Source organism: Bradyrhizobium sp. ORS 86 (assembly GCF_045571475.1).
In the GTDB taxonomy this organism is placed as follows: domain Bacteria; phylum Pseudomonadota; class Alphaproteobacteria; order Rhizobiales; family Xanthobacteraceae; genus Bradyrhizobium.
Genome location: NZ_CP120699.1, coordinates 3,362,507 through 3,417,986 on the forward strand (window position 1 = coordinate 3,362,507; position 55,480 = coordinate 3,417,986).

Below are 55,480 nucleotides of genomic sequence, written 5' to 3' on the forward strand. Positions count from 1 at the left end.
GGTTTCCGGTTACGAAACGGCCGTGCTAAAGCGTCCTCCGGGCGAAGTGGGAACCGGTTCGCATCACGACAACGCGTCGGCGCCACCCTTCAGACGGTGGTCCAGTAGCTAATACGGGCGGAAGCAGATGAAAGATATCCTCGATACCCTCGAAGAACGGCGCGCCGGCGCCAAGCTTGGCGGCGGCGAGAAGCGCATCGAGGCGCAGCACGCCCGCGGCAAGCTGACCGCGCGCGAGCGGATCGAGCTTTTGCTGGACAAGGGGTCGTTCGAGGAATTCGACATGTTCGTCGAGCACCGCTCGATCGAGTTCGGCATGGAGAAGACCAAGATCCCCGGCGACGGCGTCGTCACCGGCTGGGGCACGGTCAACGGCCGCAAGACCTTCGTCTTCGCCAAGGACTTCACGGTGTTCGGCGGCTCGCTGTCGGAAACCCACGCGCTGAAGATCACCAAGCTTCAGGACATGGCGATGAAGGCGAGGGCGCCGATCATCGGCCTCTATGACGCCGGCGGCGCGCGCATCCAGGAGGGCGTCGCGGCGCTCGCGGGCTATTCCTACGTGTTTCGCCGCAACGTCATCGCCTCGGGCGTGATCCCGCAGATCTCCGTCATCATGGGGCCCTGCGCCGGCGGCGACGTCTATTCGCCCGCGATGACCGACTTCATCTTCATGGTGAAGAACACGAGCTACATGTTCGTCACCGGCCCGGACGTGGTGAAGACCGTCACCAACGAGGTGGTGACCGCGGAGGAACTCGGCGGCGCCTCGGTGCACGCCACGCGCTCCTCGATCGCCGACGGCGCGTTCGAGAACGACGTCGATGCTCTCTTGCAGATGCGCCGGCTGATCGACTTCCTGCCATCCAACAACACCGACGGCGTGCCGGAATGGCCGAGCTTTGACGATGTCGGCCGCCTCGACATGTCCTTGGACACGCTGATCCCCGACAACCCGAACAAGCCCTACGACATGAAGGAGCTGATCCTGAAGGTCGTCGACGAGGGCGACTTCTTCGAGATCTCGGAAACCTTCGCCAAGAATATCGTCACCGGCTTCGGCCGTATCGCCGGGCGCACCGTCGGCTTCGTCGCCAACCAGCCGATGGTGCTGGCCGGCGTGCTCGACAGCGATGCGTCGCGCAAGGCCGCGCGATTCGTGCGGTTCTGCGATGCCTTCAACATCCCGATCGTCACCTTTGTCGACGTGCCCGGCTTCCTGCCGGGCACCGCGCAGGAATATGGCGGCCTGATCAAGCACGGCGCCAAGCTGTTGTTCGCCTATTCGCAGTGCACGGTGCCGCTCGTCACCATCATCACCCGCAAGGCCTACGGCGGCGCCTTCGACGTCATGGCGTCGAAGGAGATCGGCGCCGACATGAACTACGCCTGGCCGACCGCCCAGATTGCGGTGATGGGCGCCAAGGGCGCAGTGGAGATCATCTTCCGCTCCGACATCGGCGATCCCGACAAGATCGCCGCGCGCACCAAGGAATACGAAGACCGCTTCCTGTCCCCCTTCATCGCCGCCGAGCGCGGCTACATCGACGACGTCATCATGCCGCATTCGACAAGGCGGCGGATCGCCCGCGCGCTGGCGATGCTGAAGGACAAGAAGGTGGAAATCCCGGCGAAGAAGCACGACAATTTGCCGTTGTGAGGAGAGGGGCGGGCAAGATGCAGGACGAAACTCCCGGCCCATTGGCTCCTACCTTAAACTCTTCTATCGGCGAAGCATCCGAGGCAACTCTGAGCGATGCGCAGGTAGCGGCAATCGAAGCGTCGTACAAATCAGCTTTAGCGCGCAACCAAGCGTTACTCGACGAAGTTGTTTTTATACTAAGGGAGCGTATTGCGGCTGCGGGGGTGAAAATCCATTCGATAGAACATCGAGTCAAAGAGCTACCTTCAATCATCAAGAAATGTCATCGAAAAGGCTCGACTAGTCTCGACGAAGTGATCGATGTAGTCGGAGCACGCGTCGTTTCCTTATTTCGCTCAGATATGTCGCGGATAGGAAAGATTGTTACTGAAAGCTTCGACGTGGTTCACGTTGACGACAAGGTGTCTCAGGATCAAGGCCCGTTGGGCTATATGTCTGTGCACTATGTCTGCAAGATTCCTTCGCGGTACAAGGGACCAAGATACGAAAACACTGCCGGCATCCAATTTGAGATTCAGGTGCGAACGTTGTGCATGCATGCTTGGGCAGCGGTTTCTCACTATCTAGATTACAAGGGTGACTGGGACGTTCCGGTCGAGTTGAAACGGTCGCTAAGTGCTCTTAGCGGGTTGTTCTATGTAGCCGACACAGAGTTTGAGCAATTCTATGCAGCCCGGCTCGACTCCAAGAAAGGGGCCGAGCAGTCAATATCAGCATCTATCGATACCGAGATTAATTTGGATACAGTAACTGCTTTTCTCAGGCGAAAGTTTCCCGACAGACAGCAAACGGAAGGTCTGTCGTTGTTCGTTCGAGAGCTCAAGCGGGCAGGATTTAAGTCGTTGGTTGAAGTTGAGCGAGACATTGATCGTGGCCATGCGGCCTTCTTGAAATATGAGGAGCGTCACCCTCCGACGCGACAGCCGTATTTCGCGGACCTTGGTGCCGCAAGGTTATCTCTAGGTTTGGCCTCCAACAAATATTATACGCAACTTAAGAAGCACCGAAAAGGTCAGCCCGATGATCTGCTCCAGTTCAGAGATATTGTAAAATAGTGCGCATAAGGGATGGATTGTGTTGGTGCGCCTGCTATCTCTCTTGTGCGGGTCGTGGGCTATTCCGGGCGCGACCCTACGGCACCGGACTTGGTTCTGATGACCGAAGACGATCCCACCGACGAGATTTCAGAGCTCGAAGAGCGGATCGAGGACCTTGCCGAGATCGCCGAGCGATGCCGGCGGATCATTCTGGGCTCCAAGGTGGCGATCGCGGCCGGGTTCGTGCTGTTGATTGTCGCGATACTCGGCCTGCTCGGTGACAGCCCGGCAGCCGCACTCGGAGCGATTGCGCTGGTGCTCGGCGGCATCGTGTCGCTTGGATCGAACGTCAGCACATTGCGGCAGACCGAGGCCGCGATCAGTGTCGCCGAAGCACGCCGTGCGCGCCTGATCGGCAGCATCGACCTGCGCGTGGTCCACGATGCGCCGCTGAAGCTGATGTGATGCGCCGACTTACGCGGAGGCGTGGAGCGCAGCGATATCCGGGACGCTCCATCAGCGCAGCATGGCTCATCCGCATAGCGCTCCGCTGATGCGGGTTGTGCGGCTGATTCCCCCTGCGACGGCCGCGCCTTCGCCTAGGCTGCCTTGTGCTGTTGCTTCATGAAGTTCGCCGCTCGCTTCTTGAGTTCGGCCGGAGGCACGTCCTCGATATGCGTGCCGATGTGCCAGTGGTTGCCGGCCGGGTCCTTCACGCCGCCGCTGCGGTCCCCATAGAATTGGTCCGCGGGCTCCATCAACGATGTGGCGCCGGCCTTAAGCGCCATCTGATAGACCGCATCGACGTTGGGTACGTAGAGATACAGCATGGTTGACGTAGCTTGTGCACGCTCCGAGGAGTCGGCGATCATCACGATGGAGTTTCCTATTTTGAACTCCGCATGCATGATCTTGCCATCGGGGCGCATCATCGGCTCGAATACCGGTTGGGCTCCGAACGCCTCTTTCATGAAGCTGATGATTTTCTCCGCGCCATCGACGACGAGGTAGGGCGTGACGGTATGGAAACCCTCTGGAACCGGCTTAACCTGTGTTGCCATGGTTGTCTCCTCTGGTTGCTTGATCCACGCAAGTCGACCCAGCCCGCCTTGTTTTGGTTGGATTGTCTATCCGTTCTTTGAACAAAGTATGACCGCGATTGTGCCGCGCTGGACGGATTGACCAGGGACGGTCGATGGGGGAGGCGCGTGGTGGCCTGCGACAAATCAACCCGACGGGCAAGATTTAGCTTCCGTCGTCTGGCAACTCAGCATTACGACTCCGCGCGTCTCGGCTGGTGGCCGTGCATCCTTCGAGACGCGCGCAAGAGCGCGCTCCTCAGGATGACGGTATCGACAGCAGCCGCGCGGCCCTAGCTCGGCGCCAGTGGCACGTAGCCGTATTCGCCAACGCCTTGTCGACGCGCCCAATCCTCACTTCATCCCCATGCAGTTCGCGTAGAACGTCGTCGTCGCCGGCCAGTCTGAGAACATCGCGCGGACGCCGACCTGTTTCGTCAAAACATCGAGCACGGTCAGGGTGTCGCCATCGCGGTCGATCGCTGCCTTCACGGACTTGTGGTAGAAGCCGCCGCCCTTGTTCAGCGGCCCGTCACGCTCCAGCGACCAGCCGATCAGATCGAGGCCCGCGGCCTTCGCGGCCCTGGCGTAGGCGGAGGGGACGATCTCGCGCTTGTCGTTCAGGGTCAGCATCGCGTGGATCGGCGGCCCCAGGATTGCGACGCCCGAGGCCTTCAGTTCCGCCATCGAGGGCTTCCAGGTCTCGGGCTTGTTGGGGTCGAGACCGGTGCGTTCGTCGAGATAGATCGCCTGCTTCGCAAAACCCGGCTCGGTCTTCACCCAGTATATGATATCCCTGAGATTGAAGCTCTGCGGAAACACGTCGCTCGCGGGGATGCCAGCGGCCTTGTAGGCGGCGAGCATCTGCGTCGCGTATTTTTCCTGGGTGTAGTCGCCGTCGAACGGCATCGGCACTTCCGGCGCCTTCAATTCGGGGACGAACTTCGCGCCCAGGCTTTTGATCAGTGCGATGCTCTCGTCGTGCGTCATCACGGTGCCGGTGGCGGCATAGAGGTCGGTGCGCCAGCGCGGCGTGCCGTTCTGATAGTCTTCCGCCGTCGTCGCATTCGGATTGAAGCCGTCCATCTTCGCGGTCAGCCGCTTGAATTCGGCGAGCGTGATGTCCGACGTGCAGCACTTCGCGGAGGCCTTCTTGCCGGTTGCGGGATCGGCCGGGCTGAACGGCTGCGAGCACTTCGCGGCAAGGTCCGGTACGGTCAGGATGTTGGTCGTGCTCTGCAGGTCGCACTGCGAATGGCGGCAGACCAGTTGGCGATCCTTCGTGAAGGTGACGTCGCACTCGATCACGCCGGCGCCCATGCGCGCCGCGGCAAGATAGGATTCCCGGCTGTGCTCGGGAAACTGGAGCGCCGCGCCGCGGTGGCCGATCGAGAAGTCGGTCTTGTGGAACGGGCCGGTGCATTGGCTCAGCGCGCGCTTCAGCGGCCCATCCTTCATCTTGTCGACCAGATAGAACGGCCGCGGCCCGATCTGCGCCTCGCGCGGCAGCACGATCCCATCGGCCGCGGCGGGCAGGGCGGGGCCGATCGCCAGCAACATGGCGAACAGGGCGGCGCGATGGCGGGCAGGCATGGGTGGTCTCCGCGAACGGGCGTTGTCAGGACGCGGATATATCATGGAGCATGCGGCGGCTGCATGAACCAGCGCCATAAGCGTCGCCACGCGTGCGCAACGAAACAAACTGTGGAGGAGCCCAATGCCTGCTGCCTATTTCGTCGTCCGCGCCACCGTCACTGACCCCGCCAAGCGGCCTGCCTTCGACGCGTGGTATTCGCGCGAGCATCTGCCTGACGCGATGAAGTCCTTCGGGGCGCAGCGCGCGTGGCGATGCTGGAGCCTGAGCGATCCGTCGCTGCACCAGGCGACGTATCAGTTCGCCGACCAGGCGGCGCTGGAGCGCGCGGTAAGCAGCGATCACATGAAGCGGCTGGTCGCCGATTTCAACCGCGACTGGCCGGAGGTGACGCGCACGCGCGATCTATTGCTGCTCGCGGAAGAGGCGATGCCGACATAATGTTTTGTGTGACGTGATGCCGCTGCCCTTGCATCACAGACGTCGCAAAAGAAAAACCCCGCGCGAGGCGGGGTCTGGTTGATCGTATCGTGCCGCGATCAGATCGGGCGGCAGCGGCCGTAACGCCAGACGAAGCCGTAGGGGCAAACGCGCGGACGCGGCGCCACCACAACCGGCGGCCTTACGACGACGGGGCCCGGAGCGACCACGACGGGGCCGCGATTCCTGATGCAACCGCCGTAAGGACCGCGATGCCAGCCGGGGCCGCAACCGCCAGCGGCCTCAGCCGCGCTCATTCCGGCGAACGCGGTCGTGACCAAAATTGCTGCTGCAAAAAGATATTTCATGTCGTCTCCTTCGATATGGGCCGGAGCCAGCGGCCCGCAACAAACATTCAGTCCCGATTCGCCGGGTCGGATCATTGCAGAACCCGTGCCCTCTGTCGCCAACCGTAACGCGCGGGGCTGAATGCGACATGAACATTGCAGCTCGCCTGCTGCGTCAGTGCGCCGCAAGGAAGCTCAGCAACAATTCGTCATACTTCGCGGGCGCTTCGAGGAAGACCAGGTGCCCGGTATTCGGAATCACCTCGGCGCGTGCGTTCTGCATCTTCGCCGCCAGCGCCTTGGCGAGATCGGCGTTCTGTCCCATCTTCGGACGCAGCGCTTCCGGCGCGTTCGGCCGGCCCGGCGCGTTGTGGTCGTCGGCGCCCATGATGAACAGCGTCGGCTGCGTGAGCAGCGGTATCTCGTGCACGACGGGCTCGCGATAGATCATCTGGGCGGAGGCGACGAACGCGTGCAGCCAGCGCGGATATTCGGCGCTGCCCTTGATGTTGAAGCGCGCATCGATGAACGGCGTCACCTGGTCCGGCGGCAGCTTCAGCGCATAATTGGTCTCGAGTTGCTTGCGATAGCCCTCCGCGGTCAGCTTGTCTTCGTGCTCGAGGATCTTCTCGGTCGGCGTCGGCGGCACGTAGAGGCGGTAGTCCTCAAGCCCGATCGGCGCGGTCAACACCAGATGATCGACGCGATCGGGATAGGCGCGGGCGATGCGTACCGCGACCATGCCACCCATCGAATGCGCGACGACGTCGGCCTTGGGGATCTGCAGATGATCGAGCAGCGTCATCGTGTTGCGCGCGAGATTGTCGAAATGCAGGTCGCCCCTCGGCCTCGAGGATTTGCCGAAGCCGACCTGGTCCGGCACCACGACGCGATAGCCGGCATCCGTCAGCGTCTTGATGACGGGTGCCCAGTAGCTGGAGGGAAAGTTGCGGCCGTGCAGCAGCACCACGGTACGTCCGTTCGGCTGCGCGGGCGCGACGTCCATAAAGGCCATCCGCAGTTGCTCACCGTCGTTGACCAGCGGCAGCATGTGAACGGGATATGGATAGGGGAAGCCTTCGAGCCCGATGCCATAGGGTTCGCGCCCGGCAGCGGAGGCGGGCGCGAAAGGCAAGGCGAGCAGGGCGGCGAACAGCGCCGCGGCAAAGGGACGATGATTCATGGAAGGCTCCGGAAGCGATGTCACGCGTTCGTGCGGGCCAGCCTGGCACGCGAGCGAACGCGCGCCGTTATTCGCCCGCCCCGAACAGCGCTGCAAATCGCTTTTCGCCGTTTCGCGAAAAGTTGACCACGCGGCTGCCCGGCGTCGCGTCGCGCGCAGCCCACTTCAGTTCCGTGAAACGGTCCATGATGGCGGCGCCCAATGTGCCCGCGAGATGGTGCCGTCGCTCGCTCCAGTCGAGGCAGGCCTTGCACACCGGACGGCGCGGATGCGTCAGCGCGTCGGCGTCGATCTGCAACTCCTCGGCCATGAAGCGCTTGCCGTCGCCGGTGAGCTCGATCGCCTGCTTGGTCTGGCGGATCAGCTTCTGCCGCTTCATGCTGTCGAGCATCTGCACGCCGAGGTCGCCTGCGAGATGGTCGTAGCAGACCCGCGCGCGGCGCAGCGCCGGATCTTTCGGCCCGGTGCGCACGCGCATGTGGCCGGCACGGGCTGCGATCCCTTGCAGGCCTTCGAGCACGTCAGCGACATCGGGATCGGTGAGGCGGTAATAGCGGTGGCGGCCCTGCTTCTCCGGCTCGACCAGCCCGCCGGCCTCGAGCTTCGCCAGATGCGAGCTCGCCGTCTGCGGCGTGATGCCGGCCTCCTGCGCCAGCTCACTGGCGGTCAGCGCGCGGCCGGTCATCAGCGCGGTGAGCATGTTGCAGCGCGCGGGATCGCCGACGAGGGCAGCGATCCTGGAGATGTCGGGTCCTGCTTTCATAGTTCGATGTTAGCCGAAGCATCGACGTCGAGCAAGCCGCTAGTGTTTTGCAATGTCGCCGTTGCGAGGACCCATCCGGAGCGCGACCCGTTGGCTCAGCAATGACGGAAACCATTGGAGGTTCCCCTATGACCATCACCGTCTTCATCCGCTACCAGCTCGATCCGTTCAAGCGGGCAATGTTCGAGGAGTATTCGCGGAACTGGCTCTCCATCATCCCGCGCTGCGGCGGCGACCTGATCGGCTACTGGATGCCGCACGAGGGGACCAACAACGTCGCATTCGCGCTGATCTCTTTCGAAAACCTCGCCGCCTATGAGGCCTACCGGGCGCGGCTGCGCACCGACAAGGAGGGCGTGGCGAACTTCAATTTTGCGGAAGAAAACAGGTTCATCCTGGCGGAGGAGCGGACCTTTCTGCGCAAGGTCGCGCTATAGTGCGTCCATCACAATAAGTGCGGAGCCATCCATGATCGCCGTGATCTTCGAAGTCTGGCCGAAGCCGGAGCACCGGCAGCAATATTTCGATCTGGCGGCTGAATTGAAGCCGGTCCTGCAAGAGATCGACGGCTTCATCTCGGTGGAACGGTTCGAGAGCATCACCGAGAAGGGCAAGTTCGTGTCGCTGTCGTTCTTCCGCGACGAGGCGGCGGTCGAAGCCTGGCGCAACACGGTCGAGCATCGCCGCACCCAGGCCAAGGGCCGCGCGCAGATCTTCGAGAATTACCGCCTGCGCGTCGCCAGTGTGATCAGGGACTACGGCATGAATGACCGCGATCAGGCACCGAAGGATAGCCGCGCGATTCACGAGGCGCGTTAGCTGATGCGCCATCGGCCAAGGCACCTTTCGTTCGCGCGAGGACCGTGCAGCTCTGGCGCGCACAAGCGCGTGTGCCTATCTCTGCGCGGCCAACCAGTTTAGGGAGAAGACAATGCTGCTGACAACTGCTGACAAGCGCGCCGCCTTCAAGAAGTTGCACGAAAGCGGCTGCTTCATGATTCCGAACCCGTTCGATGTCGGCAGCGGCCGCGCGTTACAACATCTCGGCTTCAAGGCGCTGGCATCGACCAGCGCAGGCTTTGCCTGGACGATCGGTCGGGCCGACAACCGCGTCACGGTCGACGACGTCTGCACCCATCTGACGGCGCTGTGTGCGGCCGTCGATATTCCCGTCAACGCGGATTATGAGGGTGGCTTCGCGGTCGAGCCCGACAAGGTCGCGGTCAATGTCGCGCGCGGTGTGAAGACCGGCGTCGCCGGGTTATCGATCGAGGACTCCACGGGAGACGCAGCCAAGCCCCTGTTCGACTTCGCGCTCGCCGTGGAGCGCATCAAAGCGGCGCGCAAGGCGATCGACGCCGACAACAGCGGCGTCCTGCTCACCGGGCGCTGCGAGGCGTTCCTGTGGGGTCAACAGGACATCAAGCTGGTGATCGAGCGGCTGCAGGCCTACTCGAACGCTGGGGCCGATGTTCTCTATGCGCCGGGCATCAAGACCAAGGATGACATCGCGGCGGTCGTGAAGGCGGTGGCGCCGAAGCCGGTCAATCTTCTGATTGGCGCACCGGGTCTGTCGTTGCAGGAGGCCGGCGACCTCGGCGTACGCCGGATCAGCGTCGGCGGCTCGCTGGCACGGATGGCCTGGGCCGGCGTGATGAAGGCCGCCAAGGAGATGGCCGAGAAGGGCACCTTCACCGAGTTCGCCAACGGCTATCCCGGCGGCGAGCTGAACAAGATGTTCAAGTAATCAGGCCCAAACAAAAAAGCAGCGGGCCGATCGGGTCCGCTGCTTCGTCATTCTCAATGCGCTCAATAGCTGTTCTTGTTGCCCTCCGAGCCGTCGTTCTGCTGGCCGGTCGGCTGCTTGGCAGAGGGGTTTGTAGGCTGCGCCGGCGCCGCTCCTGTGGTCATGCCGGGCTGGCTGTTCGGCTTCGGCGTCACGTCACGCATGCCCGGAGGCGCCGTGGCCGGATTGCCCGAGTTCTGTTGTGCGGTCTGTGTGGGCGGCGTCGTGCCTGCCTGGTTCACCGATGTGTTGTTCAGTCCATAGAACAGCGCGCCCAGCACTACGGCGACCGCGACGGCGAACATGGCGACTTTGGTGCCGCTGACCGGACCCTCTCCGAGTTCCGGATCTGGCTGCACCTCGTTGTCCAGACTGTTGAAGCGCGCCTGGCGACGGAGTTCCTCATCGGTCGGGTCGGCGCGCCGCGGATCGTTGGGATCGTAGGTCATTAATTGTTCCTCCGTTAGCACCCCAAAACTAAACGCGGGGGACAATGACTGGCGCCCCAGGATGTTCCGCGTCAATGTTGCAACCAGTTCATGTTGGAACCGCCGATTCCCGGTTCCTGACGCTTGTTTCATGGGGTGTTTCCCGATGTGGACCTTGCCGCCCACCGATTCGGTGCTGCACTTGCTCTCGTTCATTGCAGTTGCGGCGCAATCGATGACGGCGGCGCTGGCTGCGGGCAAGCGCAGCATGGACTGGGCCGGCGTTTGCATGCTCGGAGCCGTCACGGCGCTTGGCGGCGGCACAATCCGCGACGTGCTGCTCGGCCACTATCCGCTGCTTTGGGTTGCGCACCCGATCTACCTTGCGATCGCAGTGGCTGCGGCGCTCGTCACCATCTTGCTAGCGCGCTTGGTGCACCGGCTCAACCTCGCATTTCTCGTGCTCGATGCGATAGGGCTCGTGGTGTTCACGATGGCTGGCTGCGATGTGGCGTGGCAGGTCGACGCCTCGCTGCCGATCGTGATCGTCGCGGGTATGATCACAGGCTGCGCCGGCGGCGTGTTGCGCGACATTCTCTGCAACGAGGTGCCGCTGTTGTTTCGCAGCGAGCTCTACGCCAGCGTCTCCGTCGTCACCGGCTTGTTCTATGCGACTGCGTTCGGCCTGGAGCTGAACGACCAGCTCTGGACCCTGCTGACATTCGCGCTGGGCTTGACGCTGCGCCTGCTCGCGATCCGCTTCAAATGGGAGATGCCGAAATTCGTGTTCGATCACGAGGAGCGGTGAGGACCTATTTCGCCTGCCGCGCTTTCACGACCTCGTCCGCCGTCACCGCCGGCGCGGCATTGCCCCAGGAATTGCGGATATAGGTCGCGACATCGGCGATCTGCTGGTCGGTCAGCTTCGGATAGGACGGCATCGAGCCGGCGTTCGGTGCCCGCGGCGTGGTCACGGTCTGCGCGCCGTCGAGGATGATGCGCAGCGTGCTCGCAGGATTGGCCGATTGCAGATTGGCGTTGCCGGGCAGCGGCGGATAGACTCGCGGTGAACCCGAACCATCGAGTTCATGGCAGGAGACGCAGGCACCGCGGTAGATCTGCTCGCCGTCGCTCATCTGCGCGGTCGAAGGCGGGCTGACTTCAGGCTCCAGCGCGCCGGCCGGCAGGCTCTTGAGATAGATCGCGATCGCGCGCACGTCGGCGTCGCTCATCTTCGAAGTGGAATTGACGACCACCTCCGACATCAGGGGACCGGCATGGCTGCGCCCGTTGCGGCCGCTCTGCAGATATTCGACGATATCGTCGACGCTCCAGGACTTCAGCCCGCTGCGGGCAGCCCCGTCGAGCCTCGGCGCGAACATGCCCTGGACCATGTTGCCGCCGAACGCCTGGTCGGGCCGGTCAGCGCCGAAGACGTTCTTCGGCGTGTGGCAGGCGCCGCAATGAGCGAGACCCTCGACGAGATAGCGCCCGCGATTCCATTCCGGGCTCTTGGCCTGGTCCGGCTGGATGATGCCGCGCGTGAAGAACAGGTAATCCCAGGCGCGCATCAGCACGCGGTAGTTCAACGGCCAGCGCAATTCCGGCGGCGGCGCCCTGTTGGCGACGGGGGCAAGCGTCGCGAGATAAGCGCGGATCGCCAGCATGTCGTCGCGGATCAGCTTGGTGAAATAAGGGTAGGGAAACGCCGGGTAATAATGCGCACCGTCCGGCGAGACACCAGTGCGCAGCGCGCGCAGGAAGTCGTCGTCGCTCCAGCCGCCGATGCCGGTATCGCGATCGGGCGTCAAATTCGGAGAGAAAACCGCGCCGAACGGCGTGTCGATCCGCTTGCCGCCGGCAAAGGGCTTGGCGGGATCGGCAGTATGGCAGCTCGCACAATCGCCGGCGATCACCAGGGCCTTGCCGCGGGCCACCATGTCGTTGGACGGCTCGGCTCGACATTCGCGCGCCGCGAACGCGCCACACAACAGCAGGGTCGCCAGAATCACTGCCGTCTTTCGACGTCGCTGCCCCATCCTTGCACCGTCCGCTCCGCAAGCCGCGTTACGCCATTTCGCCGCAGGCCCGCCTTGCGACAGAAACCGAAACGGCGTTCCAATATTCCCGGCATGAAATTGCGATTTTTGAGTGCCGGGCCTCCTTGCTCAGAATTGTGCTGCGCGCCGCGAAAAATCCGACATAGACTGGTTCTAACCAGCTCGGATGACTAGCTAAAAACCGGTCGTCGCGACCAGCGAAAAGAGGGCTAAATGGGAATCAACCAAGGGCCTATCAGCCTCGACCAGAAATACACCCAGGACACCGGCCACGTCTTCCTGACCGGCATCCAGGCGTTGGTCCGCCTGCCGATGGCGCAGATCAGGCGCGATCGCGCTGCCGGCCTCAACACCGCAGGGTTCATCTCCGGCTATCGCGGATCTCCTCTCGGCGGCTACGACCAACAGCTATTCGCCGCCCGCAAGCATCTCGAGCAGTACAACATCAAGTTCCAGCCCGGCGTGAACGAGGACCTGGCGGCCACCGCGATCTGGGGTTCGCAGCAGCTCGGGCTGTCGCCCGGCGCCAAGTATGATGGCGCCGTCGGCATCTGGTACGGCAAGGGTCCTGGCGTCGATCGCTGTGGCGACGTATTCCGGCACGGCAATGCCGCGGGCTCGGCCAAGCATGGCGGGGTGCTCTGCCTTGCCGGCGACGACCATGGCGCAAAATCCTCCACCGTCCCGCATCAGTCCGACCACGCCTTCATCTCCGCGCTGATGCCCTACCTCTATCCCTCGAGCATCCACGAAATGATCGAGATGGGCCTGTTGGGTATCGCGATGTCGCGTTACTCCGGCTGCTGGGTCGGCATGAAGGTGATCACCGAGACGGTCGAGACCACGGCCGAGATCGACCTCACCGATGAGATGACGCCGTTCGTGATCCCGACCGATTTCGAACTGCCGCCGGGCGGGCTCAACATCCGATGGCCCGATGACCGCTTCGAGCAGGACCGCCGGCTGCAGGACTACAAGGGCTTTGCCGCGATCGCCTTTGCCCGCGCCAACAGGGTCAACCGCGTCACCATGGATTCGCCGAATGCGCGCTACGGCATCATGGCCTCGGGCAAGAGTTACGAGGACATCCGCCAAGCGCTGCGCGAGCTCGGCATCACGCCCGAGATCGCTGCCAAGATCGGCATCCGCCTCTACAAGATCGGCATGCCGTGGCCGCTGGAGCCGGAAGGCGTGCGCAACTTCGCGATCGGCCTCGAGGAGATCTTCATCGTCGAGGAACGCCGCGAGATCGTCGAGAACCAGGTCAAGCAGGAGCTGTTCAACTGGCGCGACGACGTCCGCCCGCGTATCGTCGGCAAGATGGACGAGCACGACAAGCGCTTCCTGACCTTCGCTGCCGAGCTCAGCGTCGCCTCATTGGCGAGCTCACTCACCGAGCGACTGCTTCGACTTAATCTCAATCCTGAAATCGCCGAGATGCTGCGCGCCAAAGCCGACTGGTTCAACGGCCGCCAGTCGACGCAGATGCAGGCGACAGCGCCGGTCACCCGCGTGCCGTACTTCTGCTCGGGCTGCCCGCACAACACCTCGACCAAGGTGCCCGAGGGCAGCCGCGCGCTCGCCGGCATCGGCTGTCACTTCATGGCGCTGTGGATGAACCGCTCCACCGAGACCTTCACCCATATGGGCGGCGAGGGCGTGCCGTGGGTCGGCATCGCGCCGTTCACCAACGAGAACCATATCTTCGCCAATCTCGGCGACGGCACCTATTTCCATTCCGGCATTCTCGCGATCCGCCAGGCGATAGCCTCCAAGGCCAACATCACCTACAAGATCCTCTACAACGACGCGGTGGCGATGACCGGTGGCCAGCGCCACGACGGCGACCTCTCGCCGCAGCAGATCACCTTCCAGCTCCACGCCGAAGGCATCCGCGAGATCTATCTGGTCTCGGAAAATCCCGATGCCTATCCGGCCGATACGATCGCGCCCGGCGTCAAGCTCTATCATCGCGACGAGCTCGAAAACGTCATGAAGATGTGCCGCGAGTACAAGGGCACGTCGGCGATCGTGTTCGTGCAGACCTGCGCGGCCGAGAAGCGCCGTCGCCGCAAGCGCGGCCTGATGGAGGATCCGCAGCGCCGCGTGCTGATCAATCCGGCGGTCTGCGAAGGCTGCGGCGATTGCTCGGTGCAGTCGAACTGCATCTCGGTCGAGCCGCTGGAGACGGAGCTCGGGCGCAAGCGAACCATCAATCAGTCGACCTGCAACAAGGATTATTCCTGCGTGAAGGGTTTTTGCCCGTCCTTCGTCACGGTCGACGGCGGCAAGCTGAGGCGCCGCGCGCCGCCCGATCTCGGCACGATCGGCGGCCTGCCGGAGCCGGCGTCGAAGCCTGCGCTCGACCGGCCCTACAACATCGCGGTCGGCGGCGTCGGCGGCACCGGCGTGTTGACGATCGGCGCGTTGCTCGGCATGGCCGCTCACATCGAGGGCAAGGCCAGCATGATCCTCGACATGTCCGGCCTTGCGCAGAAGGGCGGAGCGGTGCTCAGCCACGTCCGGCTCTCCGAGCACACCGCAGACGTGACCTGCTCCCGGATCGTGACCGGCACGGCCGATCTCGTGCTCGCCGCCGACGAAGTGGTGGCGGCTTCGAAGGACACCATCACGCTGTGCGATGCGAGCCGCACCGTCGGCATCATCAACAGCCACGTGATCCCGACCGCGGATTTCATCCTGAACCGCGATTTCAACTTCCAGACCCGCAAGGTCAACAGCGTGCTGGAGACCGAGCTGCGCAAGGACTCCACCTTCTTCGACTTCACCAAGCCGGCCGAGGCACTGCTCGGCGACAGCATCGCCACCAACATCATGATGCTGGGCTTCGCCTATCAACGCGGCTTGCTACCGCTGTCGGCGGAGGCGATCGAGAAGGCGATCGAGGTCAATGGCGTCTCGATCAAGATGAACACGCAGGCGTTCGAACTCGGGCGGCTCGCCGCCGCCGATCCGGCGCGCCTCGCCGCGATGCTGAAAGACCAGGACGATGTCGTGCCGCCGAAGACACTGGAGGCGATGTCGCTCGACGAAATCGTCACCCATCGGATGGCGCTGTTGACCGGCTACCAGAGCTCGCGCCTGGCGAAACGCTATCGGAGGCTGGTCGACCAGGTCCGCGAGGCCGCGACCAAGGGCGGTTATGGCGAGGCGCTGCCGCGCGCCGTCGCAATCAACTACGCCAAGCTGCTTGCCTACAAGGACGAGTACGAGGTGGCGCGCCTGTTCACTGACGGCCATTTCGAGAAGCAGTTGCGCGACCAGTTCGAGGGCGAGTTCAAGTTCAGCTTCAATCTCGCGCCGCCGATCCTCGGCGGCGGTCTCTATGCGAAGGGCCGGCCGAAGAAGCGCACGTTCGGCGCCTGGATGATGTCCGTCTTCAAGGTGCTGGCGAAATTCCGCTTCCTGCGCGGCACGCCGCTCGACATCTTCGGCTACAACGCCGATCGCAAGCTCGAACGCGATTTGATTGTAGGCTACGAGAAGGACGTTGCGACCGTGCTTGGTTTGCTATCGCCGCTCAATCACGACATCGCTGTCGAATTGCTGTCGCTGCCCGATCGTATCAGGGGCTACGGCCCGGTGAAGGAGGAGGCGATCAAGGAGGCAAAGGTTCGCTACGCGCAACTCGCAGCCGACCTCGCCAACCCACCGCCGGCACCGCGACAGATGGCGGCGGAGTAGGCTCGCCGCATCTTCAGCGTCGTCCCGGGCAAGCGAAGCGCGACCCGGGACCCATAACCACAGGGTTGCGTTGTTGGAGCGAGCCGCGGCTCCAGTGTCGCGCAACAATGAACAGCGGTGGTTATGGGTCCCGGCTTTCGCCGGGACGACACCTGTTTTGAGGCGCGCATATTGTGCGCTCATCGTAGTCTCGCCTGACGGAATATTTCCGCGCTTGCCAAGGTCGCGCGAGCAGTTCAGAAAAACGCTGGACGATTAAGAGACGCCAGCGGAGAACGATTTGACCATCAAGGGCAAAGCCTACATTGCCGGGATCTATGAACATCCCACCCGGCACGCACCCGACAAATCAACTGCACAGCTTCACGCCGAGGTCGCCAAGGGTGCGCTCGAGGACGCCGGGCTCACCAAGGACGATATCGACGGCTATTTCTGCGCCGGCGACGCACCGGGCGGGCTGTGGCCGATGGTCGATTATCTCGGCCTCAACACCAAGAAGTTGCGCCACGTCGATTCCACCGAGACCGGCGGCTGTTCCTATCTGATCCATCTCGGCCACGCCGCTGAAGCGATCGCCGCCGGCAAGTGCTCGGTCGCCTTGGTCACGCTGGCGGGCAAGCCGCGCACCGGCCCGATGCCGCCGCGCGCCGCCGGCGCCGAGGTCGATTTCGAATCCGCCTACGGGGCTACCACGCATAATGCCTACGGCATGTGTGCCATGCGCCACATGCACGACTACGGCACCACCTCCGAGCAGCTCGCCTGGATCAAGGTCGCGGCCTCGCATCACGCGCAATACAACCCGCATGCGATGTTGAAGGAGGTCGTGACGGTCGAGGACGTCTTGAACTCGCCGATGATCTCCGACCCGCTGCACCGGATGGATTGCTGCGTCGTCACCGACGGCGGCGGCGCGATGATCGTCACCACGCCCGAGATCGCAAAGAGCCTGAAGAAACCGTTGGTGCGGCTGATCGGCCATGGCGAGGCGATGAAGGGGCCGCGCGGCGGCAAGGATCTCGACCTGACGTACTCCGCCGGCGTGTGGTCCGGTCCGCGCGCCTTTGAAGAGGCCGGCGTGACGCCGAAGGACATCAAATACGCCTCGATCTATGACAGCTTCACCATCACCGTGCTGATGCAGCTCGAAGACCTCGGCTTCTGCAAGAAGGGGGAGGGCGGCAAGTTCGTCGCCGACGGCAACCTGATCTCGGGCGTCGGCAAGCTGCCGTTCAACACCGATGGTGGCGGTCTGTGCAGCAACCATCCCGTCAACCGCGGCGGCATGACCAAGATCCTCGAGGCTGTCCGTCAGCTACGCGGCGAGGCGCATCCGAAGGTGCAGGTGAAGAACTGCGACCTCGCGATCGCCCACGGCACCGGCGGTCTGCTCGGCGTTCGCCACGCCGCCTCAACCTGCATTCTGGAGCGTGCGTGATGTCTGAAGCCAAGAAGTACAATGCCCCGGTGACCAACCCGGAAACTGCGCCGTTCTGGGAAGCAGCCAAGGCGGGCAAGTTCATGATCAAGCGCTGCAACACTTGCGGTGAAGCCCATTATTTCCCGCGCGCGATCTGCCCGTTCTGCTTCTCCGACAAGACGGTGTGGGAGGAGTCGAGCGGCGAGGCGACAGTCTACACCTACAGCCTGATGCGGAAGTCGCCGACCGGGCCCTACGCGATCGCCTATGTGACGCTGAAGGAAGGTCCGTCGTTGCAGACCAACATCGTCGATTGCGATCTTGAGAAGGTGAAGATCGGCCAGAAGGTGAAGGTGGTGTGGAAGCCGACCGATGGCGCACCGCTACCGTTCTTCACGCCGGCCTGATGTTACCCTCTCCCCTTGTGGGAGAGGGTGCCTTCGCTGCAAGCGAAGGCGGATGAGGAGTCTCTTTCCGCGAATAGAATCTCTCTGCGGCGCGAACCCCTCACCGAAGCGAGTTTGTGATGAGCGTCGGTGTAGCCCTCTCCCGCAAGGGGAGAGGGCGCTTCAACGAGCACCGTCGGAAAGAAGTTCGGGGAGAAAACAACAATGCCGATCGTGTATGAACAGCTAATGGCCCTGAAAAATCTCGGCCAGAAATACAGCTACACTGACCGCGACGTGATGCTCTACGCCTATGGCATCGGACTGGGTGCCGATCCGATGGACGAGAAGGAGCTCGCCTTCGTCAACGAGGGCACGCTGACTCCGCGTCCGCTCAAGGTGGTGCCGACCTTCGCGTCGGTCGCGGCGTGGGGCGCCGGTCCCGGCGACATGAATCTCAACCGCGTGATGGTGGTCGACGGCGAGCGCGACATCACCTTCCACAAGCCGTTCGCGACCGCGGCCCACATCACCGCCGATTCAACGGTGCTCGACGTCTTTGACAAGGGCAAGGATAAGGGCGCTGTCATTCGCCACCAGACCGTGCTGAAGGACGAGAAGGGCGAGAAGCTGGCCACGCTGGTCGCCTCGCGCTTCGCCCGCGGCGATGGCGGGTTTGGCGGGCCGTCAGACGGCCAGCCCGAGCCGCATAAGGTGCCGGAGCGCGCGCCGGACAAGGTCGTCGACATCACGACGCGGCCCGACCAGGCGCTGATCTATCGTCTGTGCGGCGACCGCAATCCGCTGCACTCCGATCCGGAATTCGCCAAGAAGGCGGGCTTCCCGCGGCCGATCCTGCACGGCATGTGCACCTACGGCATCACCTGCCGTGGCGTGCTGCAGACCTATGCCGACTACGATCCGTCCGCCTTCAGGCAGCACGCGGCGCGGTTCTCCTCGCCGGTGTTTCCCGGCGAGACCGTGACCATGGAACTGTGGAAGGACGGCAACGTGGTGTCGTTCGAAGCCAAGGTGAAGTCGCGAGGCGTCACCGTGATCAAGAGCGGCAAGACGGTGCTGGCGTAGGCAACGCGTCGCGGCCGTCGGCTCCCTCGCCCCGCTCTTGCGGGGAGAGGGTGGGGTGAGGGGCGCCTCCGCGAAGCTGATGTCGCGGATGGTCCTGTACCCCCTCACCCGAAATTCGCTGGCGCGAATTCCGACCGCTCCCCGCGGCCGGGAAGAGGTGAAGAAGACGAAGCAAGGGAGAAACAACCATGGGATTGCTCGACGGCAAGGTGGCGCTGATCACGGGCGCCGGCGGCGGATTAGGTGAAGCCTACGCGAAGCTGTTCGCGCGCGAGGGCGCGGCGGTGGTGGTCAACGACCTCGGCGGCCCGCGCGACGGCTCGGGCTCCGACAAGTCGATGGCGCAGAAGGTGGTCGACGCGATCAAGGCCGAGGGCGGCCGCGCGGTCGCCAACGGCGCCGACATCTCGACCATGGCGGGCGGCCAGTCGGTGTTCGACGACGCCATCAAGAATTTCGGCCGCGCCGACATCCTGGTCAACAACGCCGGCATCCTGCTCGACGAGACCTTCCACAAGGCCAAGGAAGCGAATTGGGACAAGGTGATGAAGGTGCATCTGAAGGGCACCTTCTGCTGCACCCAGCCGGTGTTCAAATGGATGCGCGACAATGGCGGCGGTGTCATCGTCAACACCTCGTCCACCTCTGGCCTGATCGGCAATTTCGGTCAGACCAACTACGGCGCCGCCAAGGGCGGTATCTGGGGCCTCTCCAACGTACTGGCAATCGAAGGCCGCAAGTACAACATCCGGATCTGGACGCTGGCGCCGGGCGCCCTGACCCGCATGACCGCAGACCTGCCCCGCTACAAGGAGAATCCGGGCGCGGCGCTCGGTCCGGACGGCATTGCGCCGGCGGTGCTGTACATGGTCAGCGACTTGTCAGGCGATCAGACCGGCAAGGTGCTCGGCGTCTCGGGCCCGCGCGGCGTCCGCGAGATGCGGATGATGGAAATGGAGGGCTGGAAGCCGCCCTTTACCGGCTGGAAAGCCGAGGACATTGTCACCCATGCCAAGGAGATCTTCTTCTCTGAGGAGCAGATCAAGATGGGCGCGCGGCGGTTTTAGGTGCTACACGTCGTTCCGGGGCGATGCGCCAGCATCGAACCCCGATGCGCAATTGCGCATTGTGGAACTTCGAGTTCTCGCTTCGCGAGCCCCGGAATGACGACAGATGATAGAGGCATCCATGAAGCTCACCGCCCAAGCCGCAGGAACCTTCGCGATCGCGCCGACCCCGTTCCATGACGACGGTCGCATCGACGAGACATCGATCGACCGGCTGACCGATTTCTACACCGAGGTCGGCTGCGACGGCGTCACGGTGCTCGGCATCCTGGGCGAGGCGCCGAAGCTCGATGCCGCCGAGGCCCAGCAGGTCGCGCTGCGCTTTGTGAAGCGCGCCAAGAAGCTGCAGGTGATCGTCGGCGTCTCCGCGCCAGGGTTTGCCTCGATGCGGTCGCTGGCGAAAGCCTCGATGGATGCGGGCGCCGCCGGCGTCATGATCGCGCCGCCGCCGAACCTCCGTACCGACGACCAGATCATCACCTATTTCAAGCAGGCGCAGGACGCGATCGGCGACGACATTCCCTGGGTGCTGCAAGACTATCCGCTGACGCTGACCGTCGTGTTCACGCCCGCCGTGATCCGCAAGATCGTGATGGATAGCCCATCCTGCGTGATGCTCAAGCACGAGGACTGGCCGGGCCTGGAGAAGATCTCGACGCTGCGCAACTTCCAGAAGGACGGCTCGCTGCGGCCGCTGTCGATCCTGGTCGGCAACGGCGGCCTGTTCCTCGATTTCGAGATGGAGCGCGGCGCCGACGGCGCGATGACCGGCTATGCCTTCCCGGAGCTTCTGATCGACGTCGTCAAGCTCTCCAAGGCCGGCAAGCGCGATGCCGCGCACGACCTGTTCGATGCGCATCTGCCGCTGATCCGTTACGAGCAGCAGCCCGGCGTCGGCCTGACCGTGCGCAAATACGTGCTGCAGAAGCGCGGCATCATCGCCTCGAGCGCCCAGCGCAAGCCGGGTGCGGTGATCACGCCGCAGGCGAGGGCGGAAGTCGATTATCTGTTGTCGCGTGTCGCCCGCGTCGACGGCCGCGCCAACCTGCAACCCCAATCCAGCGCTGCGGGCTAACCCTTCATGACCGAAATCGTCGCTCCGCGCCCTGCATCGACTGTGTTGCTTCTGCGGGACGCTGTACCGTCCCGCGGAATCGAAATCTTCATGATGGTCCGCCATCACCAGATCGAGTTCAACTCGGGTGCGCTGGTGTTTCCGGGCGGCAGCGTCGACCGGAACGACAAGGAGATCGCTGCGAATCCTGCGCTCTATTCCGGTGGCGCGGGGCTCGATCCCGATGCGCTCGGTTTCCGCATCGCCGGGATCCGCGAGACTTTCGAGGAAAGTGGCATCCTGCTGGCGCGGTCGAAAGGCTCGAAGGAACTGGTCGATGCGAAGCGGGCGAGCGAGCTCGCGCTGGCCCATCGCGGTGATCTGAACGAAGGCAAGATCACCTTCCAGACCATCCTGGCCGACAACGGCCTGGTGCTGGCGCTCGACGCGCTCGTGCCCTATGCGCACTGGATCACGCCGGAGGGCATGCCGAAGCGCTTCGATACCTGGTTCTTCCTCGCCGCCGCTCCTCCGGAGCAGCTCGGCGCCCATGACGGCAAGGAATCGACCGATTCGATCTGGGTGTCGCCGCGCGAGGCGCTGGAGGGCGGCGAGACCGGCCGCTTCAAGCTGCCGTTCCCGACCACCCGCAACCTGATCCGGCTCGGCAAGCAGGCCAGCGTCCAGGGCGCGCTCGCCGATGCGGAGGGCATGGCGATCGTCACGGTGATGCCGGTGATGACCAAAACCGCCACCGGCCGCCAGCTCCGCATCCCCAAGGAAGCGGGCTATGACGGCGAGGTCTTCGAGGTCGGCACGACGGGGTAGTTCCGTCGTCCCCCGCAGCCTCATACTTCGGCCAATACCGAAGGGTCGTCGCGCGCCTGTGCGGGTGCCGGATTGGACCAAAGTGCTTCGGCAGCGTGACGCAAATCACCTTCGGTCACGCGGCCGGCTTGTTGATCGGCCGTCGGCCTGTTCCCCAAAGCACGTAATTTCCCGTATATTGCGGCCGGACTGGACCCCGGCCTCGATGACATGACAGCAGAACTGCCGCCGAATTCGCAAGCGCCGCGAGCGTTCTCGCTGTCGATTGGCCAGCTCACGTTCGGCAGCTTCCTGCTGGTGCTGGCTGTAATCATCATCACATCCACCGCGAGCGTGGTCGCGATCCGTCACATCGACGCGACCTTTGCCGAGCTGCAGCGGCTGCAAAGCGTCGGCGACATCGCCGAGGACATCGACCGGCGCATGAACGAGCTGCGGCTGGCGGCGCGGGACTTCGTCACCGAACCGGGCAGCCAGTCGGCGCAGGTCGCGGACGCGGCGCAATCGCTGAGCGAGATCCTGAAGAAGACCCGCATCGAGCTCGCCCCCGAGCAGCAGGACATGATCGACGGCGTCACCCAGCGGCTTGCGACATATCGCAGCGGCATCGAGCGTATCTCGGCGCTGCTCAGCAGCCGCGCCGAGCTGATCGCCGCGCTGCCGCCGCTGCGCGACACCTTCGACAAGGCGATCGCCGCGAGCTCCGATCCGATGACCGCGGCCGAGCTGTCGCAAATCCAGAGCCGCATCGGCACCGCGCTCCTTGCGCATAATACGTCGGCGGCCGAGCAGGGCGCGCGGAGCATGCGCGCGATGACCATTGCCGATCCGGCGCTGCGGGCCGCCGTCGACAAATACGCCGAGGCGATCGGCGCGATCTCGGTGCGCGAGGGCCAGATCGCCGACATCGACAGGGAGGTGCTCGGCGAAGAGGGGCGGCTGATCCAGCGCGTCACCGAGCTGTTGCGCGAGCTCAGCGCGCGGCGCGGGCACGTGCTGTCGCGGGATTTTGCCCGCACGCTGGCGGAGGCGAAATGGCAGAGCATCGTGCTCGGCACGGCGGGCGTTCTGATCGGTCTGTTTGCGGCGGTGCTCGTGGTTCGCCGCACCGTGCGGCCGCTCGCCAGGATCGCCGGCTCAATCCGCAAGGTCGCAGGCGGCGAGAAGAGCGCATTCATCCCGGGCGCCGATCTCGACAACGAGATCGGCGATATAGCGCGCGCCGCCGAAGTGTTCCGCCAGACACTCGTCGACGCCGATAGCGCCCGCGAGGCCGCATTGCGTGCCCTTGCCGAGCAGCGACTCGCCGAGGAGAGCTACCGCAAGCTGTTCGAAGCCTCGGTCGAGGGCATCTATGTGACGACGCCGGGTGGCACGCTGCTCAATGCCAACCCGGCGCTGGCGCGGATGATGGGCTACGCTACCCCGCAGGACCTGATCAACGGCATCGACGATATCGCCTCTGCCGTCTATGTGGATCGGGCGGCCCGTGCGCGATATCAGGAGCTGATGCAGCGCGACGGCATGGTGCGCGACTACGAGTATCAGGTGCGCTCCCGCGACGGCACAGTGTTGTGGCTGTCGGACTCGGCGACTGCCGTGCACAACGAGGCCGGCGAGGTGATCCGCTACGAAGGCACGGTGCGCGATATCACCGATCAGAAGCGCGCTGAGGACGCGATCGCCGAGGGCCGGCGCCTGCTGCAGATGGTCATCGACACCGTGCCTGCGGTCATCAACGTCAAGGACCGCAACCTGCGCTACGTGATGATGAACCGCTACATGGCCGGCATCTTCGGCATCGAGCCGCAGGACGCGATCGGCCAGACCACCGCCGAGCTGATGTCGCGCTACGGCGCCGCCAAGACCGACGAGAACGACAAGCGCGTGCTGTCAGCGCGCCGCGAGCTCGGCTTCTACGAGGAGGAGTACGAGGATTCCGCAGGCAATATGCGGCAATGGCTGGTCAACAAGCTGCCGATCCTGGGCGCGCAGGGCGAGATCGAGAACATCGTCACCGTCGCGCTCGACATCGGCGAACGCAAGCGCTCCGAGCAGGAGATGCGCAAGGCGAAGGATTCCGCCGAAGCCGCGCTGCGCAATCTGCGCGAGACCCAGAACTCGCTGATCGAGGCCGAGAAGCTTGCCGCGCTCGGGCGGCTGGTGGCCGGCGTCGCGCATGAGGTCAACAACCCCGTCGGCATCAGTCTGACGGTGGCGTCCGCGCTCGAACGGAAGACCGCGAACTTCGCGAGCCAGGTCGAGCGCGGCGATCTGCGCCGTTCCAGCCTCAACGAGTTCCTGGAAACAGCCCGCGATGCGTCCTCGCAGCTCGTCGCCAATCTCAACCGCGCCGCGGAGCTGATCCAGTCGTTCAAGCAGGTCGCCGCGGATCGCAACTATTCGGACCAGCGAACGTTCGATCTCGGCGATCTCACCGAGCAAGTGGTGATGAGCCTGCGGCCCGGCCTGCGCAAGCACAATCTGACCCTCAACGTCGATTGCGAGCCGAGCCTGATCATGAACTCCTATCCCGGACCGTACGGCCAGGTGTTGACCAATCTGTTCCTCAACTCGGTCGCACATGCGTTTCCGGATGGCAGGGCCGGAGACGTCGATATCCAGGTGCGTGCGTTGGGCAAGGACCATGTCGAGGTGATCTTCGCCGACGATGGCTGCGGCATGAGTCTGGACGTGCGCCGCCGCGCCTTCGATCCGTTCTTCACGACCCGGCGCGATCAGGGCGGCACCGGCCTTGGCCTCCACATCGTCTACAGCATCGTCACCACGCGCCTCGGTGGGCGGCTGCATCTCGATTCAGAACCCGGCCGGGGCACGCGCATCCAGATCATCCTGCCCCGCGTCGCGCCGCTGGAGCAGGCGGCGGAGTAGATCGATATTGGATCAGTATCGATCGATGCCGGAAGGGAATTGGACGGTTGCTGACAACGCCCGTACCGCTCCCCCAATCGACCTTCGATCAGTGGGCGATAGCAGCAGGGAGGGACGACATGATCTCGCGTCGCAACGTGATGGCCGGCATCGGCGCCGGCGTGGCAAGCGCGGTCACCGGCCGCGCGATGGCGCAGTCGTTCTCGTTCAAGCCCAATCAGCGCTATCCAGATCCGGCCATCGAGATCCTCGATCCGAGCTTTGCGAAATACCGGCTCTACAGCAGCACGCTGGAGCAGGTTGCCACCGGCATGCGCTGGGCGGAGGGGCCAGCCTATTTCCCCGAGGGCGGCTATCTCCTGTTCAGCGACATTCCCAACAATCGCATCATGAAATACAGCGAGAAGGACGGCAGTCTCAGCGTCTTCCGCAGTCCCGCCAATTTTGCCAACGGCAACACCCGCGACCGTCAGGGCCGGCTCGTCACCTGCGAGCATTCCGTGACACGGCGGGTCACGCGCACCGAGAAGAACGGCAAGATCACCGTGCTCGCCGACAGCTTCGAGGGCAAGCGGCTCAACGCGCCCAACGATATCGTGGTGAGGTCGGACGATACGATCTGGTTCACCGATCCGGTGTTCGGCATCGCCGGCGAGTGGGAAGGCTTCAAGGCCAAGCCCGAACAGGCCAACACCAATGTGTTCCGCATTGGCACCGACGGCAAGCTGACGGCGGTCATCACCGATCTCGTCAATCCCAACGGGCTTGCGTTCTCGCCGGACGAGAAGAAGCTCTATGTCGTCGAATGGAAGGGCACGCCGAACCGCAGCATCTGGAGCTACGACGTCAATGCGGACGGCACGGTCGGCAACAAGTCGAAGCTGATCGACGCTGTCGATCAGGGCTCACTGGACGGCTTCCGCGTCGATCGCGACGGCAACCTCTGGTGCGGGTGGGGAAGCAATGGAACGCTGCAGTCCGAGCCGACCGACGTCAACGGCCGCAAGGTCTATCAGCTCAAGGGAAAGCCCGAGGATCTCGACGGCGTGATGGTGTTCAGCCCCCAGGGCAAACCGCTCGCCTTCATTCGCCTGCCTGAGCGTTGCGAGAACCTGACGTTCGGCGGCCCCAAGAACAACCGCCTCTACATGGCGGCCTGTCACTCGATCTACGCCCTCTACGTGGAGGCGTACGGCGCGACGTGAGGCGTCGGCCGGCTGCGCCCGGCCTAATTGATATCCGTGAGCCTATGCAGTGTCGCACTGAAGATCAGGCTTGCCTTGCCGACCAGTGCGGTTCCGCTCATGGTCGCGCGCGTGTCGGTGAAGGTGCCGGAGACGCCTATTCCGACCGGCGCGGGGCCTCCGAATAGCGGGTTGTCGGTATCGCGCGGCGTGGTGTGGCGCTGCACCAGGACCTCGCCTCTGAAGACGTCGCCTTTCACCGTGTAGGTACCGGTGTAATAGAGATAGGCGTCACCGCCGAAAATCTGGCCGTCCCGGAAGAGAATCACGCCGCTGCCCTTGCCGACGCGCCCGTCCAGCAGGGTGACGTGGATTGAGTACAGCCCGTTCTTCATGACGTCCCGTTTTGCCGGCCGCCGCGCCCACGGAAACCAGTCGGTTTTTTATGCCAAAGCGCGCAACCTCGCGCAACGCGGCAGGTTAATTCAGGGGTGGCCTGCGTTGGCGTGAACCCTCGGTTCCTGCCAGTCGGTGTGACAGCGCCATGACAGCGGACCGTGCGCGTGAATCGAACTGGCCCGCGAAATGCATGGCTCTGGTTGCACTGGCCGGTAGTGCTGGAGCAAGAGACATATGACAGATTGGATTGAAGCCGGCGGCCCTTCGGCGCGCTCATGCAAGGTCTCTGGAAGTTCGGTCCGTCATCGGGCGGTCCGTGTGACGACGTCACTTTGCCTTGGTCTTCTGGCGCTCCTGTCGGTGGCGACTGCGCATGTTGCGCAGGCGCGAGACCCCGATGGCCGCTATGCCAATTCGCCCCTCAAGCAGTGGTTTGATGGTTTGCGCAGCGGCAAGGGGCCGTGCTGTTCGGACGCGGATGGGACGGCGGTCAGCGACGTCGATTGGGAGTCCAAGGACGGACACTACCGCGTCCGCCTCGATAACCAATGGATCGATGTGCCGGACGATGCGGTGATCACCGAGCCCAACCGCGCCGGTCGCGCCATGGTCTGGCCGATCCGCAGCTACATGGGCATTACGATCCGCTGCTTCATGCCCGGCAGCATGACGTAGCGGACTTCGGCGCCAGGCTTCATCCGCCTGAGAGTCGGCTCATGCGTATTTCTTGTCGCGCTCGAGCAGTTCGATCGAGATGCCCTGCGGGCCGCGGATGAAGCAGACACGCACGCCCGGGCGGATCGTGGTCGGCTCCTTCGTGAATTCGACGCCCTTGGCTTTGAGTTCGGCGGCGACCGCGTCGATCTCCTTCACTGTCAGCCCGAAATGATCGAGCCCCTGATAGGGCGTCACCGGTGGAGCGTTGACGCCGTCTCCCGGAACCACCTCAGCGATGAATACCTTGGCGCCGCCAAGCTGAACGTCGATACGGCCTGGTCCGCGGATGATCTCGGCGCCGAGGATGTCGCGAAGCCAAATGGCGGTCGCCTCGGGATCTGGACTGCGCAGGTGGATGTGGTCCCAGGTCACGGTCGGCATCGCGATCTCCTTGCTGGTTCTTGCGCCGCTTGTGCAGGCGTTGTTTTCGCGGCGCAAATCTAGAGCACGATTCCGAAAAGTGCGAAGCCGTTTTTCGAAAGATCGTGCTCAAGCAAGGGGCTAAAGCGTGAAGACGGCTCGATCCAGTCGCGCGCCAGCGGCCGGTCGTCGGCCATTTCGTCCTCGCGCGACGCCCGCCGCAATCTCGCCGTCCCGGAATGAAACTATTTCGGATCTTGGCGATTGTCTCGGCAGTGGCGCCCTTTGGTGGCCGTCCCAGAGGCCAGGGCGCCTTTCTGGCGTGGCCAGCGGGGTGAGGGCACGACGATGCGGATCGGTTTGGCGTCGTTTCGGAAGGCGGGCGCTGAACATTTCGGTGAACGAGGCCTTTGGGCCAGCTTGGCGCTTGCGATGATCGTCGTCGCCGGGATCGTCGCATGGCTCATGCTTCCGGAACCGAGCGATGCTGGTGACGATGACAGGTCTTCGTCCTCCACTATGATCGTCCCCGCGCAAAACGCTTCGAATGCAGCGCAGTCAGGCGGGACACAGTTGGCGGCAGTCCCATCACCGCCGGTCGCGGCCGCACCGGCCGAAGAGCCGGCTACCGTCGGAGTCGTCGCGGCGCCGCAAGCAGCACAAGACGCGAAGTCGCCAGAACCGGCATCCGAAAAGTCACCGCTCGACAGGCTGCGGATCGCATCGCAATCCTTTCGGCGAGGCGGGCTTGGCTCAAAGGCACTCGTCACCCTGACACTGCGCAACGCCAATGATTTCGCGGTGAAGGATGTCGAGATCGCCTGCGCCTTCGTCCGCCGTGACGGTAGCCCTCTGACCGAGCGCACGCGCGTCATTCCCGGCACCATCGCCATGAAGAGCCGGAAAACCTATACCCACATGCTAATCGGGTTCGTGAACATCAACGCAAGCAAGGCGAAGTGTTCTCTGGTGACCGCGAGCCGCCTGTAGCCAGATCCTCATCCCGAAAAAGTGACCACCTCAGGTGAACCATCGGGGACGATGAGGAACTAACTATAAGCTTGCCCGTTTCCACCACGGTCCGGCAACGTGGATGGCGATTTTCCAGGTGATCATGCGCAATGGATGAAGTCGGCGGGCGATGAGGGGTGTCGTCGTGCCAAGGCGATATGAACCGCGACTGATGTGCGCGGGGGAGCTGTCAAAATGCCAGTGGCGCGTTACTTCCTTTTTGTCGGCGGGGTTCTGCTTGCGCTGTTGTTCGTTGTAGCCTCAATCGTGCCGCAGGAGGACGTTGCTGCGTCCAACGACTTGTCGTCGCCGGATTTCGACAAGAGCGTGGTCCGCATTAGGTCAACCCAGAAATTGCCGGAGCGGGTAGTCTACGACACGAACCTGCCCACGATTGTTCCGCCGCAGGTGAATGCGGTCGCCGCGGTCATTCCGCCCGCTAAGGACATGACGACGGCGCATTCGCGCGTTCGCGACACCTTTGCCCAGTTCGCTTCGGCGGAAGGCAAGAAGGGTCAGGAGGCGAAGCCGGCTGAGCAGCAGGCCCAGTCGCATGCGCCGAGGAAACGCCGCGTTGCCCGGGCCCGCCCGCCGAGCCAGTTCCAGCAACCGCGCATGGCGCCACCGGGCATGTTCCAGCCGTTCCGGATGGCCCAGCAGCAGCCGCGCGGGTTCTTCGGCGGTTTCGGTGGTTTCGGCACTTGGTAACTTAGCCGCAACCTGAGCCGCGCCGCCCGGCAATGGCGGCGCTCCACTCGATCCATCAAATTTGCAATTGTGCTTCGCCAGTCACTGCCTGCGGCGACGAATGCAATCAACGCGGCAGCTTCGGAATCTTGTCAGCAAAGCCGTTGTAGCAAGTCAGCCGCTCGTCTTCTTCCTTCACGAAGCGGCAGTCGTTCACGCCCTTGGCCGGGGTCGCCTTCGGCTTCGGCTGCGGCTTGAAGATCTCGTCGTAGCAGTTCAGCCGCTCTTTGGTGCCGTCGTCGACGTCCTGGCAGGCCTGCAGCTTCTGCGCGGCCGATTGCGGCTTGCCGGCGGCAGCCTTCTCGCCCTTCTTGCCAGCCTGCTTCTTGCCGACCTGGACCAACGGCTTGTCGCCAACCATCGGTGGTTGCGAGGCGGCTGGCTTGGCCTCGTTGGGCGGCGACGCGGTGGTACCCTGGGCAAGCGCGGCAGCCGGGTACAGGAGCGCCAGCGCGAGGATGATCTTTTTCATGTTGAAAACGTCCGAAATGGCGTGGTGACCAGAGGAAGACGCCCGGGGTGGGAAAAACCGGGTGTGCCGTGACTATCGCAAGTTCCGCTCAAATCCTACCCCCGACTTGACCCTCTGCCATGGCGTCCACCGGGAATCCGGGACGACGGCCGAGCCCACCCTTCGGCCGCGATCCAGGCGGCGCGGCCTTCCGTGGCTTGCGAAGGCCTGCCGCCATTGCCTTCGCCGGACCGGCCGACTATAAGCCGACCATCTGCGCGACTGGCGCTTGGATGGATGACCATCGGGGAGCGCAGAGGCTGAACGCCGCGCGCCTGGGCACCGCTTCGAAACGGAGGTGCCATGACGGCGAACATTCTCGATGGGCACGCGCATGCCCGCATTGTCATCGACAGCATTGCAGACGAGCTCGAGCGGCTCCCCCGCGTGCCGGGGCTCGCCGTTGTCCTGGTCGGCGACGACCCGGCCAGCCATATCTACGTCCAGAGCAAGATCAGGATGGCCGGGCGGCTCGGCTTGCGCGGCGAGGTCGAATTCCTGCCGTACGATGCCGGCGAGGCCGAGCTGCTTGCGCGGATCGAGACGCTCAACGTGCGCGACGATATCGACGGCATTCTGGTTCAATTGCCGCTGCCGGCGCATATCGACACCCTGCGGGTCATGGCCGCGGTCGATCCCTCCAAGGATGTGGACGGCCTGCACGCTCTGAATGCCGGTCGCCTGTTCCATGGTGACGACGCGCTGGTGCCCTGCACGCCGCTTGGCTGCTTGCGGCTGATCAAGTCGATCCAGAGCAATCTCACGGGCTGCCATGCCGTGGTGATCGGAAGCTCCAACATCGTCGGCAAGCCGATGGCTGCGCTGCTGCTGAAGGAGCACGCGACCGTGACGCAGACGCATATCCACACCCGCGGCATCAGCAACATCTGTCGCCAGGCCGACATCCTGGTGAGTGCGGCGGGGAAGGCCGGGCTGGTCCGCGGCGACTGGATCAAGCCGCAAGCCATCGTGATCGACGTCGGGACCACGCGGGTGGAAAAGCCGGAGGGCGGCTATGTGGTGCGCGGCGACGTCACCTTCGATGAGGCGGTGCAGGTCGCCGGCGCCATCACGCCGGTGCCGCGCGGCGTCGGTCCGATGACGATCGCCTGCCTGATGGAGAACACCGTCAAGGCCGCAAAGGCGAGGGCCGCGCGGTTGCAATAGCGTTGCCGCAAAGTTCGGCGCGCGATCCACCTCGCGCGTCGTCTTCGAAGTTGTCGGCGCGCGCAGGCGATTCATGACCTCTCAGGTAATGGAAAGCCGTCGGCCTTGCTCTATCGTCGCAATCGAAACGAGGAGCTCTGCAATGCAGTACGCGGAAGATCTCACCGAGGGCCAGACATTTCAGCTCGGTACCCACACGATCGACGAGGCCGAGATACTGGAGTTCGCCCGGAAGTACGATCCGGTGCCGATCCACGCCGACCCCGCAGCGGCCGCGGCGGGCCCGTTCGGCGGTCTGATCGCGAGCGGCTTCAACACTATCGCGATCTATCAACGCCTCGTCGTGGAGGCGATCTGGACCAAAGTCGCCGGCATCGTCGGACGGAGCCTCGAGATTCGGTTGCCTCGTCCAGTTCGTCCGGGAGCCACACTGACCGGCCAATCGCAGATCCAGAAGATCACGATCAGGCCGGAGCGGCGCGACGCCGTTGTGATCTTCAAGACAGAACTGGTCGACGATGAGCGTCGCCCGGTTCTCGTCCTGGTGCTCGATGCACTCATTCAGCTCCGACCGGCCGAGGGCGCGCCGGCGCACCCCCAATCGTCGGCGTCAGCGACCTAGACCTGCACTGCAGCCACTCGGAACCTGTGGGTCAGACGTAGTCAATACGTCGCGCGCGGGAACATTTCGATGCGGGATCGGTTCGTAACACCGTGCCTCTGAGGAAGAGGGTGAAAAGGGGGAAATCCAGCCAAAGCCGAAGCAGAAAAGAGGAGCAGCGCATGAAGCTGAGTTCCACGCAGGTGAAACAAACGATGACGCAACTCGATGCCCAGGTGCTTCCCGAGGATCATCCGGCCGTCGCACAATTGAACAGCGTGTTCGGTGATCACACGTTCTTCGTCGACAGAAGTGGTCTTAAGGTTCTCGAACCCGCCGAAGCGCCCGATATGCAGGGACAGACCGGTGAAGTCGTGAGCCTCGCCGATTGGAGCGATCCGGAGCTCACAAGTCTTCGGCCGCACGAGCCGGAACCGACCGGCGTGCTGATCACTCTCGAGCCTAGCAAGCACTGACTGCTGCAGAGATGGCGCCGCGACCGGTTGCTTGAGCGCGCCGTTCGCGGGCCTATGCAGCAATTCGACGTCTCCATTGCCGTTAGTGCCGATCGTCACATCAAGAGATGGCGAAAGTCACATGGCAAATCAGCCAGGCCTGCGTATGCATCGATTCCAGATGCAGCGTATCCAGGCGAAGAGGGGCAAATGGGGAGCGTGCGGCGCTGGACCTCTGTTGAGGACGAAAAGCTCAGGGAGCTCGCCAAGGCCGGCAGGAATGCCCTTGAGATCAGCAACGAGCTGACCCGCAGTCCTTCAGCCGTACGCCGCCGCGCCGAAGTTCTGTCTGTTCTCATCGTCGCGAAAGCCTACCGGGCACGCCCGTCGCATGTCGCGACGCATCTCGAGCGCGTGGCGATCGACGCGATCCGGAATCGCCGCCCGTTTCCCGCCGGCGTCGGCCCGAGCACCATCGCAGGCATGATCGAGAAGGGATGGATCGTCCCGGAGGGACCTGCGGGACGCAAGTACCGCGTCACCGACGACGGCGACGAGGCGGTCCGCCGCAAGATCCCGAGCAACTGAGACCACTTGTCCAGAGCGCCGGGCGCAGCAGTCCTGCGCAAGGCCTCCTCTGTCGCTATTGTGGCGGCGGCGGCGTCGACGGATAGAATGGCGCAATTTCCCGAAATGAAGGGATGCGCAGTGGCCGGCGAACGCAATCTCGAGACCTTGTTGCGGGACATGAAGCCCGAAATGCAGGACGGCATTTTCGTGTTTTGCGCAATTTCCGCCGACATGGATGTGCCAGTCGGCATCAAGCCGCTGCTGATCTTTCGCGAACAGGAAGCAACGACCCTGGTGATGCGGAAAGAGGAGGCCGAACGCGCCGGGCTGCATTACCAGTTCGCCTCGCGCCTCCTGACCTTGACCGTGCATTCCTCGCTTGAAGCCGTCGGCCTTCTCGCCGCGGTGTCGGGTCGCCTCGCGGAGGCCGACATCAGCGTCAATGCGGTGTCGGCGGTCTACCACGACCACCTGTTCGTGCCCGCGCATCGGGCCGATGAAGCGCTCGCGCTTCTGCAGGGAGCGGCCGACAGGGACTGACCTTCGTCCTTGACATCTCCTCTGGTTTGTTGAATTGAATTCAATTCAGTAACGCAGACAGGAGAATTCGTGGCTGGCGTAGGGACGCGAGAGAAGCTGATCCGCGCGGCTGAGGAGGAGCTGGTTCGGGGCCACGGGCACCTGGAGATGCAGGCCGTCGCAAAGCGGGCGCGCGTCTCGGTCGGGCTTGCCTATCATCACTTCGGCTCGAAGGCCGGTTTGATCGCCGCCGTGGTCGAAGACTTCTACAACCGCCTCGATGAGGCGGCGTTCAGCGGCGCAAGGCTGCCCGCGGAAAGCTGGACGGCGCGGGAGCGGGCGCGGATCGGCGCCTATGTCGCATTTCACTACGCCCATCCGTTCGCGCCTCTGGTCATCGGGACGCTGAGCCGCGCGCCCGAAGTGGTGGATGTCGAGGCCGCCTTCACCACCAAGCAGCTTGCGGCGGGGGCGCTCATGCTCGAGGTGGCGCAGCGCGACGGCATCGTGCCCGGCGACATCGAGCCGCACCTCACCATCGCGCTGATGATCGGCGGCATCCGCCAGGCGCTGATCGGCAGCCTGACGCGCCAGCCGCGGCCCGATCCGGGAAAACTGACCAACGACATCTGGGCCTTCATCGCCGCGGCGCTGCGCCTGACCGCGGAGGCCGCCGCTCCGACCAAGGAGACCTGATGTTCAGCCGCCGACAACTTCACGAAAGGCCGTGTCTTGTTCAACCCGCATGATTATCACGCGCCGCAATCATCCTACACCAAGGAGGATCTGCTCAGATCGAGCGCAGGCGGCTATTTCGGCCCGGGCAACGCGCAGTTGCCGGCGCCGCCGATGCTGATGATGGACCGCATCACCGAGATCAGTGCGAACGGCGGCGAATTCGGCAAGGGGCGCATCGTGGGCGAGTTGGACGTCTCGCCGGGCCTCTGGTTCTTCGATTGCCACTTTACCGACGATCCGGTGATGCCGGGATGCCTCGGGCTCGATGCCATGTGGCAGATGATCGGCTATTGGCTCGGATGGTCGGGCTCGCCGGGCAGGGGCCGGGCGCTTGGCGTCGGCGAGGTGAAGTTCAGGGGGCACGTCACGCCCGACGTCAGGCGCGTGCGCTACGAGGTCGACATGCGCCAAATCAGGAGGGGGCGGCTGGTGCTCGGCGTTGCCGACGGTCGCGTGCTCGCCGACGGTACGTGCGTCTACGTGGCGAGGGACATGAGGGTTGGGCTGATCACGTCGGCGGCCTAGCGCCACGCGATCGTCTGATGATGCAAAACAGCTTTGTGGGCTGGCGCGGGTCCGATCGTGGCCCACACCACCGCCGCGATCGCGACAGCCGCCAGGAGGGCGCCGCGCAGCGGATGGTCGTCCTTCATGCTGCGCCCAGTCAGATCACGTGGTCGAGTTTCCGCATCTCTTGCAGGCGAGCCAGGCAATACTCTCGATATAGCGCGTTGATGAAATCCCACATGACCCGATTCCCCTTTGCTGCAACTGAGGTAAGTTGGGCCGGATTTGTTTCAGGCTGATTTCGCGGGCCTGGAAAATGGTTTCGTCCGGTTTGGGTGGAGCGGGCAGCTTGCCTTCGGATGGGACAGTCTCGGCATTGCCAGGAACATGGTCCGGTTTCATACTCCCGCATCATCCGGCGCGACGCCGCGACAACTGTAAAATGCGGGCGACAACGCCGGATGACCGGAAAGCGGAGGGACGGCGATGCTGTTTCGTCTCGCACTTGTCGTTGTGTTGATGGCTGCGCTGCTGGGTGATCCTATCGATGCCGCGGCGCAGGGCATGTTGAGCAACGTCGACCTCAACAGTCCCGACATGTCGACGGCGGAGATGACGCGCGCCGAGGTCGAGGCGCTGCTCAAGGCGGCGCCTCAGGACGGCGCGGGCCAGCGCTCCGCAGATTTGCAGGGCAAGCGACTGTCTCATCTCGATCTCTCGGGGCTCGACTTCTCCGGCAGCAACCTTCGCCTCGTCAAGCTCAACGGGGCCAGCCTGAAAGGCGCACGCTTCGATCGTGCCAATCTCAACCAGGCATGGCTGATCGACGCGGATCTGACCGGGGCGTCTCTTGCAAACGCATCGCTGCTCGGCACCCAGATGCAACGCGCGAAGCTCGGCGGCGCCGATTTGAACGGCGCACGCATCACCGCGGACCTTTCCGGTGCAACCTTGATCGGGGCCAGGCTCAGTGGCGCCGATTTGAGCGCAGACATGCGCAACCAATCGATGGGCCTGATGCGCGGCGTACTGAAATCCGCCGATCTCGCTGGTGCGGATCTGAGCGGCGCCAATCTCTCGCGCGTCGATCTCGAATTCGCACAGCTCCAAAACGCCAATCTGGCGAATTGCAACCTCGGCCACGCTGACCTTGCGGGAGCCGACTTATCCGACGCTAATCTCGCAGGTGCTGATCTGACCGAGACCGACCTTGCCTCGGCCCTGTTGCCGAGCGCAGCCGCGCTGCAAAAGGCCAGCAATCTGGACAAGGCCTTGAACTTGAGCCTGGCGCGGCATCACCCCTGAGGGTTATCACCCTGCGACTAGGTTTGGCCGGTCGCTCCATGCCAACGCGATCGGTTCCATTGCCGCGATTGCATCATAATTAATACACAACCAAACCAATCGCGCGTGTTGCTGTTCCCGCAAAACCGTTTCAGGCTGAACGTTCCTCGGCGGCCGGTGGTGCACGCCCTCGGACACTGGCCTCGTGTGTGTGTGTCCGCCGTCATATCCGAGGAATCTTGCTTGCCGCGACCTCATGATCGCGACCGAGGCTCGGCAAGTGTCACTCCACGTCAGTGGAATTTGAGAGCCCGCGCTGGCCAAGGGCTCGAAGCGGCGTCCTGGCATCGTTCCCGCGAGGGTGCGGCTCATTTCAAAAAGAAGAAGGAGACCACAGCGATGACAGAGCCGACCAACAAAGAAGTCGCTGACCTCGCTCGCAAGCTGATCAAGCTCATTCTGCGCGAGCACCCCGTGACCGACCCGCGCGTGACGACTGTGACAATGGTGAGAGCACTGATCGCGGTGATTATGACGGTCGGCGAGATAGCCGGTATCTCGTCACAGGCGATCGCCATGGAGTTTGAATTTGCCGCGCACAATCTTCGTAACGGCAAAGTGCTGCATATCGGCCCCGGAGTGGATGCAATCCGTCGATAGCCGCATGCCCAAGCACAAGACGAGCAGGCTTTGGAGTGCCCGGTTTTGCTCCGAAATGGCGCGCTCGGAGAGATTCGAACTCCCGACCCTCGGAATCGAAATCCGATGCTCTATCCAGCTGAGCTACGAGCGCGTTGAGGTCGCTTAGCAGACCTGAGCCCAAACGGCCAGCGATGGTTGGCGGCATTTTCGGGCGATCTGGCGGCAGGATTGCATGACGCGAACGGAGCTCACTCGCAGGGATGCCGGCGGTGATCCTGGCCGATATAGGCGGCCGCGCTCTGATAGCACTTGTTGCTGGAGGGGCCGTCGTAATAGGCGAAGCGGCCGGGCGTTGCGCCGGGGCCGTAATTGTGCAGATAGCTGATGTGGTAGGGCAGGCCCCGATGGACGTGGTGTCGGTAATGGTGATGCCGATGGTGCGGGTAGATCGAGAGGTCGGCCGCGACCGCCGGGGCAACCGCAAGGACGGCGACGGCCGTGGCTGCGAAAAGCTTCAGTCGGGTCATTGGCGGCCTCCTGACATCGCGCGGGAAACGGCATTTTCGGCCGATCTGCCATCTATTTAACCCGGAATCAGGCGAAAAGCTGCAGGGAATCGGTCACATCGCGCCAAATTTCGCCGCTTTGCGCATGCTTAACGGATTGCCAACACAGTCCGGCCAGAGTCTTGCGGCCAGGTCCGGCTGTGGGCCGACCCTCCGCCGATATTCTTTGGGCACTTCGGTTTCGAACATTCGATGCGCATCACGCCCCTTGCCCTGCTGTTCCTCGTTCTGCCAGCCGCGCCTGCGCGGGCCGATCTGCACATCACCCGCGATCATGGCGGGTATGTCGAGGAGTACAAGGCCAAGTACAAGCGCATCCGCGAGCGCGGTGAGCGGGTCATCATCGACGGCATCTGCAACTCGGCGTGCACGCTGGTGTTCGGCATCGTGCCGATGAACAAGATCTGCGTCACCCCGCGGGCGAGCCTTGGCTTCCACCAGGCCTATTACGACAAGGCCTTCACCTTCGGCATCAAGGTCACCAGCCTCGAGGGCACCTCGGACCTGATGTCCTATTACCCCACCTCGGTGAAGGACTGGATCCGTCGCAACGGCGGGCTCACCACCGAGATGAAGAAGATCAAGAACGGGCCCGAGCTCTGGAAGATCGTCGATCCCTGTCCGGACGATTGGTAGGGCACAGGCGTTCCGGGCTAATCCTTCTGCCTGACCTCGCCATCCGACACCAGCAGCACCGACGCCTTGGACTTGTCGAGCACGGCCGCGGCGACGCTGCCGAAATTCAGGCTGTCGCCCCTGATGCGGTCGACGCCGATGACGACGAGATCGGCACCGGCAGCCGCGATCTCCTGCAGGATCGCCACCTCCGGCGCCGCGTTGGCACGCAACGTCGTGGCAACCCGGACATCGTAGCGCGCGGCGGTCGCCGCGATGTCCTTCAGGATCGCTTCCTCGCGCGCCAGCGACATGCTGGCGCCGGTGCGGCGCGCCCCCTTGTCACGCGTGGTCGAGACATAGACGATCTGCAAGGGCTCCGTGCCGAGCCGCGCCAGCGCGATCGCCACGTCGGCGCCGCGGCGCGAGACATTGCTGCCCGATACCGGCACCAGGATCTTGCGGGCGTTGGTGGCCGGCTCCTTGCGGTGGACGCCCTTCGCGGCCGCGATTGCGAGCGGGCCTTCGAAGCCTGAGGTCAGATCATCGATCCGCTTGGCGAACCCGCCGTCGCGGCCGATGACCTTGTCCATGCCGACCACGAGCAGGTCGAAACCCTTCCTGGCTTCCTCGGCAATCGCCTCCGCCGCGATCTTCTCCGGTGCGCGGGTGAGGACATCGACATCGCCGCCGCCGTCAGGTTCGGCCTCGGCGCTCGCCCTGGCCGCGTTGATGACCGCTGTCTCTGGGCTTTCGTCCTTGTTGCGCTTCTTCTCCTGCCTGCTGGCGCGCGTGCCGACATGCAGCACCGTGATCGGCAGGCCGCGTCCGCCGGCGAGGAGACCTGCGAGCTGCGCCGCGAACTTGGCGTTGATGCTCTCGTCGACCGCGAGCAGCAGCCGCTCGAGATTGGCGACGAAGCCGCGCTGCTCATACTCCTCGCGCTCCAGGCGTTCCTTCTCGTCCTTGCCGAGCGGAAGCCGGGCCAGCGCGCCGCGCAGCATCGGCGGCATCGCCATCGTGGTCAGGATCGCCATGGTGACGATCATCGAGAACATGGTCTGGCTGAGCACGCTCATCGAGAGACCGATGGTCGCGATGATCACCTCGGTCGAGCCGCGCGCGTTCATGCCGCTCGCCAGTGCATAGGATTCCTTCCACGTCAGCCCGCCGAACGCGCCGCCGACGAATGCGCCGCCGAATTTGCCGATGCTGGCGATCAGCACCAGCGCCGCGGTCAACAGCAGCAGCGACGGATCCTTCAGCACGGTCAGATCGGCGCTCAGCCCCGCGAGGCCGAAGAAGATCGGCATGAACAGGCTCGAGATCAGTCCGCGCAACCGCTCGTCGATCTGCCGGGTGAGGATCGGGGATTCCCCGACCAGGACGCCGGCGACGAAGGCGCCGAGCACGGTGTGGACGCCGATCAGATGCGTGATCATCGCCATCGCGCTCATCAGCAGCAGGATGACGGTGATGACCGCCGCCGAGCTCACCAGATTGTCGTTGGCCCAGCGGATCAAGCGAAACACCAGCCGCCGGCCGATCGTGAAGCTGACCGCGAGGAAGGCCAGCGTGCCGAACAGCGCCTTCGCGACCGACAGCAGATCGAGGCTGCCGCGCGAAGCCAGGCTGAAGATCATGGCAATGATGATCCAGCCGATCGTGTCGTCGATGATCGCGGATGCGACGATGATCTGGCCGACATTGCGCCGCATGAAATTCATCTCGCGTACCACGACGGCGACGATCTTCACCGACGAGATCGAGAGCGCCGTGCCGAGGAACAGCGAGGCGATCAGCCGTGCCTCGGGATGCGGCAGCAGGCTTTGCGGCAGCGCCTGGCCGAGCGCAAAGCCGCAGACGAACGGCACCGCAATGCCCGCGATCGAGATCGTCACGGCGGCGCGACCGACCCTGCGCACCAGCTTGAGGTCGGTCTCCATCCCGGTCAGCAGCAACAAGAGCAGGATACCGAACTGCGCGATGCCGTCGATCAGCGCCTTCTGCTCGCCCGATGACGGAAAGATCGCGGCCTGCGCCGACGGCCACACCCAACCGAACAGCGACGGGCCGAGCAGCAGGCCGCCCAGCAACTCACCGATCACGGAGGGCTGGCCGATCCGCTGCATTAATTCGCCGAATCCGCGTCCGATCGCGATCAGCAGCGCGACCTGAACCAGAAGAGTGAATTCGGATGCGTGGCTCGCCTGACCGCCCTCGGCGTCGGCGGCCGTCACCGTCGCAAGCAGAATCACTGCCGTCCAGATCGTCGATTGAAGCCGCCCCCAACGGATCAGCATCGTGTCTCCGATCACATGATTTGCGTTCTGCGGGCCGCTTGGCCCCATCTCAAGCCTCTGGTCAACGCACCGGTTCCAAAAGCGATCCGTGTTGTCGCCTGTCATGGGGCGTGCCGGCTTGGAACCGTGCCAAGGCTAATCCGTTTTGTTTTCATGATGTCAGATGACCCGATAGCTATGGGCTAGGCCGGCGGTCCACGTGCGGCCATGCCCGCATGAATGGAGCGCCGCGATGTCGACACGAACCAATCTTTCGAAAGCTGAGCTTGCACGCAGCGCCGCTGGTGCCGCGTCGGCCCTGGTGCTGTGTGGGTTTGCCTTGTTCATTGCCGCCCATCACCTGAGCGGCGGGTAGAAGCGTATCGATCGGGCGCGGCGAATCCGGAGGGCGAGGACGCGCGCATGGCACGCGCGTGCGACCGTGAGCGGGCTCGCCCTCTACCCGTTGTCGGCAGATTTGGGATCAGGCTTGGCCGCCGCATCCTCGTCATCGTTCGCCGATGTCGGACACACGGTCTCGAATCTGGACCGGCTGAAGCGGCCCAGGCCGCCCAACTCGTAGTAATCGTCTCGCTCGTGAACTTTGGTCACTTCGTAGACGTGCCCCAGCGTGAGCGTGTTTCGCTGCAACGTGTTATCGACACAGCGAACGCGGAAGATCTTGCCGGTTTCGATCATGCCGTCATCCTCGGTCATTGGCTGGCTTTGATCGTCGGCGCGGCACGGTCCCGCGCGGGCGATCGGTGACCCCGTTGCAATCGCAGGGATCACGAATTCCGTTTCGGCGGCGTCCGGCGAGATGCCGGATCAATCTCTTCGGCTTCGCCTGACACAAACCTCATCTGATAACCGGCCGGCAGCACCTGACCGGCCGTTTCGTCCGCGACCGGAACGTCAAGAATGAGCCCGGATATCAGCGCATGTTCCCAAGCTTCCTTTTCCGTCGGAAAGGCCTGGTCGATTTGTCGATCGCGATCGAACAGCGCGTAGGGCATCCTTGTCGTTCCCGAGCATCAACATCGATCGGAGGAGGTGTTGCAGGTCGTCCCGTGCAACATCACCAGAACGCCTGTCCCGTGCAGGCGTTCCTAGCCCTAAGGCCTCGCCGGCGGATGCCGTCGCGCGCTGGGCTCATATCGGGATTGCACGATCGCGCTACGTTCAGGGCGACCGTCTTCAGGATGTGATCTGCAAATCTTTCGCGAGCTGGCGGCGATCGCTCGCCGATGTGTCATCCGGTTCGCCGCGACTGAAGGCCGTACGATCGCGTTCGCTACTATTCGCGAGAGCAGGGGCCGCACTGTCCGAAACATGCATTGCTTCCTTGAAGACAAATCGGCGTGAATGACGTGGCATCAGCTTCGCTGGTGGGCAGGTGTGTCGATTGTCAGCATCGGTTCTGTTCGGAGCGGAGAGGCGGCGACGCAACGGCCAGCTCCTCGTTTTCGCCCGTGCTCGCCGACGTCCAGGCCTCGCGCGAGCAATGCGTCGAGTGCCCCAGTTTGCGTCCGGCCCAGCGTTTAGACGGGCGAGCTCCAAAGCTGGAATCGAAGGTCGACACCTTGTTGTGGAACTTTTCTACAGGATCTGCGTTCCAGAGCCTCGATCATCGAACCTATGGGGGAGAGCGTGGGACTGTCCTGGCAGCAAGGCCCGCTCTCACCGGGGGCAATCGGCCGCTTTCTGGTGCCCGAACCACTACCCAAGAAACTCTTGTACATTGAGCGGTTGCGTCGACGCATGCGGGTGCGCTTCGGGGGAAGCTGGATCGCCGACAGTGAGCATGTCCTCCTGCTGTTCGAACCGGGCCGCTATCCGGTTGCCTATTTTCCCGAGGCCGACATTTCTCCACACGTGCTGGAACGGACCGAGCATACCACCCAACATCCCGATCTCGGGGTCACGTCCTGGTACAGCGTCCGGGCGGATGAGCAACACATCGCCAGGCGAGGAGCATGGCAGCATACCGGGCTGCCTGCCCACGCGAGCGAACTGCAGCAACGCGTCGCGTTTGCCTGGCGGGCCATGGACGCCTTCTACGAGGAGGACGAACGGATCGTCGGCCATGCCGCTGATCCCTACCACTGCATCGACATTCGCCAGGCCTCGCGCAACCTGGTGGTCAGACACCGTGGTAGAATCATCGCCGACACCAAGCGGCCGTTGGTTCTCTACGAGTCCGGCTTCGCACCGCGCTGGTATGTTCCGCGAGCTGACGTCGATGAGTCCGCCCTCATTCCGGAGAAACTCCAGACGTTCTGCCCGTACAAGGGGCTCTGCAGCTACTACTCCATCGATGACGCGCGTCAGGCGGCATGGTCGTATCTTGACGCTTACCCCGAGGTCCGTCGCATCTCCAACATGGTATCCTTCGAACCGGAGGTCGTCGCGGTACATCTCGATGGAACGCAGCTCCATCTTGAGCCGGGGCAGACAGTGGTGCCGCACGGCCCTGATCGCAACCTCGACGTCGCTGAGGTGGTTCACGAGCGAGCACCCGGCGGTGGGCCTGCAGCGGCTCCGAGCGGCTAGGGCATGATCCGGAAAAGTGTGAAGCGGTTTTCGACGTGAAAGGGCTAAAGTGCGATGATGATTCAACGCAATCTCATCGCGCTTTGGGGCGACTTCCGGTCTCCACAATGCGGAGCGGGACATGGCTCGACTACTGTCGGTGAATGTCGGACTACCGCGTGACATCGAGTGGAAAGGCCGCACGGTGCGCACCGGGATTTGGAAAAATCCGGTACGTGACCGCTGCCGGGTCGGCCGATTGAACCTGGATGGGGACGGTCAGGGCGACCTGGCTGGCCACGGGGGTGAGCAGCGAGCCGTCTTCGTCTATCAAATCGAATCGTACCGCTACTGGCAGGAGCGGCTGAAGCGGACCGACTTCGTCAATGGACAATTCGGTGAGAACTTCACGGCCGAAGGACTGTCCGACGATGCCGTCTGCATCGGCGATCGTTATCAAATCGGTAGCGCCCTGTTCGAGGTCACCCAACCGCGCGTGACCTGCTATCGTGTCGGCATTCGGATGAACGAGCCGCGCATGCCGGCATTGCTGACATCCAGCGGGCGGCCGGGGTTCTACTTCCGCGTCCTGCAGGAGGGCGAGGTGGGCGCCGGCGACGAAATCGTCAGGGTGGGACAGGCGAAGGAGCCAATGACCGTTGCGGAGATCAACGCGCTTCTCTATTCGCCCAATCATGCGCACGATCGATTGGAGCGCGCCTTGCGGATCGAGGCGCTGTCGCCCGGATGGCGCGCGTCGTTTGAGGCGTTATTGCCGAACGAAGGAACTGCCGCGGGCAATGGCAATGCAGGGCTCGCGCCAACGGCACCCGCGCATCCGGCGCCACCAGGATTTCAGCCGCTCAGGGTAACTGCGATCGATCAGGAATCCGTCGACGTTTTGTCGCTGTCGCTGCGGCATCGAGACGATCAACCGCTGCCACCGGCTCTGCCGGGGCAGTACGTCGTGTTGCGTCTTGGACGCGCCGGCGGCGGCCCACCACTCTTTCGCAGCTATTCGCTCTCGGGTCCTCCATCGCCAGAGCGCTATCGGATCAGCGTGAAGGTCGAGCCGGATGGGACGGCTGGGACCTACCTGCGAGACCATGTTCGGGTGGGCGACGTACTCGAGGTCAGCTCGCCGCGCGGAAGCTTCATTCTGCAATCCGGGGAGCGGCCTGTCGTGTTGCTCAGCGCGGGAATTGGAGCAACGCCTGTTCTTGCGATGCTGTACGCGCTGGCGGCGGCCCGCTCGACGCGGCACGTGTTGTGGCTGCACGCGGCTCGCGATCGGCAGCATCACCCCTTTGCTGCGGAAGTTCGCCGTCTCATGGGCATGATCGCCCACGCCCGCGGTTATGTTTGCTATAGCAAGCCGGCCTCGGGCGACAAGATCGGCGAGGATTTCGACGCAATTGGTCACCTGTCGCGATCGGCTTTCGACGAGGCCGGCATTCCGCGAGACGTGGATGTCTATCTCTGCGGGCCGCCTCGCTTCATGGCAGACATGAAAGAGGCCCTGGCCGCTCTGGAGGTGAGCTCGGAGCGGATTCATGTCGAAATCTTCAACGGAAGCGAGTCGATGACTCCCGGCGTCGTCGGCTCGGCGGTGCGAGCTCCACATCTGCCCAAAGACGACGCCGAGACCGGCCCGCTGGTATCGTTCGCGCGAAGTGGTGTCGCCGCGCATTGGAAGCCCTCGGACTATCAGAGCATTCTGGAGCTGGCCGAGGCGTGCGATGTCCCAGTCCGGTGGTCGTGCCGGACCGGAGTTTGTCACAATTGTGAGAGCGGTTTGGTTTCGGGCGAGATCGTCTATGGACCTCGGCCCCTCGAGAAGCCCGCTGATGGCAACCTTCTCGTTTGCTGCTCCCAACCAATTCGGGACGTCGTCATCGACTTGTGATCCTGGCCGGCTTCGATTTCCGACCCGGATGGCGACGGCTGGGTGTTACAGGAACGAGGCGACCGCATCGTGTGACGTGCTGTGAAAGCATTGAGAACGAAAGGAGTTCCCATGCGCGCAGTTGCTTACCAGAAAGTGGATGTCGGCGGCATCGGAGTATTCTACCGCGAAGCCGGGCCGAAGGATGCGCCAACGCTTCTCCTGTTGCACGGCTTTCCGACCGCCGGCCACATGTTTCGCGATCTCATCCCGCGACTTGCGGACCAGTTTCGTCTCGTCGCTCCCGACCTGCCGGGATGCAATCCGACATGCCGGCGCGCAGCGCCTTCACCTACACGTTCGAGAATATCGCGAGCGTCATCGATCGCTTCGCCGAGGTGATCGGTCTCCATCGCTTTGCCATTTATGTCTTCGACTATGGTGCACCCGTTGGCTTTCGCCTGGCCGTTCGGCATCCGGATCGCGTCACTGCAATCATCTCCCAGAACGGTAATGCGTACGAGGAGGGGCTGAGCGAAGGCTGGAATCCCATTCGAACCTATTGGCAAGAGCCCTCTCAATCCAACCGAGACGTGCTCCGTAGCTTCCTCGCGCCAGAGACGACGCGCTGGCAGTACACGCAGGGCGTGCCCGACGTCACGGCGGTTTCTCCTGACGGCTATTCGCTCGACAATTTCTACTTGGCTCGCCCCGGTGCTGACGAGATTCAGTTGGACCTGTTGGGCGACTACAAAAGTAACGTCGCGCTATACCCGGCATTCCAAGAATACTTTCGAGCCCACCAGCCACGTTTGCTGGCGGTCTGGGGAAAGAACGATCCGTTTTTCCTGCCGCGCGGTGCCGAGGCGTTCAGGCGCGATATTCCCGGTGCCGTGGTCCATTTCTTCGAAACGGGCCACTTCGCGCTTGAGACGCATGCACACGAGATCGCGGCAGAGATCCGCGACTTCCTGTCATCCTAAATCTGCAACGATATCGTTCCAAGCTGGTATCGAAGCGTGCAGGAGAGGTGATGCGCTGCGGCGTCGTTACCGGATGACGCGCTGGTGATCGCCATGTCTGGCGCTGATGCGACGAGATAGCCGCATCAGGCGGTCGGGCAGAACGGCCGGAGCCGCGATGTCTGCTTGGCTTCTTGGACTTCTACTGAACTCAAGACGGCTCTGGTCTCAGATAGCCCACCAGGCAGCAGATGCAGATTCCAAGGCCGACCAGCGGGTACCTCAACGCCACGACGGCAGCCGCTCCGAACAGGCATAATGTTGTCAGCGATCGCACGCGCATGATCCTGCGTACCTTAGGTGAGATCTTCTCGTGTGGCGTCCGATCGATGAGCTCCCAGATCAGCGCAACGTAGGTCGCGTTCACCAGAAAGAAGACAGCCGCGTAGAAAGCCACTGGCTGCGGTGCCAGCTCGCTCACTGCCATCCAGGCAGTGGAGAGCGGAAGCAGCGACATCGAAAACAAGTGCGCGAAATTGAACCATAACAGGCTCGGCGTAGCCTCGCTGGCGTAGCGCATCAGGTAGTGGTGATTGGTCCAGACGATCGCGATGAAGACGTAACTCACCGCATAGCTCAACCACGTCGGCCATAGACCCAACAACGCCTCGAAAGTGGGGCGCTCGGGTGGTCTCAACTCCAAGACCAGCACCGTAATGAGCACGGCGAACACGCCGTCGGAGAACGAGCTCAGTCGCTCCGGTGTCGCTCTGGATAGCACGGCCGGGCCTCCTGTCGCGAAGCTAGCCAAGGTTTGCAGAGCGAGCGATTTGCGTCAATCGGCTGGCGGGCAGGCGCAAGGCACAAGACGTCCATCTAGACGGTCCGTGACCTCATAAGCGACTGCGGCAAGGAGGCCAAGAATAATACGATACAGACGCAGAGCAGGACGATATCCTTGAACAGAAACTCGCCGGTCAAATTCCAGGCCATCGGATCGGTCGACAGGCTCCATTTGACGACGCCCGGCGTCGTGAAGAAGAACGACCATGTGATCGCAAAGGTGACTACACCCATCAGCGAACCGGCGGCTGACAAGAGCGGGCTGAATGCGCCGACCGCAACCAACGCTGCAATGGCAAATTCGACAACGCCGAGCAAATACGCTTCGCCCCGAAGTCCGAAGAGCGACAACCACGAAATGAACGGACTGTTGCTGATGAACTGAGCGATACCTTGAGCCGATTGCAACGTGAATTTCTGCATTCCGAACGACACAAAGACGACAACCATGACCCAGCGGAGAATAGCCAGCAGGCGATAAGACCCGCCTCCCTGTTCAGCGACGTTGAACGATGCTTTCATGTGGGTCACTTCTTTCGTTCCCGATAGAGATTGATTTCGGCTGGCGCGCGGAGATGCGTTTGTTACAGCCTCTACGCAGGGACGACGCCGTCGTTACGTTCGGATCCTCGGCTCACAATAACGTGTGTGCCAGGCGAAAAATCCTGGCGGATCGGTGAAGCTGCAAGCTCCGTTCGTCGATCGAACGTCGAGGCCCGCATCCGCCGTCATTGTAAGCCAACGGGAGGCGCGCATACGCGCCCGGCGACAGGCTCCGCGAAGCAATTCATCCCTCCGCGTCCGCGGACCGATGCATTGCTTCGTCGCTTCGTCGCAAAATTGCTTTGCAATTTTATCGCGAGCTCATCGCAATGACGGCGTGAGACATCGAGCGAGAACCATCGCCCCGTGGTCCCGGCCTAGTGGGCAATTGCGCACGGGGCCGGGACCATTACCCCAGATGCTTATTGCTGCGCGAGGCTGGAGCGACGTTCCCGTTTACAATCCGGCGCGGTGGTCATGGGTCCCGCCTGGGCCAGGACGACGGACGGCGAGTGCCAGCCACGACGTCTGCCACAGAGATTACCCCTTCGCTTGCGCGGGATGGCATTGCGCGTAATGCGTTACCTCATCACAGCCATTGCTCCGCGCAGCATGGTTGCGAAATTCGCGATTGCCGGCCGCCCGGTCTTCAGGCAATGACGGCCGGCAATGGACAAGAGCTACGAGGAAACGGCCGCTCGTCTCGCGCCGGCGATCTTTGTGGTGCTGTGGAGCACCGGCTTCATCGGCACCAAATACGCCCTCAGCGGCGCCGAACCGCTGACCTATCTGGCGATCCGCATGGCGTTCGTGGTGATCGTGATGGCGGTGATCGCCGCGATCGCGCGGCCGAAATGGTTGGACCGCGCCGAGATCTTCCACAGCGCGGTGACCGGCATTCTGGTGCACGGCTTCTATCTTGGCGGCACCGCGGTTGCGATCGCGCATTCGGTGCCGGCCGGGCTCTCGGCACTGATTCCGGGCCTGCAACCGATCCTGACCTCGACCATCGCCAACCGCTGGTTAGGGGAGCGGGTCACGCCGCTGCAATGGGGCGGACTTCTGCTCGGTCTGGCCGGCGTGGTGTTGATCCTGCACAATCGGCCGATGACGGGTGATGCGGGTTGGGGCTGGTTTGCCTCGGGCGTCTCGCTGATCAGCATCACGCTCGGCACGCTCTACCAGCGGCGCTACTGCAATCGGATCGACTGGCGTGCCGGCAACCTCGTACAGTTCATCGCGGTCACCATCTTTTTCGGGATCGGGGCCTTTCTGTTCGAGACCAATGTCGTGCACTGGACCACCGAGTTCGTGCTGGCAGTCGCCTGGCTGGTGGTCGCGTTGTCGATCGGATCGATCGGGCTGTTGTACTGGCTGATCCGCCACCATGGTGCGACCTCGGTCGCGAGCCTGTTTTATCTGGTGCCGGCCGTGACTGCGCTGATGGCCTATGTGCTGTTCAACGAGCGGCTCGATCCTGTCGCGCTATCAGGCATGGCCGCCTGCGCCGCGGCGGTGCTATTGGTCAACCGGCGCGCGAAAGCCGGTTGAGGGCGTCATTCCGGGGCGATGCGCGGCATCGAACCTGGAATCTCGAGATTCCGGGTCTGGTGATTGTGCACCATCCCGGAACGACCTTCGCGACTGCGCGCGGCGCGCGCAGTCGCACGCGGTCACTTCGGCTGCGGCACGATCCGGATATAGGGCTTCGGTGCCTTCCAGCCCTGCGGATAGATCGTCTTGGCCTCGTCGTCGCTGACCGAGCCGGAGATGATGACGTCCTCGCCCTGCTTCCAGTCAGCGGGGGTGGCAACGCGGTGCTTGGCAGTCATCTGCAGCGAGTCGATCGAGCGCAGGATCTCCTGGAAGTTCCGGCCGGTGGTCATCGGATAGACCATCACCAGCTTGATCTTCTTGTCCGGCCCGATCACGAACACGTTGCGGACGGTCTGGTTGTCGGCCGGCGTACGGGTGAGGGGATCGCCAGAGGTCGAAGCCGGCAGCATGTCGTAGAGCTTCGACACATTGAAATCGGTGTCGCCGATCATCGGATAGTTCGGGGCGGCGCCCTGGGTCTCCTTGATGTCCTCGGCCCATTTGGCGTGACGATCGACCGGGTCGACCGACAGGCCCATCAGCTTGACGCCGCGCTTGTCGAACTCCGGCTTCAGCTTGGCGAGCGCACCGAGTTCGGTGGTGCAGACGGGCGTGAAGTCCTTGGGATGGGAGAACAGCAGTACCCAGCTATTGCCGATCCAGTCGTGGAACTTGATCTTGCCTTCGGTGGTCTGAGCTTCGAAGTCGGGGGCGACAGAGCCGATCTGAAGTGCCATGATTTTACCTCATGCCTTTGAAGTTGCTGTTGAATTCATGTTCGGGATGTCCTGGCCAGTATAGGGGCTGGCAGGACTTAAGTGAACGGATTAATGAAAAAGGTGAGATTCTTCCTATCAGGCGGGAACTTCTAGCACGTTCTTTTGATCCGCGGGGCCTGCGGCGAAATATCAACTGCGACAGTAAAGCCTGGAAATGCCCCGATAATGCCGTTTATCGCCGCCACCACGCCGGCCCCGATTGCTATACGACCGAACCATGACAGGCTTCACAGCGACCAAATAGCAACCATCTAAGAATCTCGGAACGCCGGTTCCGAATCATTAACCACTCCTTTACGCCGGCGTGGAAATGCTGGCCTGAGATAGGAATTGAAAGCCCCCACAATGTCTGCCCCAAGTACCAAGACCGCTGAGCCTCTCAGCGGTGCGTTGCATCCGTCGTGCCGCAACACCGCCGCCCATGCGCTCACCATCGTGCGTGACGGCGTGATCACCGGCGAAGGCCCGACCACCAAGGGCCGTATCCACTTCTCCCGTTCGCTCGATGCCGATGACGCTGCCTGGTGCGCGCGCATCCTGACGGCGGCCGCCGTCGAGCATCAGCCGGTCAGCCGGGCCGAGATCGAGGCGCTGTTCGAGATCAACGAGGCCGCCGCCGAGCGCAGCGACGACGGCCGTTTCGACGACCTGCTGGCCAAGGCGATCGCCCACCATGCCGCCTCGGAGTCCGGCCTGCCGGTGCCGCCGCGCACGGTGGCGCTCTCGCCCGACACCAAGATCGAGGGCTGGGCGCCGGCGCAGGCGACCAAGATCGACACCAAGGTGCTGGAGTGGATCGCGACCCAGATGCGCGGCAAGCGTCGCGCCGGTCGCGCGCTTGCGGCGATGGTCGCGACGCTGGTCGGAGCTGCCGCGCTGCCGCTCGCGGCGCAACTGCCCAACGTGTTCGATATCGGGATGATGTAAGTCATCATCCCGATGGCGATGGTCGAGTGTGCGGCGGGGATTACTTCCCCGCCGTTTTCTGTTTGCCGTCCTCGACCTCGAGGCCGAGCGTCCGCCCCGGGAATCCCGCGACGTCGAAATAGCGGGTCGCGAGCACGCGCTGGAATTTCAGCACAGTGCGCAGGCCGTTGGCGGCCGGCTTCGAGGCGATCGTGCCGGCGGCCATCTTCGGCACGCTGCCGTTCGGCAGCGCCTCCGACATCACCCGGCCGATCAGGTCGCCCTTGTTCGGGGTGCGCAGATCGAGCAGCCTGGCGGCGGTCATGCCGACATCGGCATTGCTGACCGGAAGCGCATCTATATAGCCCGCCTTGAAGTCGGGACCGATTGCCGCGGTGAAGTTGAAGGTATCGCCGCGGCTGAAGCTGCCGTGCATGCCCTGGCCTTGGCGCAGCACGGTGTCGGCGACCTGCACCGAGCAGTTGGTCGGGACCTCGCAGCCGCTCGACCAAGAGCGGAAGTTGACCACGATCGACGGGTTCGGCGTTGCCGCCTTGCCCTTCAGATTGAGCGCCGACATCGGCAGCGTGCCCGGAAAGCGGCCGAGTTGGTCATCAACAAAGAGACCGCTGACATAGTCCTGTTCCAGCAGTGCCTTGACGACGCGGTCGGCGAGCTTCCTGTCCCGGTTCGGAAGATAGATCAGGTCCGAGCCGCCATTGGTCGCAATCACGACGTCGGGCTTGGTCGGGTCGTTGCCGAGCACGCCGTTGCCGGCCTTGGGATGGGCTGTGTCGGCGACCTTCGCGTTCTTGTCGTTGGGGTCGTAGAGCGGCAGGTCCAGCGCCTTGGCGAGATCGATGGCGAGGAAGCCCATCGGCAGGAAATCCTTCGGCGTGTCGGCGTAGGAGAGCTTGGCAGAGGGGCTGGTCTTGCTCTCCTTCGAGATCGTCGAGAAGCCGTGGTCGGAGGAGACGATGATGTTGGTGGTGGCGGCAAGGCCGAGCTCGTCGAGCGCCTTGCGGAGCTGCGCCAGATTGTTGTCGGCGTTCTTGATACCGGCCATCGAGGTTGGCCCATTGATGCCGGGGGTGATGGCGTTGAGGCTGTCGCCGGTGTTGTGTTGGCTGCCATCCGGATCGCGCGACCAGAACACCAGCACGAAAGGCTTGTTGCGGGCCTTGAACATCGGCAGCACCACCTTGGTCGCGACGTCGGCCATGTAGGCCTGCTGCGCCACGTTGGCGACCGTGGTGCCGGGCGTCTTGGCGTCGCCGGCCTTGGCGTTGTCGCCGCGGCTGGGCGTGGCGAGCGGCAGGCCGGCCTTGGTCAGGGCCTCCTTCATCTCGTCGGAGAGCGGCACGCCGTTCTTGCCGCCGGTGGAGTCGTCGACCACAATGGTGTTCTTGCCGCGATCGGTGTGGTCGAACAGCAGAGTGGGACCGACCTTGCCGATCGCCGCCGTGCTGAAACCATGGCCGCGGGCAAGCTTCAGCAGCGTCTCCTCGTTAAGATAGTCGCCGTGGAAGTGATCGTCGATGTCGGCGAGCACTGCATCGTTCTCGATGAAGGGGACCACGGTGTCGCCGGCCGGCGCCGAGGCGTAGCCGGTAAAGATCGTGTTGGAAAAGGTGCCGGTGTCCCCGAGATAGTGGCCGGTCGAGAGCGCCGAGCTGTTCGCCATGGTGAAGGTCGGAAACAGGGAATGCGAGTTCTTGAAGTTGACGCCCTTGTCGCGGATCGCGGCCATCGCCGGCGCGGTCTGCGGCGTCACGATGCCGCCGCGCAGGCCGTCCGGAACGAACAGGATGAGGTTATGCGGCTTCGCGTTCTGCGCCGGGGCGGCGCCCGCTGACAAAGCGATCATGCTGGCGGACAACAATGTGATGGCACGGCGCATTTCTCGTTCCCCCGTAAAGAGCAGGCAGCGACTGATCGCTGCTGCCCTCGTTTAATTTTGCGGCATGACAGAATTGTTACAGTGTGTTCGCCGCGGGCCAATGGCGCCAGTTTGGCCCGCGACGCGCTGCTCAACAAGCTGTCATTCCGCGGGTTGGGTGGCCGTCCTCTCCTCGCGTGCACCATTGCCGGCATGACCGTACCGCGCATAGAGCGCGGGCAGCACGGCGAGCGTCAGCAGGGTTGCGCTGATCAGGCCGCCGATCACGACGGTGGCGAGCGGCTTTTGCACCTCCGCGCCCGTGCCGGTGGCAAAGGCCATCGGCACGAAACCGAGCGAGGCTACCAGCGCCGTCATCACGACGGGGCGGAAGCGGGTGAGGGCGCCTTGCTCGATCGCCGACAGCATCGGCATGCCGCGCTCACGCAACTGCCTGACGAAGCTCAGCATCACGAGCCCGTTCAACACCGCAACGCCGGACAGCGCGATGAAACCGACCGCCGCCGAGATCGAGAACGGCATGCCGCGGAGCCACAACGCAGCGATGCCGCCGGTCAGCGCAAGTGGCACGGCGCTGAACACCAGCAGCGCATCGCGCGCCGATCCCATCGCCGCCAGCAGCAACAGGAAGATCATCGCAAAGCAGGCCGGCACAACGACAGCGAGGCGCTGGCGCGCACCGGTCAGGTTTTCGGACTGGCCGCCCCAGGTCATCCAATAGCCCGGCGGCAGCTTCACCGATCGCGCGACCTTGGCCTGCGCCTCCTCGACCACCGAGCCGAGGTCGCGACCGCGGACGTTGGCCGTCACCACGATGCGGCGCTTGCCGTTCTCGCGGCTGATCTGGTTCGGTCCCTCGGTGAAGGAAAAGCGTGCGACACGGTTGAGCGGCAGGCTCTGCACCGGCGCGTTCGGCGTCGCCTGCGGCAGCGCGACCGGCAGGTTGCTCAACGCCTCGAGATCGGAGCGCACGCGTTCCGGCAGCCGCACCACGATATCGAAGCTGCGATCGCCCTCGTACACGACGCCGGCATCCTGGCCGCCGACCGCAGCGCCGATCACGTCCTGCACAGCGGAGGCGCTCAGCCCGCGCCGGGCGATCGCCGCCTTGTCAACCTTGATCTCGAGCACAGGCAGACCGCTCGCCTGCTCGACCTTCACGTCGGTTGCACCGGGCACGGTGCGTAGCGCCGCCGCAACCTCGTTGGCGGCCTTCCGCATTGGTTCGAACTCGTCGCCGAACACCTTGACTGCGATGTCGCCGCGAACGCCGGCCAGCAGTTCGTTGAAGCGCATCTGGATCGGCTGGGTGAATTCGTAGACGTTGCCCGGCAATCGGCCGACCGCGGCCGAGATCTCCTCGATCAGCCGTTCCTTCGTCATTGACGCATCCGGCCACTGATCGCGCGGCTTCAGGATGATGAAGGTGTCTGATGCATTCGGCGGCATCGGATCGCTCGCCACTTCCGCAGTGCCGGTCTTGGAGAACACGTATGCCACCTGCGGAAAGCGGCTGACGGCCTTCTCGACGGACAACTGCATCGTTTGCGACTGCGACAGCGCCGTACTTGGAATCCGCAGCGCGTGCATGGCGATGTTCTTCTCGTCGAGGGAGGGGATGAACTCCTGGCCAAGGCGCGAGAACCCGAACAAGGCGGCTGCGAACAGGACGACGGCAACCGCAATGACCGGCACGGGGGTGGCGACCGCGCGCCGCAGCAGCGGGCGGTACCAGCGCTTCAACGCCGCCACGAGGCGGTTTTCCTTCTCCTGCACGCGGCCGGTGATGGTGATCGCGATCAACGCCGGAACCAGCGTCAGCGACAGCACGAAAGCCGCGGCGAGTGCGAGGATGACCGTCAGCGCCATTGGCTCGAACATCTTGCCTTCGACGCCGGTGAAGGTGAGCAGCGGCACATAGACCAGCAGGATGATGGCCTGGCCGTAGAGGCTCGGCTGCACCATCTCGACAGCGGAGGCGCGCACGGTCGTCAGACGCTCGTCGCGCGTCAGCGCTCGACCGAGAGCCTGCTGCTGCTCGGCGAGGTGACGCAGGCTGTTCTCGGTGATGATCACGGCGCCGTCGACAATCAGACCGAAATCGAGCGCACCGAGGCTCATCAGGTTGGCGCTGATACGGCCCTGCCACATGCCGATGGCGGTCATCAGCATGGCGATCGGGATCACCAGTGCGGTGATCAGGGCTGCGCGGAAATTGCCGAGCAGCAGGAACAGCACCGCGATCACCAGCAACGCGCCTTCGGTGAGGTTGCGGGCCACGGTGCCGATGGTCGCATCGACAAGCTGGGTGCGATCGAGCACCGTCTTGACCTCGACGCCCGCGGGCAGGGACGAGGCGATGGAACGCAGTCGTGCGTCGACCGCGGCTGACACCGTGCGGCTGTTGGCCCCGATCAGCATCAGCGCCGTGCCGACCACGACCTCGCGGCCGTTCTCGCTGGCGCTGCCGGTGCGAGTCTCGCCGCCGATCGACACGCTGGCAATATCGCGGATTCGAACCGGAACGCCGCCGCGGGTGGTGACAACGACCGCGCCCAGTTCATCCATATTCTCGAGGCGCCCGCCCGAGCGCACCACAAAGCCTTCACCGTTGCGCTCGATATAGCGCGCACCGCGGCTGACATTGTTGCCTTCGATCGCCTTGGCGACGTCTGCAAAGGTGAGGCCGAGCGCGATCAGCTTCGCCGCATCGGGATGGACCTGGTACTGCTTGAGGTAGCCCCCGATCGAATCGACGCCCGCGACACCCGGCACCATCTTGATCTGCGGCTTGATGATCCAGTCCTGCACCGTACGCAAATATGCGTCCTTCTCGACTTCGCTTTGCAGCACCTGGCCATCGGCGGTGAGGAAGCGGCCATCGCTTTGCTGGCCCGGCGTTCCGTCGCTCTTCACCGGCTGCCCGGAGAACTGGACGGTCCACATGTAGATTTCGCCGAGGCCGGTCGAGGTCGGGCCGATGCGCGGCTCGATGCCCTGAGGCAGCCGCGCACGGACCTCGGTCAGGCGCTCGCCAATCTGCTGGCGCGCGAAATAGATGTCGGTCGCTTCACTGAACACGGCGGTGATCTGCGAGAAGCCGTTGCGCGACAGCGAGCGCGTGCTCTCCAGTCCCGGCGCACCGGCAAGCGCGGTCTCGATCGGGAAGGTGATCTGCTTCTCGATTTCCGCCGGTGACAAGGCAGGTGCCGTGGTGTTGATCTGGACCTGCTTGTTGGTGATGTCGGGCACTGCGTCGATCGGCAGCTTCGTCAATGCGACGACGCCGATCAGCATCAGGATGGCAGCGAGCGTGACGACGACCCAGCGGCGCTGGATCGCAAGGGCGATGATGCGCTCAATCATGGCCGTGCTCCGCTTCGTCCTTCTCGAGCTCGGCCTTGAGCGTGAAAGTATTCTCCACCGCGATGGTCTCGCCGGCGGCAAGACCGGCCACGATCTCGACATCGTCATCGTCCTCGCGGCCGGTACGTACCGACCTCGCCTCAAAGCCGTCGGCCTCGCGCACGAAGACGGTCGGCGTGCCCTTGATGGTCTGGATCGACTTCTTGGACACGATTACGCTCGACGGCGCTCCGGCGATCGGCACTTCCGCGGTCACGAAGGTGCCGGGCTTCCAGCGATGGTCCCGGTTAGGCATGGTCGCGATGACGCGCCCGTTGCGGGTCTCGCGGTCGAGCAGGGGGCTGACGAAGATGACGTCCGCGCTGGCCTCGTCGTCGGTGCCGATCGCGCGGATCTTGACCTTGACCCCTTCGCGCACGGCGCCGATGTCCTCGGGAGACACCGCGAGGTCGACCCAGACGTCGTCGAGGTTGACGATCACGAAGAGCTCGCTCT

The 55,480-nt window shown here is 63.6% G+C and carries 55 protein-coding genes, 1 tRNA gene, 1 pseudogene and 1 riboswitch (1 of these 58 only partly in view); of the genes and pseudogenes, 35 read left to right on the top strand and 22 right to left on the bottom strand.

The genetic code is table 11. The features are described 5' to 3' along the window. Positions 1-127 precede the first annotated feature (127 nt). The 3 genes from P6U25_RS15330 to P6U25_RS15340 all read left to right on the top strand — a co-directional run bounded on the left by P6U25_RS15330 (position 128) and on the right by P6U25_RS15340 (position 3,165). The gene (locus P6U25_RS15330; protein ID WP_407151973.1) at positions 128-1,660 is read left to right on the top strand and encodes an acyl-CoA carboxylase subunit beta; all 1,533 of its coding nucleotides are present in this window, start codon (positions 128-130) and stop codon (positions 1,658-1,660) included. A 17-nt stretch (positions 1,661-1,677) separates the two neighbouring features. Then, positions 1,678-2,718 (top strand): GTP pyrophosphokinase family protein, encoded by a 1,041-nt coding sequence (locus P6U25_RS15335; RefSeq protein WP_407151974.1) that lies wholly within the window; start codon positions 1,678-1,680, stop codon positions 2,716-2,718. A 99-nt stretch (positions 2,719-2,817) separates the two neighbouring features. Next, positions 2,818-3,165: a hypothetical protein gene (locus tag P6U25_RS15340; protein ID WP_407151975.1), complete on the top strand. Its 348-nt coding sequence runs from the start codon at positions 2,818-2,820 to the stop codon at positions 3,163-3,165. A 134-nt stretch (positions 3,166-3,299) separates the two neighbouring features. On the opposite strand, the gene P6U25_RS15345 is transcribed toward P6U25_RS15340, so the two are convergent. Then, positions 3,300-3,761: a VOC family protein gene (locus P6U25_RS15345; RefSeq protein ID WP_407151976.1), complete on the bottom strand. Its 462-nt coding sequence runs from the start codon at positions 3,759-3,761 to the stop codon at positions 3,300-3,302. A gap of 372 nt (positions 3,762-4,133) precedes the next feature. Then, positions 4,134-5,372 (bottom strand): glycerophosphodiester phosphodiesterase family protein, encoded by a 1,239-nt coding sequence (locus P6U25_RS15350; protein ID WP_407151977.1) that lies wholly within the window; start codon positions 5,370-5,372, stop codon positions 4,134-4,136. Between the two features lie 124 nt (positions 5,373-5,496). Between P6U25_RS15350 and P6U25_RS15355 the strand changes: the two genes are divergently transcribed. After that, the gene (locus P6U25_RS15355; RefSeq protein ID WP_407151978.1) at positions 5,497-5,814 is read left to right on the top strand and encodes a hypothetical protein; all 318 of its coding nucleotides are present in this window, start codon (positions 5,497-5,499) and stop codon (positions 5,812-5,814) included. A 98-nt stretch (positions 5,815-5,912) separates the two neighbouring features. Here the strand turns inward: P6U25_RS15355 and P6U25_RS15360 are convergent, their stop codons facing one another. The 3 genes from P6U25_RS15360 to P6U25_RS15370 form a co-directional block, all read right to left on the bottom strand. Further along, positions 5,913-6,161, bottom strand: a complete 249-nt coding sequence (locus P6U25_RS15360) for a GCG_CRPN prefix-to-repeats domain-containing protein (protein WP_407151979.1) — start codon at positions 6,159-6,161, stop codon at positions 5,913-5,915. Positions 6,162-6,315: 154 nt separating this feature from the next. Continuing rightward, positions 6,316-7,323, bottom strand: a complete 1,008-nt coding sequence (locus P6U25_RS15365; RefSeq protein WP_407151980.1) for an alpha/beta fold hydrolase — start codon at positions 7,321-7,323, stop codon at positions 6,316-6,318. Positions 7,324-7,390: 67 nt separating this feature from the next. Continuing rightward, positions 7,391-8,086, bottom strand: a complete 696-nt coding sequence (locus tag P6U25_RS15370; RefSeq protein WP_407151981.1) for an ArsR/SmtB family transcription factor — start codon at positions 8,084-8,086, stop codon at positions 7,391-7,393. Positions 8,087-8,214: 128 nt separating this feature from the next. Between P6U25_RS15370 and P6U25_RS15375 the strand changes: the two genes are divergently transcribed. The 3 genes from P6U25_RS15375 to P6U25_RS15385 all read left to right on the top strand — a co-directional run bounded on the left by P6U25_RS15375 (position 8,215) and on the right by P6U25_RS15385 (position 9,833). Next, positions 8,215-8,523 (top strand): NIPSNAP family protein, encoded by a 309-nt coding sequence (locus P6U25_RS15375; RefSeq protein WP_407151982.1) that lies wholly within the window; start codon positions 8,215-8,217, stop codon positions 8,521-8,523. A 31-nt stretch (positions 8,524-8,554) separates the two neighbouring features. Continuing rightward, complete coding sequence (locus P6U25_RS15380; protein ID WP_407151983.1) at positions 8,555-8,905, top strand: antibiotic biosynthesis monooxygenase family protein; 351 nt, start codon at positions 8,555-8,557, stop codon at positions 8,903-8,905. 112 nt (positions 8,906-9,017) lie between these two features. Next, entirely contained in the window at positions 9,018-9,833 is an 816-nt protein-coding gene (locus tag P6U25_RS15385; protein WP_407151984.1) for an oxaloacetate decarboxylase, read from the top strand. A gap of 62 nt (positions 9,834-9,895) precedes the next feature. Here the strand turns inward: P6U25_RS15385 and P6U25_RS15390 are convergent, their stop codons facing one another. After that, complete coding sequence (locus P6U25_RS15390) at positions 9,896-10,321, bottom strand: hypothetical protein (RefSeq protein ID WP_407151985.1); 426 nt, start codon at positions 10,319-10,321, stop codon at positions 9,896-9,898. Between the two features lie 145 nt (positions 10,322-10,466). Here P6U25_RS15390 and P6U25_RS15395 point away from each other — a divergent pair, with 145 nt between their 5' ends. Then, complete coding sequence (locus P6U25_RS15395; RefSeq protein WP_407151986.1) at positions 10,467-11,108, top strand: trimeric intracellular cation channel family protein; 642 nt, start codon at positions 10,467-10,469, stop codon at positions 11,106-11,108. Positions 11,109-11,112: 4 nt separating this feature from the next. Here P6U25_RS15395 and P6U25_RS15400 read toward each other — a convergent pair whose 3' ends face one another. Beyond that, positions 11,113-12,339, bottom strand: a complete 1,227-nt coding sequence (locus tag P6U25_RS15400) for a c-type cytochrome (protein WP_407151987.1) — start codon at positions 12,337-12,339, stop codon at positions 11,113-11,115. A 234-nt stretch (positions 12,340-12,573) separates the two neighbouring features. Here P6U25_RS15400 and P6U25_RS15405 point away from each other — a divergent pair, with 234 nt between their 5' ends. The 9 genes from P6U25_RS15405 (at position 12,574) to P6U25_RS15445 (ending at position 26,003) form a co-directional block, all read left to right on the top strand. Then, on the top strand, positions 12,574-16,065 hold the full coding sequence (locus P6U25_RS15405; RefSeq protein ID WP_407151988.1) for an indolepyruvate ferredoxin oxidoreductase family protein: 3,492 nt from the start codon (positions 12,574-12,576) through the stop codon (positions 16,063-16,065). A 280-nt stretch (positions 16,066-16,345) separates the two neighbouring features. Beyond that, positions 16,346-17,503, top strand: coding sequence for a thiolase domain-containing protein (locus P6U25_RS15410; RefSeq protein ID WP_407151989.1), 1,158 nt, complete (start codon positions 16,346-16,348; stop codon positions 17,501-17,503). Next, a complete protein-coding gene (locus tag P6U25_RS15415; protein ID WP_076831312.1) occupies positions 17,503-17,892 on the top strand; it encodes a Zn-ribbon domain-containing OB-fold protein in 390 nt (129 codons plus the stop codon). Before P6U25_RS15410 ends, P6U25_RS15415 begins: the two co-directional genes overlap by 1 nt. A 204-nt stretch (positions 17,893-18,096) precedes the next feature. Next, complete coding sequence (locus tag P6U25_RS15420; protein WP_407151990.1) at positions 18,097-18,957, top strand: MaoC/PaaZ C-terminal domain-containing protein; 861 nt, start codon at positions 18,097-18,099, stop codon at positions 18,955-18,957. A 188-nt stretch (positions 18,958-19,145) separates the two neighbouring features. Further along, positions 19,146-20,024, top strand: coding sequence for an SDR family oxidoreductase (locus tag P6U25_RS15425; RefSeq protein ID WP_280977406.1), 879 nt, complete (start codon positions 19,146-19,148; stop codon positions 20,022-20,024). Positions 20,025-20,145: 121 nt separating this feature from the next. Then, on the top strand, positions 20,146-21,099 hold the full coding sequence (locus P6U25_RS15430) for a dihydrodipicolinate synthase family protein (RefSeq protein WP_407151991.1): 954 nt from the start codon (positions 20,146-20,148) through the stop codon (positions 21,097-21,099). A gap of 6 nt (positions 21,100-21,105) precedes the next feature. Continuing rightward, positions 21,106-21,906 (top strand): NUDIX hydrolase, encoded by an 801-nt coding sequence (locus P6U25_RS15435; RefSeq protein ID WP_407151992.1) that lies wholly within the window; start codon positions 21,106-21,108, stop codon positions 21,904-21,906. A gap of 210 nt (positions 21,907-22,116) precedes the next feature. Next, entirely contained in the window at positions 22,117-24,798 is a 2,682-nt protein-coding gene (locus P6U25_RS15440; protein ID WP_407151993.1) for a PAS domain S-box protein, read from the top strand. 119 nt (positions 24,799-24,917) lie between these two features. Next, a complete protein-coding gene (locus tag P6U25_RS15445; RefSeq protein WP_407151994.1) occupies positions 24,918-26,003 on the top strand; it encodes an SMP-30/gluconolactonase/LRE family protein in 1,086 nt (361 codons plus the stop codon). 23 nt (positions 26,004-26,026) lie between these two features. Here P6U25_RS15445 and P6U25_RS15450 read toward each other — a convergent pair whose 3' ends face one another. Further along, positions 26,027-26,377: a GrlR family regulatory protein gene (locus tag P6U25_RS15450; RefSeq protein WP_407151995.1), complete on the bottom strand. Its 351-nt coding sequence runs from the start codon at positions 26,375-26,377 to the stop codon at positions 26,027-26,029. 238 nt (positions 26,378-26,615) lie between these two features. Here P6U25_RS15450 and P6U25_RS15455 point away from each other — a divergent pair, with 238 nt between their 5' ends. Next, a complete protein-coding gene (locus tag P6U25_RS15455) occupies positions 26,616-27,056 on the top strand; it encodes a hypothetical protein (RefSeq protein ID WP_407151996.1) in 441 nt (146 codons plus the stop codon). Positions 27,057-27,095: 39 nt separating this feature from the next. Here P6U25_RS15455 and P6U25_RS15460 read toward each other — a convergent pair whose 3' ends face one another. Then, positions 27,096-27,479, bottom strand: coding sequence for a VOC family protein (locus P6U25_RS15460; RefSeq protein WP_407151997.1), 384 nt, complete (start codon positions 27,477-27,479; stop codon positions 27,096-27,098). Between the two features lie 411 nt (positions 27,480-27,890). Here P6U25_RS15460 and P6U25_RS15465 point away from each other — a divergent pair, with 411 nt between their 5' ends. Continuing rightward, positions 27,891-28,448 (top strand): hypothetical protein, encoded by a 558-nt coding sequence (locus P6U25_RS15465; RefSeq protein WP_407151998.1) that lies wholly within the window; start codon positions 27,891-27,893, stop codon positions 28,446-28,448. Positions 28,449-28,664: 216 nt separating this feature from the next. Continuing rightward, positions 28,665-29,177, top strand: coding sequence for a hypothetical protein (locus P6U25_RS15470; protein WP_407151999.1), 513 nt, complete (start codon positions 28,665-28,667; stop codon positions 29,175-29,177). Positions 29,178-29,283: 106 nt separating this feature from the next. Here the strand turns inward: P6U25_RS15470 and P6U25_RS15475 are convergent, their stop codons facing one another. Continuing rightward, a complete protein-coding gene (locus P6U25_RS15475; RefSeq protein WP_407152000.1) occupies positions 29,284-29,688 on the bottom strand; it encodes a hypothetical protein in 405 nt (134 codons plus the stop codon). 247 nt (positions 29,689-29,935) lie between these two features. After that, positions 29,936-30,015, top strand: a riboswitch (ZMP/ZTP riboswitch). A 15-nt stretch (positions 30,016-30,030) separates the two neighbouring features. On the opposite strand from P6U25_RS15475, the gene P6U25_RS15480 reads away from it, so the two are divergent. The 7 genes from P6U25_RS15480 (at position 30,031) to fabA (ending at position 34,302) form a co-directional block, all read left to right on the top strand. Continuing rightward, positions 30,031-30,894 carry a bifunctional 5,10-methylenetetrahydrofolate dehydrogenase/5,10-methenyltetrahydrofolate cyclohydrolase gene (locus P6U25_RS15480; RefSeq protein WP_407152001.1) on the top strand — a complete coding sequence of 288 codons (864 nt, stop codon included), beginning with the start codon at positions 30,031-30,033 and terminating at the stop codon, positions 30,892-30,894. Between the two features lie 142 nt (positions 30,895-31,036). Next, positions 31,037-31,516: a MaoC/PaaZ C-terminal domain-containing protein gene (locus P6U25_RS15485; RefSeq protein WP_407152002.1), complete on the top strand. Its 480-nt coding sequence runs from the start codon at positions 31,037-31,039 to the stop codon at positions 31,514-31,516. Between the two features lie 161 nt (positions 31,517-31,677). Further along, positions 31,678-31,971 (top strand): hypothetical protein, encoded by a 294-nt coding sequence (locus P6U25_RS15490; protein ID WP_407152003.1) that lies wholly within the window; start codon positions 31,678-31,680, stop codon positions 31,969-31,971. 189 nt (positions 31,972-32,160) lie between these two features. Then, positions 32,161-32,538, top strand: coding sequence for a hypothetical protein (locus P6U25_RS15495; protein WP_407152004.1), 378 nt, complete (start codon positions 32,161-32,163; stop codon positions 32,536-32,538). A gap of 120 nt (positions 32,539-32,658) precedes the next feature. Continuing rightward, positions 32,659-33,060, top strand: a complete 402-nt coding sequence (locus tag P6U25_RS15500; RefSeq protein WP_407152528.1) for an ACT domain-containing protein — start codon at positions 32,659-32,661, stop codon at positions 33,058-33,060. A gap of 69 nt (positions 33,061-33,129) precedes the next feature. Beyond that, entirely contained in the window at positions 33,130-33,735 is a 606-nt protein-coding gene (locus tag P6U25_RS15505) for a TetR/AcrR family transcriptional regulator (RefSeq protein WP_407152005.1), read from the top strand. Positions 33,736-33,771: 36 nt separating this feature from the next. Then, on the top strand, positions 33,772-34,302 hold the full coding sequence (fabA, locus tag P6U25_RS15510) for a bifunctional 3-hydroxydecanoyl-ACP dehydratase/trans-2-decenoyl-ACP isomerase (protein WP_407152006.1): 531 nt from the start codon (positions 33,772-33,774) through the stop codon (positions 34,300-34,302). On the opposite strand, the gene P6U25_RS15515 is transcribed toward fabA, so the two are convergent. Then, complete coding sequence (locus P6U25_RS15515; RefSeq protein ID WP_407152007.1) at positions 34,299-34,430, bottom strand: hypothetical protein; 132 nt, start codon at positions 34,428-34,430, stop codon at positions 34,299-34,301. The two genes, fabA and P6U25_RS15515, sit on opposite strands and share 4 nt — an antisense overlap. 340 nt (positions 34,431-34,770) lie before the next feature. Between P6U25_RS15515 and P6U25_RS15520 the strand changes: the two genes are divergently transcribed. Both P6U25_RS15520 and P6U25_RS15525 read left to right on the top strand, forming a co-directional pair. Continuing rightward, on the top strand, positions 34,771-35,589 hold the full coding sequence (locus P6U25_RS15520) for a pentapeptide repeat-containing protein (protein ID WP_407152008.1): 819 nt from the start codon (positions 34,771-34,773) through the stop codon (positions 35,587-35,589). Positions 35,590-35,967: 378 nt separating this feature from the next. Continuing rightward, positions 35,968-36,228, top strand: coding sequence for a hypothetical protein (locus P6U25_RS15525; protein WP_407152009.1), 261 nt, complete (start codon positions 35,968-35,970; stop codon positions 36,226-36,228). A gap of 56 nt (positions 36,229-36,284) precedes the next feature. On the opposite strand, the gene P6U25_RS15530 is transcribed toward P6U25_RS15525, so the two are convergent. Further along, a tRNA-Arg gene (locus P6U25_RS15530) sits at positions 36,285-36,361 on the bottom strand. Between the two features lie 97 nt (positions 36,362-36,458). After that, the gene (locus P6U25_RS15535; protein ID WP_407152010.1) at positions 36,459-36,737 is read right to left on the bottom strand and encodes a hypothetical protein; all 279 of its coding nucleotides are present in this window, start codon (positions 36,735-36,737) and stop codon (positions 36,459-36,461) included. Between the two features lie 231 nt (positions 36,738-36,968). Between P6U25_RS15535 and P6U25_RS15540 the strand changes: the two genes are divergently transcribed. Beyond that, complete coding sequence (locus tag P6U25_RS15540) at positions 36,969-37,412, top strand: hypothetical protein (protein ID WP_407152011.1); 444 nt, start codon at positions 36,969-36,971, stop codon at positions 37,410-37,412. A gap of 17 nt (positions 37,413-37,429) precedes the next feature. On the opposite strand, the gene P6U25_RS15545 is transcribed toward P6U25_RS15540, so the two are convergent. The 3 genes from P6U25_RS15545 to P6U25_RS15555 form a co-directional block, all read right to left on the bottom strand. After that, entirely contained in the window at positions 37,430-39,694 is a 2,265-nt protein-coding gene (locus P6U25_RS15545) for a cation:proton antiporter (RefSeq protein WP_407152012.1), read from the bottom strand. A gap of 438 nt (positions 39,695-40,132) precedes the next feature. Beyond that, on the bottom strand, positions 40,133-40,390 hold the full coding sequence (locus P6U25_RS15550; protein WP_407152013.1) for a hypothetical protein: 258 nt from the start codon (positions 40,388-40,390) through the stop codon (positions 40,133-40,135). A 71-nt stretch (positions 40,391-40,461) separates the two neighbouring features. Further along, positions 40,462-40,689 (bottom strand): hypothetical protein, encoded by a 228-nt coding sequence (locus P6U25_RS15555; protein WP_407152014.1) that lies wholly within the window; start codon positions 40,687-40,689, stop codon positions 40,462-40,464. Between the two features lie 634 nt (positions 40,690-41,323). On the opposite strand from P6U25_RS15555, the gene P6U25_RS15560 reads away from it, so the two are divergent. From P6U25_RS15560 to P6U25_RS15570, 3 genes and pseudogenes are all read left to right on the top strand, one after another. Then, positions 41,324-42,226 carry a DUF427 domain-containing protein gene (locus P6U25_RS15560; protein ID WP_407152015.1) on the top strand — a complete coding sequence of 301 codons (903 nt, stop codon included), beginning with the start codon at positions 41,324-41,326 and terminating at the stop codon, positions 42,224-42,226. A gap of 121 nt (positions 42,227-42,347) precedes the next feature. After that, complete coding sequence (locus P6U25_RS15565) at positions 42,348-44,111, top strand: MOSC domain-containing protein (protein ID WP_407152016.1); 1,764 nt, start codon at positions 42,348-42,350, stop codon at positions 44,109-44,111. A gap of 111 nt (positions 44,112-44,222) precedes the next feature. Beyond that, positions 44,223-45,073 (top strand): annotated as a pseudogene (locus P6U25_RS15570) (alpha/beta fold hydrolase). Between the two features lie 190 nt (positions 45,074-45,263). On the opposite strand, the gene P6U25_RS15575 reads toward P6U25_RS15570, so the two are convergent. Next, positions 45,264-45,833, bottom strand: coding sequence for a TMEM175 family protein (locus tag P6U25_RS15575; protein ID WP_407152017.1), 570 nt, complete (start codon positions 45,831-45,833; stop codon positions 45,264-45,266). A 95-nt stretch (positions 45,834-45,928) separates the two neighbouring features. Further along, positions 45,929-46,417, bottom strand: coding sequence for a YkgB family protein (locus tag P6U25_RS15580; protein ID WP_407152018.1), 489 nt, complete (start codon positions 46,415-46,417; stop codon positions 45,929-45,931). Positions 46,418-47,107: 690 nt separating this feature from the next. Between P6U25_RS15580 and P6U25_RS15585 the strand changes: the two genes are divergently transcribed. Next, positions 47,108-47,989 (top strand): DMT family transporter, encoded by an 882-nt coding sequence (locus tag P6U25_RS15585; protein ID WP_407152019.1) that lies wholly within the window; start codon positions 47,108-47,110, stop codon positions 47,987-47,989. A 122-nt stretch (positions 47,990-48,111) separates the two neighbouring features. Here P6U25_RS15585 and P6U25_RS15590 read toward each other — a convergent pair whose 3' ends face one another. Beyond that, a complete protein-coding gene (locus tag P6U25_RS15590) occupies positions 48,112-48,771 on the bottom strand; it encodes a peroxiredoxin (protein WP_407152020.1) in 660 nt (219 codons plus the stop codon). 387 nt (positions 48,772-49,158) lie between these two features. Between P6U25_RS15590 and P6U25_RS15595 the strand changes: the two genes are divergently transcribed. Then, positions 49,159-49,740 carry a hypothetical protein gene (locus tag P6U25_RS15595; protein ID WP_407152021.1) on the top strand — a complete coding sequence of 194 codons (582 nt, stop codon included), beginning with the start codon at positions 49,159-49,161 and terminating at the stop codon, positions 49,738-49,740. A gap of 40 nt (positions 49,741-49,780) precedes the next feature. Here P6U25_RS15595 and P6U25_RS15600 read toward each other — a convergent pair whose 3' ends face one another. From P6U25_RS15600 to P6U25_RS15610, 3 genes are all read right to left on the bottom strand, one after another. Continuing rightward, positions 49,781-51,619 carry an alkaline phosphatase family protein gene (locus P6U25_RS15600; protein WP_407152022.1) on the bottom strand — a complete coding sequence of 613 codons (1,839 nt, stop codon included), beginning with the start codon at positions 51,617-51,619 and terminating at the stop codon, positions 49,781-49,783. Positions 51,620-51,760: 141 nt separating this feature from the next. Further along, positions 51,761-54,985, bottom strand: a complete 3,225-nt coding sequence (locus P6U25_RS15605; protein ID WP_407152023.1) for an efflux RND transporter permease subunit — start codon at positions 54,983-54,985, stop codon at positions 51,761-51,763. Then, positions 54,978-55,480, bottom strand: the 3' portion of a protein-coding gene (locus P6U25_RS15610) for an efflux RND transporter periplasmic adaptor subunit (protein ID WP_407152024.1). 721 nt of this gene lie beyond the right edge of the window; only the last 503 of its 1,224 coding nucleotides appear in the window; the start codon falls outside the window, past its right edge — the gene reads right to left on this strand; it ends in the stop codon at positions 54,978-54,980. Before P6U25_RS15610 ends, P6U25_RS15605 begins: the two co-directional genes overlap by 8 nt.

Bases quoted from the DNA above. Each gene is read 5' to 3' on its own strand.
- P6U25_RS15565 (WP_407152016.1), top strand. From the start codon at position 42,348: ATGGCTCGACTACTGTCGGTGAATGTCGGACTACCGCGTGACATCGAG.
- P6U25_RS15470 (WP_407151999.1), top strand. From the start codon at position 28,665: ATGCCAGTGGCGCGTTACTTCCTTTTTGTCGGCGGGGTTCTGCTTGCG.
- P6U25_RS15525 (WP_407152009.1), top strand. From the start codon at position 35,968: ATGACAGAGCCGACCAACAAAGAAGTCGCTGACCTCGCTCGCAAGCTG.
- P6U25_RS15450 (WP_407151995.1), bottom strand. From the start codon at position 26,377: ATGAAGAACGGGCTGTACTCAATCCACGTCACCCTGCTGGACGGGCGC.
- P6U25_RS15360 (WP_407151979.1), bottom strand. From the start codon at position 6,161: ATGAAATATCTTTTTGCAGCAGCAATTTTGGTCACGACCGCGTTCGCC.
- P6U25_RS15540 (WP_407152011.1), top strand. From the start codon at position 36,969: ATGCGCATCACGCCCCTTGCCCTGCTGTTCCTCGTTCTGCCAGCCGCG.
- P6U25_RS15475 (WP_407152000.1), bottom strand. From the start codon at position 29,688: ATGAAAAAGATCATCCTCGCGCTGGCGCTCCTGTACCCGGCTGCCGCG.
- P6U25_RS15380 (WP_407151983.1), top strand. From the start codon at position 8,555: ATGATCGCCGTGATCTTCGAAGTCTGGCCGAAGCCGGAGCACCGGCAG.
- P6U25_RS15340 (WP_407151975.1), top strand. From the start codon at position 2,818: ATGACCGAAGACGATCCCACCGACGAGATTTCAGAGCTCGAAGAGCGG.
- P6U25_RS15490 (WP_407152003.1), top strand. From the start codon at position 31,678: ATGAAGCTGAGTTCCACGCAGGTGAAACAAACGATGACGCAACTCGAT.
- P6U25_RS15385 (WP_407151984.1), top strand. From the start codon at position 9,018: ATGCTGCTGACAACTGCTGACAAGCGCGCCGCCTTCAAGAAGTTGCAC.
- P6U25_RS15345 (WP_407151976.1), bottom strand. From the start codon at position 3,761: ATGGCAACACAGGTTAAGCCGGTTCCAGAGGGTTTCCATACCGTCACG.
- P6U25_RS15395 (WP_407151986.1), top strand. From the start codon at position 10,467: ATGTGGACCTTGCCGCCCACCGATTCGGTGCTGCACTTGCTCTCGTTC.
- P6U25_RS15355 (WP_407151978.1), top strand. From the start codon at position 5,497: ATGCCTGCTGCCTATTTCGTCGTCCGCGCCACCGTCACTGACCCCGCC.
- P6U25_RS15415 (WP_076831312.1), top strand. From the start codon at position 17,503: ATGTCTGAAGCCAAGAAGTACAATGCCCCGGTGACCAACCCGGAAACT.
- P6U25_RS15425 (WP_280977406.1), top strand. From the start codon at position 19,146: ATGGGATTGCTCGACGGCAAGGTGGCGCTGATCACGGGCGCCGGCGGC.
- P6U25_RS15370 (WP_407151981.1), bottom strand. From the start codon at position 8,086: ATGAAAGCAGGACCCGACATCTCCAGGATCGCTGCCCTCGTCGGCGAT.
- P6U25_RS15580 (WP_407152018.1), bottom strand. From the start codon at position 46,417: ATGAAAGCATCGTTCAACGTCGCTGAACAGGGAGGCGGGTCTTATCGC.
- P6U25_RS15480 (WP_407152001.1), top strand. From the start codon at position 30,031: ATGACGGCGAACATTCTCGATGGGCACGCGCATGCCCGCATTGTCATC.
- P6U25_RS15435 (WP_407151992.1), top strand. From the start codon at position 21,106: ATGACCGAAATCGTCGCTCCGCGCCCTGCATCGACTGTGTTGCTTCTG.
- P6U25_RS15595 (WP_407152021.1), top strand. From the start codon at position 49,159: ATGTCTGCCCCAAGTACCAAGACCGCTGAGCCTCTCAGCGGTGCGTTG.
- P6U25_RS15535 (WP_407152010.1), bottom strand. From the start codon at position 36,737: ATGACCCGACTGAAGCTTTTCGCAGCCACGGCCGTCGCCGTCCTTGCG.
- P6U25_RS15495 (WP_407152004.1), top strand. From the start codon at position 32,161: ATGGGGAGCGTGCGGCGCTGGACCTCTGTTGAGGACGAAAAGCTCAGG.
- P6U25_RS15330 (WP_407151973.1), top strand. From the start codon at position 128: ATGAAAGATATCCTCGATACCCTCGAAGAACGGCGCGCCGGCGCCAAG.
- P6U25_RS15605 (WP_407152023.1), bottom strand. From the start codon at position 54,985: ATGATTGAGCGCATCATCGCCCTTGCGATCCAGCGCCGCTGGGTCGTC.
- P6U25_RS15430 (WP_407151991.1), top strand. From the start codon at position 20,146: ATGAAGCTCACCGCCCAAGCCGCAGGAACCTTCGCGATCGCGCCGACC.
- P6U25_RS15365 (WP_407151980.1), bottom strand. From the start codon at position 7,323: ATGAATCATCGTCCCTTTGCCGCGGCGCTGTTCGCCGCCCTGCTCGCC.
- P6U25_RS15600 (WP_407152022.1), bottom strand. From the start codon at position 51,619: ATGCGCCGTGCCATCACATTGTTGTCCGCCAGCATGATCGCTTTGTCA.
- P6U25_RS15445 (WP_407151994.1), top strand. From the start codon at position 24,918: ATGATCTCGCGTCGCAACGTGATGGCCGGCATCGGCGCCGGCGTGGCA.
- P6U25_RS15465 (WP_407151998.1), top strand. From the start codon at position 27,891: ATGATCGTCGTCGCCGGGATCGTCGCATGGCTCATGCTTCCGGAACCG.
- P6U25_RS15550 (WP_407152013.1), bottom strand. From the start codon at position 40,390: ATGACCGAGGATGACGGCATGATCGAAACCGGCAAGATCTTCCGCGTT.
- P6U25_RS15390 (WP_407151985.1), bottom strand. From the start codon at position 10,321: ATGACCTACGATCCCAACGATCCGCGGCGCGCCGACCCGACCGATGAG.
- P6U25_RS15405 (WP_407151988.1), top strand. From the start codon at position 12,574: ATGGGAATCAACCAAGGGCCTATCAGCCTCGACCAGAAATACACCCAG.
- P6U25_RS15515 (WP_407152007.1), bottom strand. From the start codon at position 34,430: ATGAAGGACGACCATCCGCTGCGCGGCGCCCTCCTGGCGGCTGTCGCG.
- P6U25_RS15335 (WP_407151974.1), top strand. From the start codon at position 1,678: ATGCAGGACGAAACTCCCGGCCCATTGGCTCCTACCTTAAACTCTTCT.
- P6U25_RS15590 (WP_407152020.1), bottom strand. From the start codon at position 48,771: ATGGCACTTCAGATCGGCTCTGTCGCCCCCGACTTCGAAGCTCAGACC.
- P6U25_RS15455 (WP_407151996.1), top strand. From the start codon at position 26,616: ATGACAGATTGGATTGAAGCCGGCGGCCCTTCGGCGCGCTCATGCAAG.
- P6U25_RS15520 (WP_407152008.1), top strand. From the start codon at position 34,771: ATGCTGTTTCGTCTCGCACTTGTCGTTGTGTTGATGGCTGCGCTGCTG.
- P6U25_RS15440 (WP_407151993.1), top strand. From the start codon at position 22,117: ATGACAGCAGAACTGCCGCCGAATTCGCAAGCGCCGCGAGCGTTCTCG.
- P6U25_RS15420 (WP_407151990.1), top strand. From the start codon at position 18,097: ATGCCGATCGTGTATGAACAGCTAATGGCCCTGAAAAATCTCGGCCAG.
- P6U25_RS15375 (WP_407151982.1), top strand. From the start codon at position 8,215: ATGACCATCACCGTCTTCATCCGCTACCAGCTCGATCCGTTCAAGCGG.
- P6U25_RS15350 (WP_407151977.1), bottom strand. From the start codon at position 5,372: ATGCCTGCCCGCCATCGCGCCGCCCTGTTCGCCATGTTGCTGGCGATC.
- P6U25_RS15460 (WP_407151997.1), bottom strand. From the start codon at position 27,479: ATGCCGACCGTGACCTGGGACCACATCCACCTGCGCAGTCCAGATCCC.
- P6U25_RS15585 (WP_407152019.1), top strand. From the start codon at position 47,108: ATGGACAAGAGCTACGAGGAAACGGCCGCTCGTCTCGCGCCGGCGATC.
- P6U25_RS15555 (WP_407152014.1), bottom strand. From the start codon at position 40,689: ATGCCCTACGCGCTGTTCGATCGCGATCGACAAATCGACCAGGCCTTT.
- P6U25_RS15545 (WP_407152012.1), bottom strand. From the start codon at position 39,694: ATGCTGATCCGTTGGGGGCGGCTTCAATCGACGATCTGGACGGCAGTG.
- P6U25_RS15485 (WP_407152002.1), top strand. From the start codon at position 31,037: ATGCAGTACGCGGAAGATCTCACCGAGGGCCAGACATTTCAGCTCGGT.
- P6U25_RS15400 (WP_407151987.1), bottom strand. From the start codon at position 12,339: ATGGGGCAGCGACGTCGAAAGACGGCAGTGATTCTGGCGACCCTGCTG.